The 57,410-nt window shown below is 66.2% G+C and carries 56 protein-coding genes and 1 tRNA gene (1 of these 57 running past the window's edge); 44 read left to right on the top strand and 13 right to left on the bottom strand.

Features of this window, described 5'->3' with window-relative positions; translation table 11 throughout:
- The 3 genes in view from flgL to LJ754_RS14170 are tightly spaced (at most 19 nt apart) and all read right to left on the bottom strand, a layout consistent with a single transcriptional unit that may run on beyond the window.
- Window positions 1-345: the 5' end (the start) of a flagellar hook-associated protein FlgL gene (flgL, locus tag LJ754_RS14180; RefSeq protein ID WP_227927067.1), read on the bottom strand. It extends 543 nt beyond the left edge of the window; the window shows 345 of its 888 coding nt (coding positions 1-345); it begins with the start codon at window positions 343-345; the stop codon falls past the left edge of the window.
- Between the two features lie 4 nt (window positions 346-349).
- The gene (gene flgK, locus LJ754_RS14175; RefSeq protein WP_227927066.1) at window positions 350-1,750 is read right to left on the bottom strand and encodes a flagellar hook-associated protein FlgK; all 1,401 of its coding nucleotides are present in this window, start codon (window positions 1,748-1,750) and stop codon (window positions 350-352) included.
- 19 nt (window positions 1,751-1,769) lie between these two features.
- Entirely contained in the window at window positions 1,770-2,255 is a 486-nt protein-coding gene (locus LJ754_RS14170; RefSeq protein WP_227927065.1) for a flagellar protein FlgN, read from the bottom strand.
- A gap of 283 nt (window positions 2,256-2,538) precedes the next feature.
- Here LJ754_RS14170 and LJ754_RS14165 point away from each other — a divergent pair, with 283 nt between their 5' ends.
- The 30 genes from LJ754_RS14165 to csrA all read left to right on the top strand — a co-directional run bounded on the left by LJ754_RS14165 (window position 2,539) and on the right by csrA (window position 27,618).
- Window positions 2,539-3,426 (top strand): sigma-70 family RNA polymerase sigma factor, encoded by an 888-nt coding sequence (locus tag LJ754_RS14165; RefSeq protein ID WP_227927064.1) that lies wholly within the window; start codon window positions 2,539-2,541, stop codon window positions 3,424-3,426.
- A gap of 135 nt (window positions 3,427-3,561) precedes the next feature.
- Complete coding sequence (locus LJ754_RS14160; RefSeq protein WP_227927063.1) at window positions 3,562-4,473, top strand: flagellin N-terminal helical domain-containing protein; 912 nt, start codon at window positions 3,562-3,564, stop codon at window positions 4,471-4,473.
- Window positions 4,474-4,673: 200 nt separating this feature from the next.
- Window positions 4,674-6,008: a flagellar filament capping protein FliD gene (gene fliD, locus LJ754_RS14155; protein ID WP_227927062.1), complete on the top strand. Its 1,335-nt coding sequence runs from the start codon at window positions 4,674-4,676 to the stop codon at window positions 6,006-6,008.
- A gap of 2 nt (window positions 6,009-6,010) precedes the next feature.
- Window positions 6,011-6,448, top strand: coding sequence for a flagellar export chaperone FliS (fliS, locus tag LJ754_RS14150; RefSeq protein ID WP_227927061.1), 438 nt, complete (start codon window positions 6,011-6,013; stop codon window positions 6,446-6,448).
- On the top strand, window positions 6,438-6,782 hold the full coding sequence (locus LJ754_RS14145; protein WP_227913270.1) for a hypothetical protein: 345 nt from the start codon (window positions 6,438-6,440) through the stop codon (window positions 6,780-6,782). Before fliS ends, LJ754_RS14145 begins: the two co-directional genes overlap by 11 nt.
- Window positions 6,783-6,969: 187 nt before the next feature.
- Window positions 6,970-7,311, top strand: coding sequence for a flagellar basal body rod protein FlgB (locus tag LJ754_RS14140; protein WP_227913271.1), 342 nt, complete (start codon window positions 6,970-6,972; stop codon window positions 7,309-7,311).
- Window positions 7,311-7,703, top strand: a complete 393-nt coding sequence (gene flgC, locus LJ754_RS14135) for a flagellar basal body rod protein FlgC (protein WP_227913272.1) — start codon at window positions 7,311-7,313, stop codon at window positions 7,701-7,703. The genes LJ754_RS14140 and flgC overlap by 1 nt, the downstream gene beginning before the upstream one ends.
- On the top strand, window positions 7,703-8,008 hold the full coding sequence (gene fliE, locus LJ754_RS14130) for a flagellar hook-basal body complex protein FliE (RefSeq protein ID WP_227913273.1): 306 nt from the start codon (window positions 7,703-7,705) through the stop codon (window positions 8,006-8,008). The genes flgC and fliE overlap by 1 nt, the downstream gene beginning before the upstream one ends.
- Window positions 8,008-9,597: a flagellar basal-body MS-ring/collar protein FliF gene (gene fliF / locus LJ754_RS14125; RefSeq protein WP_227927060.1), complete on the top strand. Its 1,590-nt coding sequence runs from the start codon at window positions 8,008-8,010 to the stop codon at window positions 9,595-9,597. Before fliE ends, fliF begins: the two co-directional genes overlap by 1 nt.
- Entirely contained in the window at window positions 9,594-10,670 is a 1,077-nt protein-coding gene (fliG, locus tag LJ754_RS14120; protein ID WP_227913276.1) for a flagellar motor switch protein FliG, read from the top strand. Before fliF ends, fliG begins: the two co-directional genes overlap by 4 nt.
- Complete coding sequence (locus LJ754_RS14115) at window positions 10,660-11,265, top strand: FliH/SctL family protein (protein WP_227927059.1); 606 nt, start codon at window positions 10,660-10,662, stop codon at window positions 11,263-11,265. Before fliG ends, LJ754_RS14115 begins: the two co-directional genes overlap by 11 nt.
- On the top strand, window positions 11,262-12,593 hold the full coding sequence (locus LJ754_RS14110; RefSeq protein WP_227913282.1) for a FliI/YscN family ATPase: 1,332 nt from the start codon (window positions 11,262-11,264) through the stop codon (window positions 12,591-12,593). The genes LJ754_RS14115 and LJ754_RS14110 overlap by 4 nt, the downstream gene beginning before the upstream one ends.
- Window positions 12,593-13,024 carry a flagellar export protein FliJ gene (locus LJ754_RS14105; protein WP_227913283.1) on the top strand — a complete coding sequence of 144 codons (432 nt, stop codon included), beginning with the start codon at window positions 12,593-12,595 and terminating at the stop codon, window positions 13,022-13,024. The genes LJ754_RS14110 and LJ754_RS14105 overlap by 1 nt, the downstream gene beginning before the upstream one ends.
- The gene (locus LJ754_RS14100) at window positions 13,024-13,677 is read left to right on the top strand and encodes a C40 family peptidase (RefSeq protein WP_227927058.1); all 654 of its coding nucleotides are present in this window, start codon (window positions 13,024-13,026) and stop codon (window positions 13,675-13,677) included. Before LJ754_RS14105 ends, LJ754_RS14100 begins: the two co-directional genes overlap by 1 nt.
- Window positions 13,674-15,239: a flagellar hook-length control protein FliK gene (locus LJ754_RS14095; RefSeq protein WP_227927057.1), complete on the top strand. Its 1,566-nt coding sequence runs from the start codon at window positions 13,674-13,676 to the stop codon at window positions 15,237-15,239. Before LJ754_RS14100 ends, LJ754_RS14095 begins: the two co-directional genes overlap by 4 nt.
- 14 nt (window positions 15,240-15,253) lie before the next feature.
- Window positions 15,254-15,730 (top strand): flagellar hook assembly protein FlgD, encoded by a 477-nt coding sequence (locus LJ754_RS14090; protein WP_227927056.1) that lies wholly within the window; start codon window positions 15,254-15,256, stop codon window positions 15,728-15,730.
- Window positions 15,731-15,768: 38 nt separating this feature from the next.
- Window positions 15,769-16,971 (top strand): flagellar hook protein FlgE, encoded by a 1,203-nt coding sequence (locus tag LJ754_RS14085; RefSeq protein ID WP_227913289.1) that lies wholly within the window; start codon window positions 15,769-15,771, stop codon window positions 16,969-16,971.
- Window positions 16,972-17,148: 177 nt separating this feature from the next.
- Window positions 17,149-17,460 (top strand): flagellar FlbD family protein, encoded by a 312-nt coding sequence (locus LJ754_RS14080; protein ID WP_227913290.1) that lies wholly within the window; start codon window positions 17,149-17,151, stop codon window positions 17,458-17,460.
- A complete protein-coding gene (locus LJ754_RS14075; RefSeq protein ID WP_227913291.1) occupies window positions 17,460-18,263 on the top strand; it encodes a motility protein A in 804 nt (267 codons plus the stop codon). Before LJ754_RS14080 ends, LJ754_RS14075 begins: the two co-directional genes overlap by 1 nt.
- Window positions 18,260-19,072, top strand: a complete 813-nt coding sequence (locus LJ754_RS14070) for an OmpA/MotB family protein (RefSeq protein WP_227927055.1) — start codon at window positions 18,260-18,262, stop codon at window positions 19,070-19,072. Before LJ754_RS14075 ends, LJ754_RS14070 begins: the two co-directional genes overlap by 4 nt.
- A 44-nt stretch (window positions 19,073-19,116) precedes the next feature.
- The gene (locus LJ754_RS14065; protein WP_227913294.1) at window positions 19,117-20,016 is read left to right on the top strand and encodes a flagellar motor switch protein FliM; all 900 of its coding nucleotides are present in this window, start codon (window positions 19,117-19,119) and stop codon (window positions 20,014-20,016) included.
- A 2-nt stretch (window positions 20,017-20,018) separates the two neighbouring features.
- Window positions 20,019-20,720: a flagellar motor switch protein FliN gene (gene fliN, locus LJ754_RS14060; protein WP_227927054.1), complete on the top strand. Its 702-nt coding sequence runs from the start codon at window positions 20,019-20,021 to the stop codon at window positions 20,718-20,720.
- Entirely contained in the window at window positions 20,720-21,208 is a 489-nt protein-coding gene (locus tag LJ754_RS14055) for a FliO/MopB family protein (protein ID WP_227927053.1), read from the top strand. Before fliN ends, LJ754_RS14055 begins: the two co-directional genes overlap by 1 nt.
- Window positions 21,205-22,056, top strand: a complete 852-nt coding sequence (fliP, locus tag LJ754_RS14050) for a flagellar type III secretion system pore protein FliP (RefSeq protein ID WP_442860335.1) — start codon at window positions 21,205-21,207, stop codon at window positions 22,054-22,056. Before LJ754_RS14055 ends, fliP begins: the two co-directional genes overlap by 4 nt.
- Window positions 22,056-22,331 (top strand): flagellar biosynthesis protein FliQ, encoded by a 276-nt coding sequence (gene fliQ / locus LJ754_RS14045; protein ID WP_227913300.1) that lies wholly within the window; start codon window positions 22,056-22,058, stop codon window positions 22,329-22,331. Before fliP ends, fliQ begins: the two co-directional genes overlap by 1 nt.
- On the top strand, window positions 22,332-23,090 hold the full coding sequence (locus LJ754_RS14040) for a flagellar biosynthetic protein FliR (RefSeq protein WP_227927052.1): 759 nt from the start codon (window positions 22,332-22,334) through the stop codon (window positions 23,088-23,090).
- Window positions 23,091-24,218 carry an EscU/YscU/HrcU family type III secretion system export apparatus switch protein gene (locus tag LJ754_RS14035; protein ID WP_227927051.1) on the top strand — a complete coding sequence of 376 codons (1,128 nt, stop codon included), beginning with the start codon at window positions 23,091-23,093 and terminating at the stop codon, window positions 24,216-24,218.
- The gene (locus tag LJ754_RS14030; RefSeq protein WP_227927050.1) at window positions 24,215-26,272 is read left to right on the top strand and encodes a flagellar biosynthesis protein FlhA; all 2,058 of its coding nucleotides are present in this window, start codon (window positions 24,215-24,217) and stop codon (window positions 26,270-26,272) included. The genes LJ754_RS14035 and LJ754_RS14030 overlap by 4 nt, the downstream gene beginning before the upstream one ends.
- On the top strand, window positions 26,247-27,266 hold the full coding sequence (locus LJ754_RS14025) for a hypothetical protein (RefSeq protein WP_227927049.1): 1,020 nt from the start codon (window positions 26,247-26,249) through the stop codon (window positions 27,264-27,266). Before LJ754_RS14030 ends, LJ754_RS14025 begins: the two co-directional genes overlap by 26 nt.
- 100 nt (window positions 27,267-27,366) lie before the next feature.
- On the top strand, window positions 27,367-27,618 hold the full coding sequence (gene csrA, locus LJ754_RS14020; protein WP_227913311.1) for a carbon storage regulator CsrA: 252 nt from the start codon (window positions 27,367-27,369) through the stop codon (window positions 27,616-27,618).
- Window positions 27,619-27,736: 118 nt separating this feature from the next.
- Here csrA and LJ754_RS14015 read toward each other — a convergent pair whose 3' ends face one another.
- The 6 genes from LJ754_RS14015 to tmk form a co-directional block, all read right to left on the bottom strand.
- Entirely contained in the window at window positions 27,737-28,072 is a 336-nt protein-coding gene (locus LJ754_RS14015) for a hypothetical protein (RefSeq protein WP_227913313.1), read from the bottom strand.
- Window positions 28,073-28,220: 148 nt separating this feature from the next.
- The gene (locus LJ754_RS14010; RefSeq protein ID WP_227927048.1) at window positions 28,221-29,024 is read right to left on the bottom strand and encodes a hypothetical protein; all 804 of its coding nucleotides are present in this window, start codon (window positions 29,022-29,024) and stop codon (window positions 28,221-28,223) included.
- A 240-nt stretch (window positions 29,025-29,264) separates the two neighbouring features.
- Window positions 29,265-29,340, bottom strand: a tRNA-Thr gene (locus LJ754_RS14005).
- A gap of 109 nt (window positions 29,341-29,449) precedes the next feature.
- A complete protein-coding gene (locus LJ754_RS14000) occupies window positions 29,450-31,027 on the bottom strand; it encodes an alpha/beta hydrolase (protein WP_227913317.1) in 1,578 nt (525 codons plus the stop codon).
- A 76-nt stretch (window positions 31,028-31,103) separates the two neighbouring features.
- On the bottom strand, window positions 31,104-32,246 hold the full coding sequence (locus tag LJ754_RS13995) for a DNA polymerase III subunit delta' (RefSeq protein WP_227913318.1): 1,143 nt from the start codon (window positions 32,244-32,246) through the stop codon (window positions 31,104-31,106).
- A complete protein-coding gene (tmk, locus tag LJ754_RS13990; protein ID WP_227927047.1) occupies window positions 32,243-32,890 on the bottom strand; it encodes a dTMP kinase in 648 nt (215 codons plus the stop codon). The genes LJ754_RS13995 and tmk overlap by 4 nt, the downstream gene beginning before the upstream one ends.
- Window positions 32,891-32,987: 97 nt before the next feature.
- Between tmk and LJ754_RS13985 the strand changes: the two genes are divergently transcribed.
- On the top strand, window positions 32,988-34,133 hold the full coding sequence (locus tag LJ754_RS13985; protein ID WP_227927046.1) for a trans-sulfuration enzyme family protein: 1,146 nt from the start codon (window positions 32,988-32,990) through the stop codon (window positions 34,131-34,133).
- A gap of 18 nt (window positions 34,134-34,151) precedes the next feature.
- Window positions 34,152-34,472, top strand: a complete 321-nt coding sequence (locus LJ754_RS13980) for a DUF2516 family protein (protein WP_227927238.1) — start codon at window positions 34,152-34,154, stop codon at window positions 34,470-34,472.
- Between the two features lie 37 nt (window positions 34,473-34,509).
- Here the strand turns inward: LJ754_RS13980 and LJ754_RS13975 are convergent, their stop codons facing one another.
- Window positions 34,510-35,280 (bottom strand): class I SAM-dependent methyltransferase, encoded by a 771-nt coding sequence (locus LJ754_RS13975; RefSeq protein WP_227927237.1) that lies wholly within the window; start codon window positions 35,278-35,280, stop codon window positions 34,510-34,512.
- A gap of 161 nt (window positions 35,281-35,441) precedes the next feature.
- On the opposite strand from LJ754_RS13975, the gene LJ754_RS13970 reads away from it, so the two are divergent.
- The gene (locus LJ754_RS13970) at window positions 35,442-36,194 is read left to right on the top strand and encodes a phosphoglyceromutase (RefSeq protein WP_227913321.1); all 753 of its coding nucleotides are present in this window, start codon (window positions 35,442-35,444) and stop codon (window positions 36,192-36,194) included.
- Between the two features lie 106 nt (window positions 36,195-36,300).
- Here the strand turns inward: LJ754_RS13970 and phoU are convergent, their stop codons facing one another.
- Entirely contained in the window at window positions 36,301-36,963 is a 663-nt protein-coding gene (gene phoU / locus LJ754_RS13965) for a phosphate signaling complex protein PhoU (RefSeq protein WP_227927045.1), read from the bottom strand.
- Between the two features lie 185 nt (window positions 36,964-37,148).
- Here phoU and LJ754_RS13960 point away from each other — a divergent pair, with 185 nt between their 5' ends.
- Window positions 37,149-38,309 carry a sensor histidine kinase gene (locus LJ754_RS13960; protein WP_227913323.1) on the top strand — a complete coding sequence of 387 codons (1,161 nt, stop codon included), beginning with the start codon at window positions 37,149-37,151 and terminating at the stop codon, window positions 38,307-38,309.
- Entirely contained in the window at window positions 38,306-38,986 is a 681-nt protein-coding gene (locus LJ754_RS13955) for a response regulator transcription factor (RefSeq protein ID WP_227913324.1), read from the top strand. The genes LJ754_RS13960 and LJ754_RS13955 overlap by 4 nt, the downstream gene beginning before the upstream one ends.
- A gap of 87 nt (window positions 38,987-39,073) precedes the next feature.
- On the opposite strand, the gene LJ754_RS13950 is transcribed toward LJ754_RS13955, so the two are convergent.
- The gene (locus LJ754_RS13950) at window positions 39,074-39,658 is read right to left on the bottom strand and encodes a hypothetical protein (protein ID WP_227927044.1); all 585 of its coding nucleotides are present in this window, start codon (window positions 39,656-39,658) and stop codon (window positions 39,074-39,076) included.
- 245 nt (window positions 39,659-39,903) lie between these two features.
- Here LJ754_RS13950 and LJ754_RS13945 point away from each other — a divergent pair, with 245 nt between their 5' ends.
- From LJ754_RS13945 to glgX, 6 genes are all read left to right on the top strand, one after another.
- Entirely contained in the window at window positions 39,904-40,386 is a 483-nt protein-coding gene (locus tag LJ754_RS13945; RefSeq protein ID WP_227913326.1) for a CarD family transcriptional regulator, read from the top strand.
- 87 nt (window positions 40,387-40,473) lie between these two features.
- Window positions 40,474-41,250: a 2-C-methyl-D-erythritol 4-phosphate cytidylyltransferase gene (ispD, locus tag LJ754_RS13940; protein WP_227927043.1), complete on the top strand. Its 777-nt coding sequence runs from the start codon at window positions 40,474-40,476 to the stop codon at window positions 41,248-41,250.
- 1 nt (window position 41,251) lies between these two features.
- Window positions 41,252-41,740, top strand: coding sequence for a 2-C-methyl-D-erythritol 2,4-cyclodiphosphate synthase (gene ispF, locus LJ754_RS13935; protein ID WP_227927042.1), 489 nt, complete (start codon window positions 41,252-41,254; stop codon window positions 41,738-41,740).
- Window positions 41,741-41,792: 52 nt separating this feature from the next.
- Window positions 41,793-43,223, top strand: a complete 1,431-nt coding sequence (gene cysS, locus LJ754_RS13930) for a cysteine--tRNA ligase (RefSeq protein ID WP_227913329.1) — start codon at window positions 41,793-41,795, stop codon at window positions 43,221-43,223.
- A 95-nt stretch (window positions 43,224-43,318) separates the two neighbouring features.
- Window positions 43,319-44,308 (top strand): 23S rRNA (guanosine(2251)-2'-O)-methyltransferase RlmB, encoded by a 990-nt coding sequence (gene rlmB / locus LJ754_RS13925; protein ID WP_227913330.1) that lies wholly within the window; start codon window positions 43,319-43,321, stop codon window positions 44,306-44,308.
- 34 nt (window positions 44,309-44,342) lie between these two features.
- A complete protein-coding gene (gene glgX, locus LJ754_RS13920; RefSeq protein WP_227927041.1) occupies window positions 44,343-46,493 on the top strand; it encodes a glycogen debranching protein GlgX in 2,151 nt (716 codons plus the stop codon).
- Between the two features lie 50 nt (window positions 46,494-46,543).
- On the opposite strand, the gene glgP is transcribed toward glgX, so the two are convergent.
- A complete protein-coding gene (gene glgP / locus LJ754_RS13915) occupies window positions 46,544-49,171 on the bottom strand; it encodes an alpha-glucan family phosphorylase (RefSeq protein ID WP_227927040.1) in 2,628 nt (875 codons plus the stop codon).
- 171 nt (window positions 49,172-49,342) lie between these two features.
- On the opposite strand from glgP, the gene LJ754_RS13910 reads away from it, so the two are divergent.
- Genes LJ754_RS13910 through glgB form a run of 3 tightly spaced genes read left to right on the top strand, consistent with a single transcriptional unit; the run spans window position 49,343 to window position 56,924 of the window.
- On the top strand, window positions 49,343-51,394 hold the full coding sequence (locus LJ754_RS13910) for an alpha-1,4-glucan--maltose-1-phosphate maltosyltransferase (protein ID WP_227927039.1): 2,052 nt from the start codon (window positions 49,343-49,345) through the stop codon (window positions 51,392-51,394).
- On the top strand, window positions 51,394-53,163 hold the full coding sequence (treS, locus tag LJ754_RS13905) for a maltose alpha-D-glucosyltransferase (protein WP_227913333.1): 1,770 nt from the start codon (window positions 51,394-51,396) through the stop codon (window positions 53,161-53,163). The genes LJ754_RS13910 and treS overlap by 1 nt, the downstream gene beginning before the upstream one ends.
- On the top strand, window positions 53,160-56,924 hold the full coding sequence (glgB, locus tag LJ754_RS13900) for a 1,4-alpha-glucan branching protein GlgB (protein ID WP_227927038.1): 3,765 nt from the start codon (window positions 53,160-53,162) through the stop codon (window positions 56,922-56,924). Before treS ends, glgB begins: the two co-directional genes overlap by 4 nt.
- The last annotated feature ends 486 nt before the right edge of the window (window positions 56,925-57,410 follow it).

Here is a 57,410-nt window from a genome sequence, read left to right as displayed (position 1 = left end):
TTCTGTGGCAATTGCCTTGCGGTCGCTCGGTGACATAGTGCCGGTAGTGGCGCTGAGGGCAAGGTCCTTGACCCGGCCCAGGATCTTGGTGGTATTGCTCAATGCGCTGTCGGTAACGCTGAGCCAACCCTCCGCGTCGCTCTGGTTGGAGCCGTACTGAACGTTCGCACGGATTTCGGACCGGACCTTGAGCGCATTGGCCGTGCCGGTCGGGTCATCCGAAGGGCGGCCAATGGTGGCGGAGGAGGTGACCTGCTCCTGCAGTTTGGCCATGCGGGACATGCTGGCCTGCAGGTTCTGCTGGGCCGTCCGGGCCATGGTCTGGTTGGTGGTGCGGCTGATCACGGGGTTACCTTCCGACAATTCCGGTGCGGTTAATGAGGGTGTCGAGCATTTCGTCAATGGCGCTCATCACGCGGGAAGCACCCTGGTAAGCGTGCTGGTACATCAGCAGGTTCACGTTTTCCTCATCCAGGTCCACTGAGGCGTTGGACAGCTGCAGGTCGACAGCGGAGGAGGAAGCCACGCCGGCGAGCGTTGCCTGCTGCAGTTCGGACCGGCTGAGTGCACCAGTGGCTGTCACGAAGGTGCTCCACACTGCGTCAGCGGAGCCGGCCTTGGAACCCAGCTGGGAGATTTTGTCCGCCATGCTGCCGTCCAAAGTGCCTGCGCCGGGCGTTCCCGCGGCAATGCCGGAAGCGTCTGTGGGAATCGCTTTCAGCGTGGTGGCTGCGGGGCTGCCGACGGTGAAGAAGTTTAGCCCGGTGGCGCCGCCGGTGGTGGCGCCCTGGCTGTGCAGTTCGTTGACGGTGGCCGCCAAGGTGGCGGCAACCTCGTTGTAGGACGCGGCCGCTGCTGCGAAGATCCCCCCGGCTCCTGCCGGCGCCAGCAGTGAAACGGCGCCGGCAATTTCGCCGCGGCTGATCCCGGCCGAGCCGGCACGGTCCGTCCAGGAAACGGTGGGCGCCGCGGTGTCATCGATGGATGTTCCGCCGGTAACCTGCAGGGTCCGTACATTCGTGCCGGTGACTAGCGCGTTGCCGTCGATGAGCACGTCCACCATGCCGTCCGGAGTTTCCCGGACCGTGGCACCGCTCAGGGCAGCGATGGTGGTGGCCAATGCATTGCGCTGGTCCACCAACTCGTTCGCTGAGGCGCCGGAGGCGAGGGTGGAGCGGATGGCTCCGTTGAGCGTGGCCAGCTGCGAGGCGCTGTCATTGAGTTCGCTGACCATGTCATTGAGCCCGCTGCGGGTGCTGTTCCACTGGTCGCGCACGTTGTTGTACCCGGCGGCAATCTGGCCTGCCACCGCTGCGGTGTCGCTCAGCAACACGGCAGCGGCGGTATTGTCGCCCGGCTTGTTGGCTACGCCCTGCCAAGCAGCGGAGAAATTCTGCAGTGCGGTGGAGAGCCCGTTTTTGCCCGGTTCGTTGAAGCTGTCCTCCAGGGCGATGAGGGCGTTGGCGCGGACGGCGGAGTAGCCGGCCACGGCGGCGGTGCTGCGCACCCGGGTATCCAGCTGAAGGCTGCCCAGCCGGGCAATGGAGTCCACGGATACGCCCTGGCCGACGCCGGTACCGGTGGAGAACCTGCCCATCGGGGCCAGCGAGGGGGCAGCGGAGGTGTTCAGGCGCTGGCGGGTGTAGCCGGCAACGTTGGCGTTGGCGATGTTCTGGCCCACCACGTCAATGCCCTTGCGGGCCGCGGAAAGGCCGGTGTATGCCGTGTTCAGGCCGCTGAAGGTGCTCATTGTTTAGGAGTCCTTAACGTCAAATGTTCTGGTCAACCAGCCGGGCGGCTGAGGTGGGGGCGGCCGATGTGCCGGACGCGGTGTAGGTGTTGGCTTCGGGATTCAGTCCCGCCAGTGTTTCCTGGGCCGACCGGGCTGCTGTGCGCAGGAACTGTTCGTTGATATCGCGCAGTTCGCGGATCTTTACGGTCAGTTCCGTCATGGCCTGGAGGTGGGCATTGAAGATCTCCGTCCAGGGCCCGGGCGGCGCTGCCGCTACCAGCTCGCGGAGGGTGGCGTCTTCGGAAGTTCCCCATTCGCGGGCAAGGCCGGCTACTGCCACGGCCCGCCCCAGATCGGCCCCTCGGAGGCGTTCCAGGACCTGCTCCACCTCGCGCGTAGCGTGCGTCAGCCATTTGGTTTTTCCGGAGGTGAGCAGCAGTTGTTCTTCTTCGAGCTTGAACACAAGAAGTTCCAATAACTCACGCTCCTCCCAAAGAAGTGCGGAGAGTCTCTGAGTACCCATGCTTGGCTCACCTCCTAGGTAGTGCACTGAATGTCTCTATAAGGGAAAGACGTCTGGTTCCAGGCCCGAACCTGCGGCAAAAGTCTTCGGATTGGCGGACGCATTGCAATTTGTCCGTCAAAAAGCACTATCGACCGGTTGACCCGGAATGTTAGTGGTATGTTTCAGCTAAAGCGCTCATGTGTGGATAGCACAGCGGACTCAGCCACTGACCACGGGCAGGCGCACAACTGGGGGACCAGTTGAGGGACAGTTGGGGAACAAGGGCTTGGGGGTCCAAAGATTGAATCGTACCGAACGCAATGCGCTCGTGGTGGAAAACCTGCCGCTGGTTGGCTATCTCGTATCCGAAGTTTGTGCCAAAGCCACGCACCTTTCGCGTGATGACCTGGCTTCCGCCGGCTCCATTGCCCTGATAACGTCCGCCGATTCTTTTGACCCGAATCTTGGGGTTCCTTTCGGCGCGTATGCCCGCCGCCGCATCGTCGGTGCTTTCGCTGATGAAATGCGTTCCAGCGATTGGGCCACCCGCTCAGCCCGGCGCCGGATCAAGGAAACACTGGCGGTCAAGGAAACCCTTACTGCAGCGCTTGGGCGCACGCCCAACGTGGATGAAATTGCCTCCGCCCTGGGCGTGGACCGCACCGTCGCCGAAGACGCCCTTTCGGATGCTTCCCGCACGGTATACAGCTTGGACGAGTCGGTGACCGACTTCCTGGTCGCTGACATGCCGTCGCCGGAGGGCTCCCTGCTGGCGACCGAACGGCTGAAGTACCTCAATGCAGCGGTCGCTGCCCTGCCGGAGAAGATGCGGTACATCGTGGAGGAAATCTATTTCCACGACCGCACGGTCAAGGAGATTGCCGAGGAACTCGGCAGCACGCACTCGGCTGTATCGCAGCAGCGTGCCGAAGCGGTCCGGCTTCTTCGGGACGGACTCGGCACGCATTACTCCGACGAGGGCAATGCCCCGCAGATTTCCTCCCGGATTGCCCCCGCCCGCCGCAATGCCTACCTCACTTCGGTGGGGGACCGCACGGCCGGCGGGATTACCCGGCACCACCTGGCGCCGGTGCTTCCCGGGGTGGCAGCTCCGCTTCTTCCGGGAATGCCGGTGGGACTTCCCGGTATTCCGGGACGGCCCGCAGTGTTCAATCCTGCCGCTTCCTAGCGGCGTTCCTGCAGATGGAAAACAAATAAAAAACTTATTCCGAACTGCTAACACCTATTGATGCTCCGCCGATAGCTATGGTTGCAGGCCCACGGACGGGCCTGTTAGTACAGCCCACTCACGGAGGAATACATCATGGGTTTCACAATCAACACCAACGTTTCATCGCTCAACGCCATGCGCAACCTCACGCTCAACCAGAGCGCGCAGGCCAAGTCGGTAGAGCGCCTCTCCAGCGGTATGCGCATCAACCGTGCGGCTGACGACGCTGCCGGCCTCTCGATCTCCGAAGGCCTGAAGAACCAGGTCTCCGGTCTGACCCAGGCCGGCCGCAATGCGCAGGACGGCATCAGCCTCATCCAGACCGCTGAAGGCGCCCTGACCGAGGTCCACAACATCCTTAACCGGATGCGCGATCTGTCCGTCCAGTCCGCTAACGATACGAACAGCTCCAGTGCAGTCGATGACGACGCCACCGAAGAGGTTGACGAGAGCATCTCGGCGCCTCGCAAGGCCATCCAGACCGAAATCACGGCGCTGACGGACGAATTGAAGCGGATCACCTCTTCGACCAACTTCAACGGCATCAAGCTGCTTGACAACTCTGCCGGTGCCACCGCGGGTACCCTGAAGATCCAGGTCGGTGCGGATGCTAATGAGACGATCGACATCACCCTGGCGGATGTCAAGGGCACCGTGAATGTCCTCACCGGTGCAGACGCAGACGCAGACGTTTTCGGTGTCGCTCCGGATGTCACCACCCAGTCGAAGGCCACGGATACCATCAAGCTTCTTGATGCGGCCATCGCGTCTACGTCGGACCAGCGCGCAAGCCTGGGTGCACAGCAGAACCGTCTGGAGTCCACATCACGTTCCATCGCGGTGTCCGTGGAGAACCTCTCCTCGGCCAACTCCCGCATCCGCGACACCGACATGGCACAGGAAATGGGCAGCTTCACCAAGTCCCAGATCCTGTCCCAGGCCGCTACCGCCATGCTGGCCCAGGCGAACCAGATGAACTCCGGCGTTATGTCGCTCCTGCAGTAGCAGATCGGGCAACACCGGGACCATCAGCAGTAAGCACCACCAGCAGTAACCGCAGTACCGGCAGGTGAATGGCCGCTGGCGGCGGGGAAACATGACTTGGACCTCACGCTTCCCGCCGCCAGCCCATTCCCTGCCTTCGCTTTTTCACCGCAAACCTTTTCGGCAGACATTTCCAGCAGGACTTCTCAAGGAGCATTTTCATGGCGCTAGGCATTGACGGGCTGATCAGCGGCATCGACACCACCGCCATGATTGCTGACCTGATGAAGATCGAAGCCCGCCCGCAGGCGATGCTCAAACAAAAGGTCGAAACCAACAAGCTGTTCGTCACGGCGCTGCAGAACCTGAACACCAAAATCGCTTCCCTGACCGAAGCTGCCGGAAAGATTGCCAAGGCGGGCGGAACGGACCGCTACGCAGCCGTCACCGGCTCCACCACAGTCACGGCCACCACCAAGGCCGGCGCTGCCGCCGGGTCGCTGGACCTCACTGTGAACAAGCTCGCGACCGCCCAGGTGTCCCTGTCCGGAGCTATGGCCGCATGGCCTAACGGAGACGCGCTGGCGATTTCCGTGGACGGCACCCTCACCAATCTGGACACCGCGGGCAAGAGCATGGACGAAGTCATCAGCACGGTCAACAAGGCCAACCTGGGTGTCACGGCCGTCAAGATCGCCGCCGGCAGCGTGGACGGCGTGCAGCAGTACCGTATGCAGTTCACCGCCGCCGAAACCGGTGCAGCAGGAGCGTTCACCGTATCGCAGAACGGCACCGATCTGGGTGCCATCCGCGCGGGATCCGACGCTGAGGTCACGCTGTGGGCCGGAGTGCCCGGCGCGGAAACGAAAATTACCTCGGCCACCAACACCTTTGCCGATCTGATGCCTGGCGTGGACATCACGGTGTCTGCCGTCTCCGCCCAGCCAGTGACCGTGGCCGTGAGCCGGGACGCCAAGGCGATCTCAGACGTCGCGGCCTCGCTGGTCACCGGCCTCACCGACGTGTTCAATTACATCGACCGGAACTCCGCCGTATCAGTGAACACGTCAGACGGCGTCACAAAAACCACCGGCGGAGTATTTACCGGAGACTCGGCCACCCGCTCGCTGAAGCAGTCAATCATTGATGCCGCCACCGGTGCGCTGGACGGACGCTCTCCGTCGGAAATCGGTATCACCCTCACCAAATACGGCACGGTCGAGTTCGATGCCGAGAAGTTCAGCACCGCCCTGGCCGCGGACCCGGAAAAAACACAGGCCGCGCTTACGGCCATCGCCTCCCGGGTCGAAGCGGCCGGCAAGGCTGCCTCAGATAAGTACGACGGCTCCATAACCAAGCGCATCACCAGCCAGGAAACCGTGGTGAAGTCCCTCAACACGCAGGTTGAGGACTGGGACCGGCGCCTGGCTTCCCGCGAATCCACGCTGAAAATGATCTGGTCCAACCTGGAAGTTAAGCTCGGCACCCTGAACAGCCAGATGGACTGGCTCACCGGCCAGCTCGACTCCCTCTCCGCCTCCTCGAGTAAGAAGTGACCGTGAACTACGGACTTGCAGCCAAGCGTGCCGAATACGCACGCAACGCAGTGCTCTCCGCCTCCCCGGCGCGCCTGCTGACCATGCTCTACGACCGGCTGTTGCTGGACCTGGCCCGTGCCGAAGAAGCCCAGACCACTGCCAACTGGCAAGTAGCCTCGGAAAACCTGCTCCACGCGCAGGCCATCATCACCGAACTGCTGGGCACGCTGAAAACGGACGTTTGGGAGGGCGGGGAAAACCTGCACGCCATTTACACGTACTCGCTGTCCACGCTGATGAACGCCAACATCGGCCGGGACGCGAAACTGACCCGCGAATGCATCGACCTGCTCGAACCAATCCGCGCCGCCTGGCACGAGGCCGCCGCGCAGCTTCCCGCCGCGGGTGTCGCGCCTGCTGCAGCCGGAACTCCCGGAGGAGTCCTCGGTGTCGGCTGAATCGGCAGAGCCCTACCGCACCCCCGCGGAGCTGGAGAACTTCATGCTCTGGGAAACCGTGCTGACCCAGCTCGAAGACAACCTGGAGTCCTTCCTCGAAGGCCAGTCCCTCACCGAACAGGCCCGCGAAGCTGCCGCCGACTGGGAGCCGCCGGCCGAACTGGGCCCGCTGCCGGAAGCCCTCATCACCCGCGCACGGCTGCTGTCCAAGGCACAGTCACGCGCCTACGCCCAGTTGCGGAATGAGTCGCGTACCAACCGCAAGCAGAGCATGTTGATCCGCAGCGTTCCCGGCCCGACGTCGTCGGCCGTTTACCTCGAAGTCGACGGCTAATAAAGCACGGAATTAGACAGGGTACTTAGTGCCTATATACCCAGTACTCAAAAAAATCAAAAAATTACCCGGTGATTCCTTACGCGGTTTATTTAACTGCCGATAATCACCATTGAGAGCATGGATCGCTCGCGTAAAAGGCCACGGATCGGCCGCACCGTCCCTTTAGCGAGAACTGGGTCCCACCGTGTTCGATTCCGTTTCCTCCATTGCGCTGCAAAGTGCCTTGGATGGCCTTGCCCTCCGTCAGCGGGCCATCGCGAACAACATCGCGAATGTGAATACCCCCGGCTACAAGGCCCAGCGCGTCAGCTTCGAAGACGCCCTCGCTAAATCCGTGAAAGCCGGCAACGGAGCGGCCGCCGCCACCACCGCGCGCTCCCTGGAACCCACCCGCCTGGACGGCAGCAACGTCAACCTGGACACGGAAACCCTGTCCAACATTGACACTGTGCTGCGCTACCAGTTCGCCACCCAGGCTGTTGGCGGAGAAGCCAGCTCCCTCCGCACGGCCATGAGGACCAACTAATGACTTTTGATGCAATCGGCATTGCCGCCACCGGACTGACCACACACCGCAAATGGCTGGACGCAGTCTCCGACAACTTGGCCAACGCCAACAACGTCTCCAGCACCGACGGCGCGGCCTTCCAAGCCCGCTACGTTGTGGCGCAGGAAGGCGCGGAAGGCACCGGCGTCTACGTCTCCGGTGTCCAGTACGGCGACGCCGAAGGCCGGATGGTCTACCAGCCGGACCACGCCCTGGCCGACGCCGAAGGCTACGTCCGGTACCCCGATATCGACCTGTCGGAACAGATGGGCAACCTGATCCTTGCCCAACGCGGCTACGAAGCCAACGCCGCCGTGGTTGACCGTGCGAAGAGCACGTATGAAGCAGCACTGCAGATTGGACGCTCCTAATGCCCGTTCCCGCCATCGCCGCCGTCAGCGGCACCACGCCCACGGCGTACATTGAGGCGGCCACCCCGGCAGTCTCCACGGACGGCTCGGCCTTCGGCACGTCCCTCACCGGGGCCGTGGACAACGTCACCGAACTGCAGTCCACTTCCAAGACGCTGGCGGTACAGGCCGTGACCGGAGACCTGGATGACATCCACGCCGCCACCATCGCCTCCACCCGCGCCTCCCTCACGCTGGAACTTGTTGCCGCGGTGCGCAACAAGGGCGTTGACGCGTTCAACGAGATCATGCGGATGCAGGCCTGATGCCCCCGGCTATGAATGCGATGGCGGGCCGGATCGGCACCACCCTCCGCGAGTTCACCCTCGCCCAGAAAACCATTGCCATCATTGGGATTGCCGTATTGGCCCTCGGGATAGCCATGCTTGCCTCCTGGATGACCAAACCGTCCTACACGCCCCTGTTCTCCGGGCTGCAGGCCGAAGACGCGAACAGCATTGTGGAGCAGCTCAAGACGGACGGTGTTCCGTATGAAGTAGCGGACGGCGGCGGCACCATCATGGTTCCGGAAGAAAACGTCTACGACCAGCGGCTCAAGGCTGCCGGTGCAGGCCTGCCCTCCGAATCCACCGGCGGGTACTCCCTGCTGGATGAGATGGGGGTCACCTCCTCCGAATTCCAGCAGTCCGTCACCTACAAACGGGCCTTGGAAGGCGAAATCGCCAAAACGGTGGGCGCCATCGACGGCGTGAAGAACGCCTCCGTGCAGCTCGCCATCCCCGAAGACACCGTTTTTGTGTCGGAGAAATCCGACCCCACCGCCTCCGTTTTTGTGGAAACCGCCAAGGGCACCACCCTCAGCGCAGACCAGGTCTCAGCCATTGTGCACCTGACCTCGGCCTCGGTTGACGGCATGCAGTCCACCGACGTTGCCGTAATCGACGCCAGCGGCACCGTGCTCTCCGCAGTTGGCGTGGGCGCCACCGGCTCCGCCGATAAGCAGGCCACCGACTACGAAGAGCGCGTGACCGCCTCCGTGCAGACCATGCTGGACCGGGTAGTAGGCCCCGGCAACGCCACCGTGGCAGTGGCTGCGGACATGAACTACGAATCCGCCAACCGGGTGGAAGAGTCCTTCACCGCACCGCAGGACACCCCGGCGCTGAATGAATCCACCAGCACCGAGGAATACACCGGCGCCAACGGCGGTACCGCCGCAGGGGTCCTGGGTCCGGACAACATCGCTGTGCCCAACGGCACCAACGACGACGGATCCTTCAAATCCGAAACGAGCACCAAGAACAACGCCGTGAACAAGGTGACCGAAACCCGGGACATCCCTGCAGGGTCCCTGAACCGGCAGACCGTCTCGGTGGCCCTGAATACCCAGGCCGCCGCCGGACTAAACGTTGCGGACCTGGAAGCCCTGGTTTCCACCGCCGCTGGCATCAACACCGAACGCGGGGATGAAATCACGGTGGAAATGGTGTCCTTCAACGCTGACGGCGCCACGAGTGCCAAAGACGCACTGGCCGAAGCGGAAGCAGCCGACGAGGCTGAACGCCGCGCCGAAATGCTGCGGATGGGTATTATCGTGGCCGGCATCGTCCTGGTGATCATCCTGGCCCTGGTGGCCTACGCCATGCGCTCCCGCCGCCAGAACCGCGAAGCCGTGGACCTGGGCGAGCTGCCCGAACTGGATCCGCTGGCCCCGGCCACCAGCCTGGCCATGCTGGAACCGGAACCCCTTCCCACGGACACCGCCTCCATGCAGATTGTTGCCGCAGCCGTTGGCCAGGACCGTAAGCGCGCCGAACTCGACGCCCTCGCCGCGCAGGATCCGGTACGCACCGCAGACTACCTGCGCAACCTCATGGAGGACAGCCGGTCATGACCGAACTAGCTACCGCCCCGGCCGGGCTGGGGCTCGGCCTGGCTGTCCCGGATGACGTACCGGCAAAGGGCGAACTGACCGGCACCCAGAAGGCCGCCATTGTCCTGATGCAGATGGAAACCTCGCGCGCCGCCGTCGTGATGCAGCAGTTCACCGAAGCCGAGGCCCAGTCCATTGCCGCGGAGATCGTCCGGCTCCGCCGGGTGGATGCGTCCGTGGCCGAAGACGCCATCAACGAGTTCTATGACATGACCGTTGAAGGCAGGCGCCGCGCCCACGGCGGCCGCGACGTCGCCATGGGCCTGCTGGAAGCCTCCTTCGGCGTCGAGCGTGCCTCCGGCGTCATGGAGCGCCTGGCCTCCTCCATGGCCGGCAAATCCTTCGAATTCCTGGAGAGCGCCGAACCGAACCAGGTGATCTCCCTCCTGGACGGTGAACTGCCGCAGACCATTGCCCTGGTCCTGGCGCACATGCGCCCCCAGCGTGCCTCGGCGGTCCTCACCGGATTGAACCAGGACCTGCGCACCGACGTGGCGCAGGCCATTGCCACCATGGCCCGGGCAACCCCCGAAGCCGTACGCGTGGTGGCCGAAACCCTGCGCGCCCGGGCCTCCGCCCTGGGCGCCGCCCGCGAAGCCACCGATGCGATCGGCGGCATCCAGCCGCTGGTGGACATCATCAACCGCTCCGACGCCGTCACCGAACGCGCGCTGCTCGAATCCCTCGAGGAACGTGATCCGGACCTGGCCGAGGAAGTACGCTCCCGCATGCTCACCTTCGCCGACCTGGTCAAGCTCGAGCGCCGCGACGTGCAGCTGGTGCTGCGCGGAATCGATGTAGGCACCCTGGCCCTGGCCATGAAGGGCGCCACCGAGCCGGTGCTGGATGCGATCCGCACCAACGTGTCCGAACGCAACCGGGAACTGCTCGACGACGAAATCAAGGTGTCCGGCCCCGCCCGCCTCTCGCAGGTGGAGGAGGCCCGCGCCAACATTGTCCGGGCCATCCGCGAAATGGAAGCCCAGGGCATCATCGAGGTACACCACGCGGACGAGGAAGAATATGTCTACTGAGACCTTCTCCCGCCTGGTCTACACCGCGCTGGGCGCCGCCGACGAAGCCCAGCTCAACGCCCAGGTGGAGGCACGCGGCCACGCTGCCGGTTACGCCGCAGGCCTGCGGGCGGCGGCCGCCGATACCGAACTGCTGCGCCGCACCCTGCAGGAGCAGTACGAGGATGAAATGCGCCGCGGCCAGGAACGCGTGAACCGCAGCCTCGCCGCGCTCAACGCCGCGGTATTCAGCCTCGAAGGCCGCACCGTGGCCCTGATGACCGAGATGCAGGACACGCTGGCCGCTGCCGCGATGGACCTGGCTGAAGCCCTGCTGCGCCGGGAACTGGCCGACGACGACGCCTCCGCCCGGTCTGCCCTGGCCCGCGCCCTGGAAGGGGTGGACACCGACCTGGTGCAGCGGGTCCGGATGCACCCGGTGGACCTGGCGGCACTGGATGAAGACACCCTGCGCCGCGCCCGCGTCGACTTTGTGGGCGACCCAAGCCTGCCGCGCGGCGACGCGGTTACTGAATTCCCTGACGGCTATCTGGACGCTTCGCTGAGCAGCGCCGTCGAACGCGCCCGCGCCGCCCTGCTTGAGGACCGGTCATGACGGCCACCGCCTGGCGCCCGCGCCCCGCGGGGTTCGCCGCCGCCCTCCGCGAAGCCGCACCCCAGCGGGTGGGCCGGGTTTCCTCCGTGCTCGGCCTCAGCGTGGAAATTGCCGGCCTGGACTGCGGCGTGGGGGACCTGGTTTCCATCGGGCACCCCGGCGCTGCCATTGACGCGGAGGTAGTGGCTGCCACCCGCGACGGCATCCGCTGCATGCCCTTTGGCCGGCTTACCGGCCTGACCGCCGGCACACCCGCCCGGTCCAAGGGCACGCCGCTGCTGGTACCCACCGGAGCCGGACTGTTCGGCCGCGTGCTGGACGGGCTGGGCCGGCCGATCGACGGCAAGGGACCGCTGGACATTGAGGCCCTGGTGCCGCTTGACCACGAAACCCCGTCCGCGATGCTGCGCACCCGCATTGACACTCCACTGCAGCTGGGCGTGCGTGCCCTGGATACCCTCACCACCGTGGGCCGCGGCCAGCGCATGGGCTTGTTCGCCGGTTCCGGTGTGGGCAAATCCTCGCTGCTGTCCATGATTGCCCGCGGCACCGACGCCGAAGTGTCCGTGATTGCCCTGGTGGGGGAGCGCGGCCGCGAAGTGCGCGAATTCCTCGAAGACGACCTGGGTGCTGAAGGCCTGGCCCGGTCCATCGTGGTGGTTTCGACGTCGGACGAGCCCGCCCTGATGAGGCTGCGCGCCGCCTTCGTGGCCACCCGAATTGCCGAGTCCTTCCGCGACCGCGGCGCCCACGTGATGCTGATGATGGATTCACTGACCCGGGTGGCCATGGCACAGCGTGAAATTGGTTTGTCCGTAGGCGAACCGCCCGCCACCCGGGGTTACCCGCCCTCCACCTTCTCCCTGTTGGCACAGCTGCTTGAGCGGGCCGGCACCGGCGAACACGGCTCGGTCACCGGCATGTACACGGTGCTGGTGGACGGCGACGACCACAACGAACCCATTGCCGACAGCGCCCGGTCCATCCTGGACGGCCACGTGGTGCTGGACCGCAAGCTGGCCGTATCCGGCCACTTCCCGTCCATCGACGCCCTGGCCTCGATTTCGCGGGTGGCCTCCCGGGTCAACCCGCGCGAACGCAGCGACGCCGCGTCCACGCTGCGCCGGGTAATGGCAGCCCGCCGGGCCGCCCAGGACCTGCTCGACGTCGGCGCCTACCAGCGCGGTTCCAATCCGCTGGTGGACGCTGCCGTGACCAACGAAGACGCCATCAACGCCTTCCTGCAGCAGCGCATGGACGAGCAGACCCCGGCCGAAACCGCCTGGGCGCAGTTGAACAACCTGACCCGAATGCTGGGGGTTTCCTGATGCCCCGCACCTTTCCCCTGGCCGGCCTGCTTCGCCTGCGCCAGATGCAGCAGGAACGCGCAGCCGGTGAACTGGCGGCCGCCAATGTCCGCGAGAAGGAAACGGTACAGGCCCGCACCGAGGCCTACAGTGCCCTGGAATCCAGCAACAGCCAGGCCATGGACTCAGCCACGCTCATCGCCATTGCCGCCGCCCGGGCCTCGTCCCGGAGCATGCTGGCGGACCTGAACGCGCTGGGCGCCCGTCGCACCGCGGAAGTGGAAGCGGCCCGCGCCGAATTCTCCGCCGCCCGGGCCCGCTCCGTGGGGCTGGAGAAGCTGGAAGGCAAGTACGCGGCGGCCGAAGCCGCCGAGGACCTGCGCACCGAACAAAACATCCTGGACGAACTTGCCGGCTCCGCCTGGCACCGCCGGCAGAAGGAAGCCAACTGATGAGCATGACCGACGCCCTGGGGCGGATCGATGAAATCCGGAGCACGCTGACCCAGCTCTCCGGCACCGCGGACGTGAAGAAGGCTGCCTCCGCTTCGGCTTCCTCCGTGGCAGGTTCCGGCGCGGAGTTCGCCTCTACGCTGTCCTCACTGACCGCCGCTGCCTCCACCGGAAGCGGTGCGCCTGCCGACGGCAAGGTGCTCGACGCCGTCCAGAAGTACCTGGGCCTGCCCTACGTCTGGGGCGGCAACGACCCGGCTCAGGGCCTGGACTGCTCCTCCTTTGTGCAGAACGTCTACAAGGACCTGGGCTACACCCTGCCGCGGGTGACCTGGGACCAGATGAGCTCCGGCACCGAGGTGGCGTCCCTGGCACAGGCACAGGCCGGGGACCTGCTCTTCAGCCACGACGGCGGCCACGTGGCCATCTATCTTGGCAACGGAAAGGCAGTGGACGCCCCGCAACCGGGCCAGACCATTGCCATCCGCGATGCGTGGGAAACCGACGCGAACCTGACCACCATCCGCCGCATCCTGCCCGCCGCGGCCGCCGGAACTTCGGGAACGGCCGGAGCCATGGACGCCTCGACAGTAACCGACCTGGTGGCCTCCGCCCGGGCCGCGCAGTCTGCCCTGATGGGATCCGCAGCATGAGCGTGACCACCGGGATGCCGCGGCCCGCCGCCCCCGCACCCGCTACACGGACCGCTCCGTCCGGAGCGCCGCAGGCCGGTGCATCATGGCCCGACGCCGGTGCATCCTTTGGCTCCTCCCTGGAGGACGCCGTGGCGGCGTCGGCACAGACGGCAGCGCCTGGTACCGCCCGGAAGAACGCCCCGGCCGACCAGCCGGGAGCCCAGTTGGAAGCTCAGTTGGAAGCACAGCCGGGAACACAGGTAGAAACCGGAAACACAACGGGAGATACAACCTGGGCCCTGCCGGCCGAAAAGCCGGCAACCGGCGGCGACACCCCGGACACCCCTGTCCTCAATCCCGATTCGGCGGCGGCCACGGCAGGGACTGCACCCCTGCCGGTCCCGGTTGCAGCTCCGGCTTCCCCGGCAGCAACCTTCGCAAATCTGGCCGGAACGGCGCTGTCGGGCGGATCCGCAGCCGCCGGGAGCGCTTCCGGTGCAGCGATACCGGCGTCAACCTCCGGCCCTGCCGGCGGCATCGGCAGTGCGGCAGCAGCAACTTCGGTACCGGCCGGGCCGGCGGCCGCAGCAGTTTCCCGCGGTGCAGCCCCCTCCGTTGCCGTGCCCGCAGCTGCTACAGCCATGCAGGCCTCCGTTGCCGGCGCTTTCCGCGGCGCGGCAGGCTCCGGCATGTCCGCTGCTCCCACGCAGGGCAGCACGTCGTCCGCAACGGCAGCATCCGCGCACCCGGCGGCAGCAGGAGCCGCGGAAGGTGCCGCTGCCTCCGTTGCTGCGGCACCCGTTACCGTCCCGCCCGTTACCGTCCCGCCCGTTTCCGGCACCTCCCTTGCCGGGATGCCGGCGACCGGGATGCCGGCGGCTGCTCCGGCAACAGAGCGGGCCCCGGCAGATACTGTTTCCGTCGCCGACACGGCTGCTGGAACTGAGGCTCCGCTCCTGGCTGCCGCGGCTGCCGCGGCGGTTCCGGCCACCGGGACCGCAGACGCTGCGGCGGCGGCCGTACCGGATACCGCGGCTCCCGCCGTCGGGCCGGTCGCTGCCCCCGCACCGCCGTCGCCGTCCGCTCCCATCGCCTCACTTCCGGTGCATGCATCCGCCGCGCCGCCCGCGCCCGCCGCAACCCCGCTGCTGACCCAGGTGGCCCAGCCGCTGTTCAGCCTGGCCGCGGCACCACAGGGAGAACACGTCATGACGCTCAGCGTCACGCCGGACAACTTGGGACCGGTCACGGTGCGTGCCCATGTGGGCGCGGACGGTGTCCGGATTGAACTTTTTGCCCCGTCGGAAGCCGGACGTGACGCGCTGCGGACCCTGATGACGGACCTGCGCCGGGACCTGGCCGGTTCGGGCATGAACGCCAACCTGTCCCTTTCCTCTTCCGGCACCCCGGGCGAGGGCGCAGGGGACGGAACTGCCGGCCGCCGCGACGGGGAAACCCAACCCGGAGCTTCCGCCGATGCCAACGCTGAAGCCCGGCGCCCTGCCGCGGATGACGCACGCCCACGCACTTACCGTCCCGGACTTCCCGGACCGGCCTCAACCATCGACTTCCTGGCCTAGAAAAGGAGACCCCCGTGCCCATCGAAGCAGTAGTGGCAACACGCGGTACTGATACCGCCGCCGAAGCCACCCGCGCACCCAAACAATCCATGGACAGCGAGGTCTTTATGCATCTGCTGGTGACCCAGCTGCGCAACCAGGACCCCAGTTCACCCATGGACACCAACGAAATGATCGCCCAGACCACCCAGCTGGCCTCCATGGAACAGCTCACCTCCATGGCGAAGATGGATGAAGAGAACTTCTCCCTCCAGATGCGCATCGCGGCCGCCGCACTGATCGGCCAGACCGTCACCTACACCGACGACGCCGGCAAGCCCGTCACCGGAACAGCCAGCTCGGTTTCCTATGCGGCCGGTGTTCCGACCGTCAACATCAACGGCAAGGACGTCCTGCTCGACCGGATCTCCGGCGTCGTCTCCGCAACAGCGGCCGCACCGGATACCGCTGCGCCGGCTCCTGCTCCCGCAACAACACCAGTCTCTGCCTAACCTTCCCTCTGCATCACCCAAGCTGAAAGGCGCCAGCCATGCTTCGCTCTCTTTACTCCGGTATCTCCGGACTCCGTTCACACCAGACCATGCTCGACGTCACCGGCAACAACATTGCCAACGTCAACACCTCGGGCTACAAGGCCACGGCCGTCCAGTTCCAGGACACCCTCTCCCAGTTGACCCAGGGCGCCACAGCCCCGGGCGCCAACAACGGCGGCTCCAACCCGGCCCAGGTAGGCCTGGGCGTGCTGGTTTCAGGTATCACCACCAACTTCACCCAGGGCTCGGCCCAGTCCACCGGGCGTGCTACCGACCTGATGATTTCCGGCGACGGCTACTTCGTCACCAAGCAGGGCGACCAGACCACCTACACCCGCGCCGGCGCTTTCGACGTCGACGCCTCCGGCCGCCTGGTCACCACGGACGGCAAGATTGTCCAGGGCTGGACCGGTGTTGACGGAGTCATCAACACCGGCGGTGCGGTTGGCAACGTCACCCTGCCGGAAGGCGCCATTTCCCCCGCCAAGGCCACCGGGAACGTCACCATGGGCGGAAACCTTCCCTCTGAGACCACCGCCGGGGACGCAGCTGCTACGCCGCCGGTGCCGGCAGGCACGATCGTCCGCGACATGACGGTGTACAACAACAACGGCGTCGCCAGCGTGATCCCGCTGACCTTCACCCGCACCGCCGGAGGCTGGTCCGTCTCCGCGCCGGGTTCAACCCCTGAATCAGCGAACCTGAACTTCACCGACGGCAAGCAGGTGGCCGGGAGCGCGGCCTCCATTACCGTGGGCGGCGCGACGGTGGACCTGACCGGCCTGTCCAGCTATGCCGGCGTCAGCACCGCGTCGGTCACCGGCCAGGACGGGCGCGCCGCCGGCACCCTGGAGTCCTTCTCCATCGCCAAGGACGGCACGCTGATCGGTTCCTTCACCAACGGGGCCAAGCAGGCACTGGCGCGGATTGCCGTTGCCACCTTCACCAACCCGGCTGGCCTGGAAAAGGCCGGCAACTCCGGTTTCACCGCCACGGTGAACTCGGGCAACCCCGTCCTGGGCGGCCCCGGCGACCCCGGCATGGGCAACGCGATTGCCGGTTCCCTGGAAATGTCCAACGTGGACCTCTCCCAGGAATTCACCAACCTGATCGTGGCCCAGCGCGGCTTCCAGGCCAACGCCCGCATCATCACCACCTCGGATGAAGTGCTGCAGGAACTGACCAACCTGAAGCGCTAACCGAAGTTTCACGCAGAACGGCCCCGCTGCACGGCAGCCGGGGCCGTTCTGCTTTTAAGGCGCTGCGTTCCGGGCCGTGACGCGCGAAACAGCGGTCTTCCTTACAATCCGGGCGCACCGGCCGAAAGTAGGGGTGAGGGCTTATCGGAGTCCCGTGGAACGAACCAGGGCAGGGCAATGATTGTACTCACGCGTCTGAACGACGCCCAGTTTGCGATCAACCCTGATCTGATCGAGCGGATCCACGCCAACCCGGACACAACGCTGGTGATGGTGGACGGCTCGAAGTACATCGTGACCGAGAGCATGCAGGAAGTGATCGACCGGATCGCCGCCTACCGGGCCCTGGTGATTTCCATGGCGCGGGACACCCCTGCACCGGTCCGTGAAAGACCCGGGTTGGGGCTAGTGCCCGAAGTCTTTTCCGCGGAACCGTCCGGTGTCCCGACCCCCAGCAAGACCGTGCCCCTTCGCCCTAGGAACAACTAATGGATCCAGCAACAATAATCGGCCTGGTGCTAGCCTTCGGCTCGCTCTACGCCATGATCACCCTCGAAGGCGCGCATGTTGGCGCGCTTCTGTTGCCGGCACCAATGATCCTTGTCTTCGGCGCCACCATTGCCGTGGGCCTGGCGGGCGGAACGCTCAAGGACTTCCTCATTGCATTCAAGGCCCTGCCCCGGGCCTTCATGGGCAAAACCCCGCAGCCGCAGGAAACCATTGACCGTGTGGTCCTGCTGGCCGAGAAGGCACGCAGCGAGGGCCTGCTGTCCCTGGAACAGGACGCTGCCGAAGTGGAGGACCCGTTCCTGCGCACCGCGCTGCAGAACATCGCCGACGGCACTGACGGCGACGAACTGCGGATGCTGCTCGAAGACGAAGTGGCCACCAAGACCGCCAGCGACAAGATCCCGGTCAAGTTCTTCAACAGCCTGGGCGGCTACGCGCCGACGGTGGGCATCATCGGCACAGTGGTGTCCCTGACCCACGTGCTGGAAAACCTCTCCACTCCGGACCACCTGGGACCGATGATTGCCACGGCCTTTGTCGCGACCCTGTGGGGCCTGCTCTCGGCCAACTTCATTTGGCTGCCGATCAGCTCCCGGCTCAAGCGCCTCGCAGATCTTGAAGCCGAAGAAATGACCCTGCTGATGGAAGGTGTCCTGGCCCTCCAGGCCGGCAGCCAGCCACGCCTGCTGGGCGAACGCCTGCGGGCCATGGTTCCCGCCCACGCGCTGGGCACCAAGGCGGATAAGGCGGAGAAGGCCGAGAAGGTCCAGGACGCAGCGTGAGTGCCAGCAAGCGGCGCAAGCCGAAGGTCGAGGAGGAGAACCACCCGGACGAACGCTGGATGGCCTCCTACATGGACATGGTCACCGTGCTGATGTGTATGTTCATCGTCCTCTTTGCCATGTCCAGCGTGGACCAGGAGAAGTTCGATCAGCTCAAGGAATCCCTGGCCACCGGATTCGGTGCCACGGAAACCAATACGGTGGACACCGCCGTCGGCATCATTGTGCCGCCGGACAAAGTGGACAATGAGGAAATCATTGAGCCCGACGCCGCCCTGGCCGCCAAGGAAGTGGACGACCTCACGGCGCTGCAGGACGCCATCTATGCCGGGTTGCAGGAAAAAGGCCTCGAAGACGCCGTCCGGTTTGAAATGGATGAGCGGGGCCTGACCATCCGCCTGGTCAGCTCCGAAATGTTCTTCGCCCCGGATCTGGCGGACCTCACCGAGGCCGCCGCGCAGGTGCTGGACACCGTGGGCCCGGCGCTGGCACCCACCACCTACCAGGTATCCGTTGAGGGGCACACCGCCCAGGTCCGGCAGTTCGCTTCCGACGCCCTGGACTGGGAGCTGTCTTCCTCGCGCTCTGTCAACGTGCTCCGTTACCTCGTGGCCAAGGGCGGCGTGGTCCAGGGCCAGATCAAGGCCGTGGGCTACGGCGAATCCCGTCCCTTGACCCCGGGCACCACAACTGAGGAGCTGGCCCGCAACCGGCGGGTGGACATTGTGGTCCTGTCCGGACAGAGCGAGGACGTGAGATCGTTGATCCCCGGAATCGTGGCCGAACAGCAAGCTGCGGCGGGCAGCTGACCGCGTCCCTTACGCGCGGGCCTGCGCTGCCGATAGTCCCGGATGTGACGGTCCAAGAATCACCTCCTATAAGCACGCCCGCTAAAGCCAAACCGGTAGAGGTTTACGACTTCAGCAGGCCCACTACGTTGGCCCGCGAACATGCGCGGGTACTGGAAATGGCGTTCGATACGTTCGCCCGCCAGTGGGGAACCCAGCTCACTGCCAAGGTGCGGGTGCTCTCGCAGGTTACCTCCGAGCAGGTCCAGGTCCTCAGCTACGACGAATACGCCGCGTCCCTGCCGGACAACACCGGCATGGTGCTGTTCAACATGGCCGCTACCTCGGCCAAGGCCGTTATCCAGTTCCCCATGGACGCCGCACTGTCCTGGGTGGGGCATATGCTCGGCGGCACCGGGTTCCAGTCCGCACCCGAACGCAAGTTCACCCACATTGAACAGGCCCTGCTGGGCAAGATCATGGACGACGCCGTCGAGGACCTGCACTACTCCCTGGGCCACCTGCTCACGTCTCCGCTGACGCTGGCATCCGTGCAGTACAACTCCCAGTTCGCGCAGGCGGCCGCCTCCGGTGACCCGATGATCGTCGCGACCTTCGAAATGGTGGTCGGCGAAACCACTGCGCCGGCTACCGTCGCCATACCGGCAGCGGCCCTGCTGCCCCAGCTGGATCCGCTGGGCGCCCAGTCCACCCACGCCAGCCCAGCCGAACTTATCCAGCGGCAGCTGACGCACGTGCCGGTGAAGGTCTGCCTGCAGCTGGAACCCATTGTGGTGAAACCCGCCATGGTCCTTCGCCTGGCCGTGGGGGACGTCCTGAATCTTGGCCACCCCCGCCACCGTCCGCTGAACGTCACCGTTGACGGTCAGACCCTGGCCCAGGCCGCCGTAGGAGCCAGCGGGTCCCGCCTTGCCGGCAGCATCGTCAGTATCGAGGAGAAGTAGTTATGACCAGCCCCCACAGCCTGCACGCGGACGCCGTTTCCGCCCTGGTGCGCGGCCTGCCCACCCCGCTTGTCCTGGAACCTATTGCCCACAACGGTGCGGGGGTGCCGGCGTCGGAAACCGCTGCCGCGGTCACCGCCTCCTTCGTGGGCGCCGAATCCGCCGACCTGGCAGTGGTCCTGGCGAGCTCATCGCCGCTGTCCGCCATCGCCGGCACCGACTCGCCGCTGGTATCCGCCGCAGACGTCCTGCGCCCGTCGCTCGAAGCCGCCAGCGCCACCCTCGGCGTCGGCGTCCTGGGCGAGGCCCGCACCGAAGACGCGTCCGCACTGTTCGCCGATCCCGCCAGCGTGGTGTTCGAGCTCCGTTCCGCTGAAGGCCCGGCCGGCTGGTTTGCCATCAGGCTGCGGGACACCCCGTCTGTGCACGGCGGTTCCGCGGACGATTCGATCGTCGGCAAAATGGGCCGCATCAACAACATTGAGATGGCGCTGACCGTGGAGATCGGACACACGCGCATGTCCGTCCGCGACGTGCTGAACCTCGAACCCGGCCGCGTGGTGGAACTGGACCGTTCCGCGGGAGCGCCCGCTGACATCCTGCTCAACGGACGGCTCATTGCCAACGGTGAAGTGGTGGTTATCGACCAGGACTACGCCGTGCGCATCACCAAGATCCTGGACGTGGTTGAGGGGCTTAATTAGTGGACACCCTGTTTCTGGGACTGCGTGTCCTGGTTTCGCTCGGCGCCGTGCTGGGCCTGCTGTGGTGGCTGCAGCGGCGTTTCAGCAAGGTCGCCGGCACTGACCGCGGCGAGCAGGTCCCGATCCGGGTGGTCAGCCGGCAGCCCATAACTCCCAAGGCCTCCGTGGTTGTGGTGGAAACCGGCGGGCAGCGTTTCCTCCTGGGAGTCACCGAAGGTGCGGTCAATGTGCTGCACACTTCGGACCTTCCGCCTGAACCGGAAATAGCGGACGCCGCGCCGGACGCCGAGTTTGCAGCTTCCCTGCAGGCCGCAGGGGACGGCACCGCGGACGCCGCTGCGGCGCCCACCCGGCGCGCGCACCGCGCAGCCCGCGCCCTGCCCCTGGCCGAACCGGTGCCGGCCAAGTCCGTCCTGGGCGGTTCCATTCTGTCGCCGGAGACCTGGCGCCAGACCGGAAACTTCCTGCGCCAGGGGCGAAAAGGGTGAGCACCGCCGTCGCCGTGCGACGCACCCGCAATGCCCTGGGCCTGGCCGCCGCACTCCTTTTGGCCGTGGCTGCCCTGCTGCTGCTCAGCGCTGCCGCCGGCCACGCGACCACCTTTGACCCGGTGCCGCCCGTGGCGCCCACGGCTCCGGGGGCTCCCGCCGAGCCCGACGACGGCGGCGGGCTGAGCATCGACATCAACGGCCAGGACGGCGCGCCCTCCACGGCCGTGACCACGCTGATCGGCATCACGCTGCTCTCCGTGGCACCGTCGCTGCTGCTGATGCTTACGTCCTTCACCAAGATCTTCGTGGTGCTGGCGATGACGCGCAACGCCCTGTCACTGCCGTCAATCCCGCCCAACCAGGTGCTCGCCGGGCTGGCCCTGTTCCTGTCGCTGTTCATCATGGCCCCGGTCATCAGCGAGATCAACACGATTGCCGTCCAGCCCTATATGGACGGCTCCATCAACTTCGACACCGCCATAGACACCGGTTCCGGGCCGCTGCAGCAGTTCATGCTCGCGCATACGCGCGAAGAGGACATTGCCCTGATGACCCGTGCCGCGGGGCAGGAAAACCCCGAGAGTCCCGAATCCGTGCCGCTGACCACCCTGATTCCGGCGTTTATGATCTCGGAACTGCGGGCTGCGTTCATCATCGGTTTCGTGATCTTCGTGCCGTTCCTGGTCATTGACCTGGTGGTCTCCGCCGCGCTGATGTCCATGGGCATGATGATGCTTCCCCCGGTGATGATTTCCCTGCCGTTCAAGATCCTGCTGTTCATCCTCGTGGACGGCTGGGGCCTGATCATTACCTCCCTGATCAACAGTTACCAGGGCGGCACCTAGTGGATACAAATGCCGTCCTGGACATCGCCATGCAGGGCCTCTGGGTGGCGGCCAAGCTGTCCGCACCGGTGCTGATCACGGCGCTGGTGGTCGGTTTCGCGATTTCGCTGCTGCAGTCCATTACCCAGATCCAGGAAGTGACGCTTTCCTTCGTGCCCAAGGCCATTGCCGTGGCCATAGCCCTGCTGGTCTGTGGACACTGGATGATCTCCGAAATAGTGGCCTTCACGCACGAAATGTTTTCAAGGATTCCGTCCCTTCTCGGCGGCGGCTAGATGAACATTCCCCTTGACCAGGACTGGATCGAGGCGTTCCTGCTGGCCTCGGTCCGGATGGTGGCCTTCCTGGTCATCGCTCCGCCGTTTTCCTACAACGCCTTCCCCGCACGCGTGAAGGCCATGATCGGCCTGGGCCTGGCCTTGGCCGTGGCCCCGCAGCTCAGCCAGGGGTACAGCGCGCTGGACACCGGAGCGTTTTTCATGGCGCTGGTGCTGGAACTGCTGGTGGGGGCGCTGCTGGGCTTCCTGGTCATGGTCGTGTTTTCCGCCGTGCAGTCCGCCGGCAACCTGATCGACACCTTCGGCGGTTTCCAGCTGGCCCAGGCCTTTGACCCGCAATCCATGGTCAACGGTGCCCAATTCACCCGCATTTTCCAGATCACCGCCCTGGCGCTGCTGTTCGCCTCTGACGGCTACCAGCTGATCATCGGCGGGCTGCTGCGCAGTTTCACCGCCCTGCCGCTGGCCGGGGGAGTGGACCTGGCCGAGCCGGTCTCTGCCCTGGCCACATCCGTGTCCCAGATGTTCCTTGCCTCGGTGCAGATCGCCGGACCGCTGCTGGTGGTGCTGTTCCTGGCCGACGCCGGGCTTGGCCTGCTCACCCGCGTGGCCCCGGCGCTGAACGCGTTCGCCCTGGGCTTCCCGCTGAAGATCCTGCTGACGCTGACCCTGGCCTCGATGGTTTTCCTGGCCCTGCCGCGCATTGTTTCCTCACTGGTGTCCACCATTGTGCGTGCCGTGACGGGGGTGGGATAAATGCCGGAACAGCCCACAGGCGAACGGACCGAACAGGCCACCGAGAAACGGATGAAGGAAGTCCGGTCCAAGGGCCAGCTCTCCAAATCCGAAGACCTCACCGCATGGGTGGGGGTAGGCATGGCGGCCCTGATGATGCCGTTCACCATTTCCCGCGGCTCCGAGGCAGCCGGGGAGGTGCTGGCCGGCGTCTCCACCATCATCGCGAACCCGGATCCCCAGGTGGCCGTGACCCTGATGAATGACGGGCTCGGCAGCATGGCCTATATCCTCGGCCCGTTGCTGGGGGTAGTGGCCGGGGCGGTACTGCTCACCGCCGCCATGCAGGGCGGCATCCATATCAAGAAGTTCAAGGGCAAATTCGAACAGTTCAATGTGCTTGCCGGGGTCAAACGCGTTTTCGGCACCCAGGCGCTCTGGAACGGCGTGAAGTCGCTTGCGAAAACAGCAGTGGTGGGCCTGGTCCTGTATGCGGTAATCCAGCAGATGATGCCGGTGCTGATGTCGGCCGGCGGGCTGCCCGTGTCCGCCGTCCTGGAAGCAGCCGGCGGCGGCACCGCCCTGCTGCTGCAGGCGGCGGTGGCCGCGGGCCTGATCCTCGCCGCGGCGGACATCTTCGTGGTGATGAAGCGCAACCGGAAACGCACCCGCATGACCAAGAAGGAAGTCAAGGACGAGAACAAGAACAGCGAAGGTGACCCGCTGGTCAAGTCCCAGCGCCGTTCCCGGCAGCTGGCCATGAGCAGGAACCGCATGATGGCTGCCGTGGGGGACGCCGACGTCGTCCTGGTGAACCCCACGCACGTGGCCGTGGCCCTGAAATACGAGCCGGGCAAATCCGCGCCCCGGGTCGTGGCCAAGGGCGCCGGCGTGATTGCCGCCCGGATCCGTGAGGAAGCCGAAAAAAAGGGCGTCCCCATGGTCTCCGACATTCCGCTGGCGCGTGCCCTGCACAGCGCGTGCGAACTGAACGCCGAAATTCCGGCGGAACTCTACAACGCCGTCGCCCGCGTGCTGGCCTTCGTTATGTCCCTGAAGCGGCGCGGATCCGCTGCCGGAATGCACACCATGGCGGCCGTGCCGCCCCTACCCGTGACCACCCCACAACACCGTAAGGCCGCGCAGTGAAACGCAACCGCAACCTCTTGAAACTCGCCGTCCCCGTAGGCGTCATCGGTATCATCCTGCTGCTGGTGGTCCCCATCCCCGCGGCGCTGCTGGACGTGCTGATCATCATCAACATCCTGCTGGCCCTGGTGATCCTGCTGACCACCATGTTCGTGCGCAAGCCGCTGGACTTCTCGGTGTTCCCGTCCCTGCTGCTGGTTGCCACGCTGTTCCGGCTGGGACTGAACGTGGCCTCCACGCGCCTGGTGCTGGGCGAGGGATATGCCGGGCAGGTCATTGAAGCCTTCGGGCACGTGGCAGTGAACGGGTCCTTGATCATCGGCGCGGTGATCTTCCTGATCCTGGTGGTCATCCAGTTCGTGGTGGTCACCAAGGGCGCCGAGCGCGTGGCCGAAGTGGGGGCGCGGTTCACCCTCGATGCCATGCCCGGCAAGCAGATGGCCATTGACGCGGACCTGAATGCCGGCCTGATCACCGACACACAGGCACGGGAACGCCGTGCCGAGGTGTCCGCCGAAGCCGACTTCTACGGCGCCATGGACGGTGCCTCCAAGTTCGTCAAGGGCGACGCCATTGCCGGCCTCATCATCATCATCATTAACATCATCGGCGGCATCGCCATCGGGATGCTCCAGCGCAGTATGTCCGTTGGCGAAGCCGTCAACACCTACAGCCTGCTGACCATCGGCGACGGGCTGGTCACCCAGATCCCCGCCCTGCTGATGGCCGTCTCCACCGGCATGATCGTGACCCGCTCCAATGCCGAAGCCGATATGGGCAGCACCGCGGGGGCGCAGCTGAGCCAGTCCCGGAACGCCCTGATGGTCGCCGGCGGAGCGGCCATTGTGATGGCCCTGATCCCGGGCATGCCCAAGATGCCGTTTATTGTCATCGGCGCGCTGCTGATCTTCGCGTCGCAGCGGATCAAGAAACGGGAAGCGGCGGCGGAGGCGGAGAAGGCCAGCACCCAGGCCGCCCTGGATGCACCGGCCGCCTCGGAGACCACCGAAGACCTGATTGAGCAGATGCGGGTGCACGCCCTGGAGATCATGCTCGCTCCGGACCTGGTGGACATTGTCACCGGCGGCTCCGATGACCTGCTGGCCCGGGTCCGGGCGCTGCGCCGCAAGATCGCCATGGACCTGGGCATTGTGGTGCCGCCGGTCCGCACCCGCGACAGCGTGGACCTGCCGCTGTCCACCTACGTCATCCGGATTGCCGGAGTGGAAGCAGGCCGCGGGGAGGCGCCCTCCGGCAAGATCCTGGCCTTGGGTGACTACCTGGACGGGCTGCCCGGCACCGCCACCGTGGAACCCGTGTTCGGGCTGGCCGGAAAGTGGGTTCCCGCGGAAATGCAGCATGCCGCGGAAATGGCCGGTGCCACTGTTATCGACCGGGTATCCGTGCTTGTGACGCACCTCTCCGCGGTGATCACCGCCAACGCTGCCCGGCTGCTGACCCGCGAGGACGTGCGGGTGCTGACCGAAGGGGTGAAACAGGTGAACCCCTCGGCCGTGGATGAACTGGTGCCCGGGGTGCTGTCCCTGGCGGAAGTGCAGCGGGTGCTCCAAGGCCTGCTGGCCGAGCAGATCCCCATCAATGACCTGCCCCGGATCTATGAGTCCCTGCTGCTGCGCGCGAAGGTCTCTTCGGACCCGGAGGGCCTGATCGAAACGGCCCGCACGGCACTGGGTCCGGCCCTGGCCGCCCAGTATGTTGCCGACAACGTCCTGCGGGTCATCATGATTGACCCGTCTCTGGAACAGTCCATGCTCGAAGCGCTGCGTCCCTCGGACCAGGGCAGCCAGATCCTGCTCGACCCCGCCCGGATCGAAACCGTGCTGGCCTCGCTGCGGAACGCCGTCGCCGGAGCCGAAAATGCCGGCTTCAATGCGGTGCTGGTCTGCGCCCCGGCACTCCGCCCCGCTATTCGCCGGCTGGTGTCGGCGCAGGCGGGCGGACTGCCGGTACTGTCCTACCAGGAAGCGACAGCGGGTAATGTCAGTATCGAGACTGTAGGGGTGGTGCGTGGAACCGAGACGATTTCAGCTTGAAGGGACGTCGCTTGACGCCCTGAAAGCCCAGGTGTTTGCCGAGCATGGGCCGCGGGCGAGGATTATCGCCGCCGAGAAGGTCACAGTGGGCGGGATCGGCGGGTTCCTCTCCCGCCAGCACTATGAGGTGACGGTGGAGCTGCCGCCCAGCGGCAGGCGCCGCGCCGCCGTCGAGCCGGACCTGCCCAGCCGTGCGTTGTCGGAACGCGCCGGCATTTCGGCGCTGCTCGAAGAAGCGGACCGGGCCGAATCCACCCTGCACCCGGCCGCACCCGCTGCTCCGTCCGTTTCCACCGGATCGCATGCCTTCGCCGAGCTGATGGACACCCTTGCCGCCAGCACCGGGGCCCCGGTGCAGGCACCTGCCGCATTCGCCCCGGCCCAGCCGCCGGCTCCCGTACCCCTGAACCGGATCCAGCTGAACCACCTGCAGGCCGGCCAGCTCCAGGGGAACCAGCAGCCGGGCATGGCGCTGGAACCGGTCCAGCGCACCTCACTGCCCCCGGCGCCGCTCGGCGGCGCCGGTGACCTGGTCATGGTGGTCGGCCTGGGCGATGAAGCCCTGGAGGTCTGCCGGTCAATGGCGGATCTGGCCGGCAGCGGAGCGGCTGCGGTCCGGGTAGCCGGTGTGCTGGAGACGGACGGGGTGGGCCGGGCGGCGGACCGCCGGGCGGTAGCCACGGCGCGGGCCGCCGGTGTCATGGCCGGGCACGCCATTTTCCTCGCCTACGGGCTGGGTCGCTCCGGAACCGAGATGGGCCGGCACTCCACGCTGATTTCAGCTCTCGCCGCTGACCAGGTTTGGGTGGCCGTGGACGCCGGCCGCAAGCCCGAAGACACCGCCGCCTGGGTGGGCGCGGTGCGCTCCGCGGTGGTGGTGGACGCCGCCGCCGTCGAGGGCATCGACACCACCGGGACTCCCCAGTCCGTCAACTCGCTGGGCCTGCCTATCGGCTGGCTCGACGGCGGGCCGTCGCCCACGCCGGTCCTCTAGCCCGCCGCCGGGCCTCGCCGCAGGGCCGGGCCGCGAAGCCCGGAGAACCTGCCGTCCCGCGCTTCGGCGGCAGCGCCCCCGATTGCGGTAGAGTGAGCGGATGCTGGTGCTAACACGCAGGTCCGGAGAGCAGATCCTGATCGGGGATGACATTGTTATTACCGTTCTGGACTCACGCGGCGACGGCGTGCGCATCGGCATCGATGCCCCCCGCGGCGTGAAGATCCAGCGCAACGAGGTTGTGCGTGCGGTGGAAGAAGCCAACGTGGCCGCCACCGAAACCCTTCCGGGCGCCGAAGAGCGGATCAAGGCCCTGCTGGCCGGGCGGATTCCCCCGGCACCTGCTGACTGACCGGCCTTCGCTGCCGGCCCCCTTTGGACAGCAGAAACCCCCACCGTTTCTTGGGGAAAACAGCGGGGGCTCCTGGTCAGTTGCCCGGGGACGGCCGGGCATATCAAGGGTCCGGAGGCTAGGCGACGCCGCGCGCTGCGCGTTTGGTGCCCAGCCCCAGGAACCGGCTGCCGGCTTTGGAACGCCGGGCAGACCCTGCGGACTCGCTCCTCGCCGTCAGGCCCGCGGTCGGGTCCTGCTGCGGGAGTCCGAAGTATTCGGGCAGGACACGGCGCTCATGGTTGCTGCAGCGGACACCGGGGTACTGGAACCCGTTGATGATCCAACGGCCCCGGTCCTCGATCCACCTGGGCACCATGCGGCGGTTGCACTCGGTGCATACCGGTCCTACGAAGGCATCCCGCTGGACGCGCGTGTAGCGGCGGATGGTGTGGCCGCTCATTGCTGTGTCCATGCGAATTCCCTCTTTCCTCCGGCGATGGGCCGCCGGTTGTTATCCTCCCTGTGAGGCTAGGCCCCCTTCCGGCAGGAAACGGTCAAGCCCGGCACAAGGGCGGCCCAATTTATGCACAGTGTTTCCGCAAGGGACTGCGGGAGCGGGCTCAGTTGCGCCGTGCCGCGCGCCGCTTGCCGGCAGCAGCCGCACCTGCCGCCCCGGCAGCCAGGGCAGCGGCCAGGCCGGCCGCGCCCAACGCCGCCCCGGCGCCCGGCGCGGTGTATGCAGCGGCACCTTGGGCCGCCGTATCCACCTCCACCCCGGCGGCCGCTCCGCCGCGCGGCATACCGTCCAGCTGGGAGGGCATCAGCACGCCGCAGGCTGCCGGCAGGGTTGCCGCCAGCGGAAGCGAAGGATCTTCCGGACTGGTTTTCTGCTGTGCCGCTGCCGGCAGGAGCGCCGGATCCACGCCGTGCATTTCCACGGCCGCGGTTCCGGCCTGCAGGGCTGCCATGGTTTCCGGATCCAGCATGACGGTCCGCTCGTAGCTGTAACTTCCGCCGCCCGGGAACCGGTCGACGGCGACGGCGGACGCCGGGCTGGTGTCTCCGGAGATGGTCAGGGACGTGCTGATGTGCCCGGTCAGGGGAGCGCCTTCGGGCGAGCTGACGACGCCGTCGCCGTCGGAATCCGATTCCGGACCGGCACACACGCCCTGCCCGCCGACATGGATGTGCTGGGTGTGCGGGAAGGGTGCGCCGCGCCAGGTTTCGGCGGCGCCGGTGACGGACATGTGCACCGTGGCCTCGCTGCCGTGGACCTCGACCATCACGCTGCCGCTGGTGCCGCTGTTGTTGGCCGGCGCCAGTTCCGCCTGCCAGGTGCCGTCTTCGGCGGCCGCAGGGCCGGCAGCGACAACAAGGGCGCCGAGCACGGCCGCCGGAACGAGGAACAGTTTTCGGGTTTTCATGGGAGGGACCTCTCGCCAAATGGGTGATTTCGCTTGTTACCCCCGGGCAGAAACTGTAAAGCGCTGCCCCTTCGGCGAGGAACAGTCACGGGGGCCGACGGCAGCCCCGGGAGCGAAATGGTTCGGCGTCGGAACCGATCATGCGCCCGCCCCGCGGATAGGCGGCGGACTGCTTGTTCCGCTGCGGGTTTTATGCAGGCACGCAAAAGCCCCCGGCACCAACAGGTGCCGGGGGCTTAGTGGAGCCTCCTGCCAGAATCGAACTGGCGACCTTCTCATTACGAGTGAGACGCTCTACCAACTGAGCTAAGGAGGCGGGCTTCAGCTGTCCGTTGCCGGGCAGAATCCACAAGGAACTACTTTATACGCACCTTCGGTGCGGGTCAAAATGGCTGCCTGCCGCGCTCCGGAACCCGGGCACGGGATCAGCTGCAAACCAGGTCCTCCTCGGGCACCGTGCCGTCCACAAAGTAGTCATCCACCACGTCTTCCACGCACTGGCTGCCCCGCCCGTAAGCCGTGTGGCCTTCACCTTCCCAGGTCACCAGCACGGCGGAGTCCATCTGCGCAGCCAGTGCCTGCGCCCATTCGTACGGGGTGGCCGGGTCGCCGGTGGTGCCGATCACCAGGAGGTCCGCGGCACCGGCGGCCTTGATCGGATGCGGCTCGTTGACCGGTGCATGCGGCCACACCTCGCAGGTGATGCCGCCGTAGGCAAGGTACTTGCCAATGGTGGGGGAGGCGGCCTCAAGGTCCCGGGCGTCCGCGGCCATCTGCGCGTCGTCGCTGACCATGGGGTAGTCCAGGCAGTTGACTGCGCTGAAGGCCACGGTGCTGTTGGACTTGTAGTGCCCGTCCTCGTCCCGGTCTGCGCTGATGTCCGCAAGCCGGAGCATCATGGTGGGATCGCCGTCCTTGAGTGCACCCTCCAGTGCCTGGGACAGCACCGGCCAGTTGGCGTCGTCGTAGAGGGGAAGGATGAAGCCGCTGACGAATGTGGAGACGGTGACTACGCGGCCGTCCGCCGCCGTCATCGGGCTGGCTTCAACCGAGGCCAGCAGCTCCTGGATGGTCTGGACCGCCTGGTCGGGGGTGCCTTCAAGCGGACAGTTCCGGCCGGTCAGGCAGTCCTGAACATACGCGCGGATGGCCTTCTCGAACGCGGCCGCCTGGCCCAGGGTCACTTCCTCGTTGCTGGAGGACGGGTCCAGGGCGCCGTCGAGCACCAGCCGGCCCACGTTCCCGGGGAACAACTCGGCGTAGGTGGCGCCGAGGAAGGTGCCGTAGGAGAACCCCAGATAGTTCAGCTTTTGATCGCCGACGACGGCGCGCAGCACGTCCATGTCGCGGGCGGCGCTGGCGGTGTCCACAAAGCCGAGCAGATCGCCGGTTTCGGCAGCGCAGGCATCCGCCAAGGCCTTGGCACTCAGCCGTGCCTCTTCCAGTCCCTCCGGGGTGCCGGGGTCGACGTACTCGGCGCGTGCCGCGTCCATTTCCTCATCATCCAGGCACTTCACGGGCGAGGAGCGGCCAACGCCGCGGGGGTCGAAGCCCAGCACGTTGTAGTTCTCCCGCAGCCGGTCGCTGGCCACCTGGTCCAGGGACTGGCGGACAAAGTCGTATCCGGAACCGCCGGGACCACCCGGGTTGATGAGAATGGTGCCCTCGGCCTCCCCGTCGGCGCTGGCCATGATGGTGGACAGCTCCAACGTGCCGGCACCGGGATCTTCATAGTCCATTGGCACCGTGACGGTTGCGCAGCGGAAGTCCCCTTCGCACTCCTCCCAGGCCACTTCCTGGCTGTAGAACTCCTGCAGCTCTTCGGGCACATCGCCGATGATGTCCGCTGACGCCGTCGTCGCCGATTCCGCGGGCCCGGGCTCCGCCGCCCCGGGGTCCGTCCCGTCTCCGGGAGTGCAGGCGGTGGCAGCAGCCAGCAGCAGCGCCGAGACGGCCGCGGCGGCCATCCGCGGAAAGCGGCGGCGGGCAGTGGCGGTAGTCATTTCTTACTCCTGGTGCGGCTCGGCCTGCGGCGTCCGAAGGCTGGCGGAAGAGGGCGGGAAGGTCCTGCTGTGGACATTACAGCAGGCTCACGGTCATCGCCTCGATGGCCAGCAGCGGCGCCACATTGGTGGTCACCAGGCGGCGGCGGACGGTGTTGATCTCTTCCATCCGCATCAGGGTCTGCTCCGGGGACCCGTAGGCGGCGAACTCGTCCAGCTCGCGGCGCATCGCCTCGTTCACCAGCGGTCCGCGGCTGCCGATCTGGATCATCAGCACATCGCGGTAGAAGGACAGCAGGTCCGTCAGCGCCCGGTCGAAGTAGTCGTTCTTGGACCGTTTCGCGCGGCGCACCTGGTCCTCTTCCAGCCGCTTCACCTGGCTGCGCAGCGACGGCGGCAGGGTCCCGCCCTCGGGTGCGCCCAGGGAGGCAAGCAGGGCCTGCTTCTCTGCAGCGTCACGTTCTTCGAAGGAACTGGCGGCTTCCGCCTCGGCCAGGGACACCAGGTCAGCGGCCGCCTTCATGGCTCCGGAGACATTCCGCAGCGACAGCGGCAGCCGCACAATGCTCTCCCGGCGGCTGCGGGCACCTTCGTCCGTGGCCAGGCGCTTGGCCACACCGACATGGCTCTGCGCGGCGCGGGCGGCGTTCATGGCGACCTCCGGGGCGATCCCGTCGCGGCGGATCAGCAGCTGCGCGACATCTTCCACCGGGGGCAGCCGCAGGCCTACCGGGCGGCACCGGGAGCGGATGGTTACCAGGACATCTCCGGGGCTGGGGGCGCACAGCAGCCAGATGGTGCGCGGCGGCGGCTCCTCGATGGCTTTGAGCAGCACGTTGGTGCTGCGTTCCTGCATCCGGTCCGCGTCTTCCACGATGATGACCCGCCAGCGGCCGGTGGACGGCTTGTCCTGGGCCTTGCGCACCAGGTCACGCGCCTCGTCAATGCTGATGGTGACTTTCTCCGTGGTCACGGACGTGACGTCGGCATGGGACCCGGCCAGTACGGTCACGCATGCCTTGCACTTTCCGCATCCGCGCAGGGAAAGGTCTTCCTGCTCACAGACCAGGGCGGCGGCGAAGGCGCGGGCGGCATTGGAGCGGCCGGAACCGGGCGGGCCGGTGAACAGCCAGGCGTGGTTCGGGCGGGGTTCGGCGGCGCCTCGGCGCAGCTGCTCCACCACCGGGTCCTGCCCCTGCAGGTCATCCCACACACTCACGGCAGCAGCTTTTCCACACGGCGGAGTATGGCCTCGGCCAGTTCGTCCCTGGGGCGGCCGGCGTCGAGCACCAGGTACCGGCCCGGCTCGGCCTGCGCGGTTTCCAGGAAGGCGCGGCGGATCTGCAGGTGGAAGGCGTCCGGCTCGGACTCGAGCCGGTCTTCGGTGCCCTGCCCCGCCGTCCGCCGGTCCCGCCCGCGTTCGGGTTCGACGTCGAGCAGGACGGTCAGGTCCGGTTCCAGCCCGCCGGTGGCCCAGTTGTTCAGGCTGCGCACGGTGTCGGTGCCCAGCCCCCGGCCGGCGCCCTGGTAGGCCACCGAGCTGTCAATGTACCGGTCGCACACCACCACGGTTCCGGCGGCCAGCGCGGGGGCAATCACCTGCTGCACATGGGCGGCCCGGGAGGCGGCGAAGATGAGCGCTTCGGTGCGGGCGTCGATTTCTCCGTTGCCGTGCTCCAGGACCAGTGTGCGCAACGCCTCGCCCACCGGGGTGCCGCCGGGTTCGCGGGTACGCAGGACAGAGTGCCCGGCGCGTTCCAGGGCCTCGGTCAGCCGCTGCGCCTGCGTGGACTTCCCGGCGCCGTCTCCGCCCTCCATGGCAATGAACAGGCCGCGGGTTTCGGGGAGATTAGAATTGCTCACCCGCCTAGCCTACCTAGTCCGGCTGGGAGCCCATGCAGCACTTTCGCACCGCATCCGGTAGGCGGAGGGGACGCTCCGCCGGACTAGGCTGATCCCTATGAGCCCCTCCTCCCCGCACGGACCAGCTGTTTCCCCCGATACCCTCGTTGTCTCGGCCGGCCGGCCGGTGCGAGAGCACGATGCGCCGGTGAACCCGCCCATCGTGCTCTCGTCCACCTACTTCGGCACCGGCAGCCCCGTTCCGGGCGAGCGCGGGTACGGCCGGTATTCCAACCCGACCTGGGACCCGTTCGAAGAGGCGCTGGGCGAACTGGAGGGTGCCGCCCTGCCCGCCCTGGTCTACGGGTCCGGCCTGGCTGCGGTGATGGCCGCCCTGTCCCTGGTTCCGGCAGGCGGGGTGGTGGTGATGCCCCGGCACAGCTACCAGGGTTCGCTGTTGCTGGCAGCCGAGGAAGCCGCGAACGGCCGCTTCTCGGTGCGGACCGTGGACATAGCCGACACCCGGGAGGTGATTGCGCAGCTCGACGGCGCCGCCATGCTGTGGATCGAAAGCCCCACCAACCCCATGCTCGAAGTCGCCGACATTCCGGTGCTGGCCGCAGCGGCCCGCGACGCCGGGGTGCTGGTGGTTGCCGACAACACCTTCGCCACGCCTCTGGTGACCCGCCCGCTCCTGCTGGGCGCCGACGTCGTGGTCCACTCCGTGACCAAGTACTTGGCCGGGCACTCCGACGTGGTCCTGGGCGCTGCGGCCACCTCCGATCCCGGGCTCCGGGACCAGCTGCTTCGATACCGGTCCCTGCACGGCGCCGTCGCCGGACCGTTCGAAGTGTGGCTGGCCCTGCGCGGGCTGCGCACGCTGGCACTGCGGATCGAGCGCTCGCAGGCCACCGCCATGGAACTGGCCCGGCGGCTGCGGGAGGCGCCGCAGGTGGAGAAGGTCCGCTACCCGGGACTGCCGGAAGACCCGGGGTACGCCCGGGCCCAGGCACAGATGAACGGATTCGGGTCCGTGCTGTGCATCGAGGTCGCCGGCGGCGCGGCGGCTGCGGAGAAGGTGACCGAATCGGTACGGCTGTGGCTGCCGGCCACGTCCCTGGGCGGGGTCGAGTCGCTGATTGAGCGGCGGCGCCGCCAGCCCGGCGAACCGCACACGGTTCCCGAAGGCCTGCTGCGGCTTTCCACCGGCATCGAAAACCCCGGGGACCTCTGGAACGACCTGCAACAGGCACTTACGCGGTAGGCTAGCGCTGTGGCCCTCATGTACCTGATCCAGTACTACCTCTACCTCGCGCTCGGCGTCGTCGCGCTCGCCATTGAGCTGTGGGCGTTCCTGGACTGCGTCCGGCGCAAGCCCGCAGACTTTGAACGGGCCTACAAGCGCACCAAGGGATTCTGGCTTGGCCTGACCGGCGGAGCAAGTGCCGTTGGGGTCATCGCGGTTGCCGTGCCGTCCCTGAGCCTGCTGCTGTTCCAGCTGGCCGCGGTTATTGCCGCTTCCGTGTATCTGGCCGACGTGAAGCCCGCCATCGGCAGCTCCCGCGGCAGGGGAGGCAACCAGGGACCCTACGGCCCCTGGTAAACAACCGGCCCCGGGCAACACCGGGCAACACCGGGCACTAAGCGGGCCGGACGGCGTCCCACGCCACAGTGATTTCGCCCAGGCGCCACCGGGACGGACCAGTGAGCAGCGGTGCGCCGCCAGCCTTCAATGCTGCGCACATGCTGAGCCAGCGCTGCCGGTTCCCGTAGGACGCCATCGGTGCGGCTTCCTCCCATGCCCGGTCCATTGACTGCAGGAAAGCATGGATCCGTTCACCGGGAACGTTGCGGTGGATCAGTGCCTTGGGCAGGCGCTCAGCCACGTCGGAGGGCCGCTCGAAGGCGCCGAACCGCAGCGAAATGCTCAGCGAAACCGGCCCCCCGGCATCAAGTTCCACCCAGGTGGCCCGGCGGCCTATCTCGTCGCAGGTGCCGTCAATGAAAATGCCGCCGGGCGCCAGGCGGGAGCACACCATGTCCCAGTACTGCGCATAGTCCTCTTCCGCATACTGGCGCAGCACGTTGAACGCCCGGACCATCACCGGCCGGCGTCCGTCCACGGGCAGCTCGAACCCGCCCTGCCGGAAGCTCAGCCCCTCCCGTTCCAGCGGTTTGGCGGCCAGCACGCGGGCAGGATCGATTTCGATGCCCATCACCTCGACGTCGGCACGGATGCGGCCGAGCCGGCCATGCAGCTCGACGGCGGTGGTGGGTGCGGCACCGTATCCCAGATCCACGATCAGGGGGTCCGCGGCCTGGCGCAGCCGCCACCTGGCAGGCCCCGCAAGCCACCGGTCCACCCGCCTGAGCCGGTTGGGGTTTGTAGTGCCCCTGGTCACATTTCCCACGGGTTTCTGGGCTTTTTGCACCAGATAATGCTAGCCCTACAGCGGGTGCGTCCTGGACGCGGTTGCGGGCGGCAGGGGCGGCTTGGAATCCTCGGGGCAGCGTGGGGTCCGTGCAGGTGCCGCCCTCCCTGACAGGTGTGCTCTCCGATACCATGGCTTATATGACCTACAAACTGATCCTTCTGCGCCACGGGCAGAGTGAATGGAATGAAAAAAACCTCTTCACGGGCTGGGTGGACGTGGATCTGACGGACCTCGGCCGCGCGGAGGCCATCCGCGGCGGTGAGCTGCTGGTTGAGAACAACATCCTCCCGGACATCCTCTACACGTCCCGGCTCCAGCGGGCCATCAACACCGCCAACCTGGCCCTTGGCACCGCCGACCGCATCTGGATCGACGTCAAGCGCAGCTGGCGCCTGAACGAACGCCACTACGGTGCGCTGCAGGGCAAGGACAAGGCCCAGACCCTGGCCGAGTACGGCGAGGAGCAGTTCATGCTCTGGCGCCGTTCCTACGACACGCCCCCGCCGCCCCTGCCGGACGACAGCGAATTCTCCCAGGCCCACGATCCGCGCTACGCGGACCTGAGTTCGGACGTGCTGCCCCGCACCGAGTGCCTCAAGGACGTGCTGGACCGCTTCCTTCCGTACTGGGAGTCGGACATCTCCAAGGACATCCGCACGGGCAAGACCGTGATGATCGCCGCACACGGCAACTCGCTGCGGGCCCTGGTCAAGCACCTGGACGGCATCAGTGACGCCGATATTGCCGCAGTGAACATTCCCACCGGCATCCCGCTGGTGTACGAACTGGATGAAAACCTCAAGCCGGTGAAGGCCGGCGGCACCTACCTCGACCCCGAGGCCGCCGCCGAGTCCATCAAGGCCGTGGCCAACCAGGGCAAAAAGAAGTAGGACTTTCGCAGGTATTGCCCGGCAGCGCTCGGGCAGTGCCGGCAAACAAACAGCAAGGGCGGTCCCGCGGGGCCGCCCTTGCTGTGTCCGGAGCTTGATGCCGGTGCTAGACGCCGCTTTCGGACAGCGGCTGCCATTCTCCCGTCACCAGGTAGTTGACCTTGCGGGTCACCGAGACGCCGTGGTCGGCAAACCGTTCAAAGTAGCGGCTGGCCAGGGTGAGGTCCACCGTGCTGACCGCGGGTACATTCCAGTCGGCGGAGGCGATGGCCTTGAAGACCCCTGCATGCAGCTCGTTGATCCGCGTGTTGGCGGCGTAGATGTCCTTGCTCAGTTCCAAGTTGCGGGTTTCCAGCAAATCGGTGAGCCGTTCGGAAATGCGGATGTCCAGCCGGGCCATTTCCCGGAACGTTTCCACCATCGTCTCCGGCACCACGTTGGCCGGGTAACGCAGCCGGGCCAGCTGGGCCACGTGCCGTGCAAGGTCGCCCATCCGCTCCAGCGACGCACTCATACGCAGCGAGCCCACAATCATCCGCAGGTCACTGGCAACGGGACCCTGCAGGGCCAGGACGTCGATGGCCCGCTCGTCCAGGTCGTTCTGCAGGAAATCGATGCGTGCGTCGGCGGCAATGACATCCTGCGCCAGTTCAATATCGGCGCCCTCGAAGGCAAGCGTGGCTTTCTGCATCGCCTCCGTCACAAGCTGCGATATCTGGGTCAGTTCTTCACCGATCTGGTGAAGTTCGGCCTGGAAAACCTTGCGCACTGAAGCGTCCTCTCGAAAGCGGTGGTTTCTGCGAAAAAATGCGGGGGCGGTACGGCCACGCCGCTCCTGCAGGATGTCAGCCCGGGGTTAACCGCACGGACCCCTTAGATGAACGTTAGTTTAACTAATCGGCCAAAGCCATCAGGAATCGTTCCGGCCGGGAATCGCGTGCCTAAGCTAGGAAGGTGAATCCTGTACTGCTGGCGCTGCTGGCCGGAGCGCTCGGCCTGGCCGTTGGTGCCTTCGGTGTCCTCGCCTACGAAGTGAGCCAGCGCAAGCGCCGGGAATTGGCCGATGTTTCGGAACCCACGGTGCCCGAGGGCGCGGCGGAGGTCCTGGGCGTCATCGGACGTGCCTATATCGTGGCCGACGCCGTCGACGGTGTGGTCCGGGCCAGTCCCGGTGCTTACGCTTTCGGCCTGGTGCGCGGGCACACCATGGTCAACGACAGCCTGCTGGCCATGTGCGCCCGGGTTCGGCGTGACGGCGTCATCGAGGAGGCGCGGCTGGAACTGCCCCGCGGCCCGCTGGGGGAAGGGGCGCTGATCCTGCAGGTGCGCGTTGCCACTGTGGGGGAGGAATATGTCCTGATCCTCGCTGACGACCGCACCGAAATCACCCGCACGGAGGAAGTGCGCAATGATTTCGTCGCCAACGTCTCGCACGAGTTGAAGACCCCGGTGGGTGCCATCTCGCTGCTGTCTGAAGCGCTCGACGACGCCGCGGGAGACGAGGAAGCGGTCCGCCGGTTCGCAGGGCGGATGCACCGCGAGTCCAGCCGCCTGACCGCCCTGGTGCAGGACATCATTGAGTTGTCCCGGCTGCAGAGCACCGACATTGTGGACCGGGCGAAACCGGTGGACGTGAACCGCGTCCTGGAAGACGCCGTCGAAGCGAACCGGTCCAACGCGGAGAACAAGAACATTGAGGTGGTCCTGGGTGGGAAGTCCGACGCCGCCGTTTTCGGCGATGCCCAAATGCTCACCACTGCGTTCCGGAACCTGATCGACAACGCCATCCGGTATTCTCCCGAGGGCAGCCGGGTGGGAATAGGCCTGCAGTCCCGGGCCGGGATGGCCCAAGTGGCGGTCACCGACCAGGGTGCCGGTATTGCTCCGGAGGAACAGGAACGGATATTCGAACGGTTCTACCGCATTGACGCCGCGCGTTCCCGCCATACCGGCGGCACCGGGCTCGGCCTGAGCATCGTCAAGCACGTGGTGGCCAACCACGGCGGCGAGGTGGACCTGTGGTCCAGGCTCGGGCACGGATCAACCTTTACCGTGCGGCTTCCGGAAATGGACATAGCCGATACAAATGAATCGAAGCAGGGAGCAACCGCTTGACCCGGATCTTGATTGTCGAAGACGAGGAGTCCTTCAGCGACCCCCTCTCCTATCTGCTGAAGCGGGAGGGATTCGACGTTGATGTGGTGGACAACGGGACGGACGCCATCGCCGTCTATGAACAGTCCGGCGCGGACCTGCTCCTGCTGGACCTGATGCTGCCGGGGCTTTCCGGCACCGAGGTCTGCCGCCGGATCCGCCAGCGTTCCGACGTGCCGGTGATTATGCTGACCGCCCGTGATTCGGAGATTGACAAGGTGGTGGGACTTGAGATCGGTGCGGATGACTACGTAACCAAGCCTTATTCCTCCCGTGAACTGCTGGCCCGGGTCCGGGCCGTCCTGCGCCGGCGCGGTGAGGCTGCCGATTCAGGCGGCGCGGCACTGGAGGCAGGACCGGTTCGGATGGATATTGACCGGCATGTGGTGCAGGTCAACGGTGCCGGTGTGCAGCTGCCGCTGAAGGAGTTCGAGCTGTTGGAATTGCTGCTGCGAAACTCCGGCAGGGTGCTGACCCGCGGGCAGCTGATCGAGCGGGTGTGGGGAGCCGATTACGTGGGCGACACCAAAACCCTGGACGTACATGTGAAGAGGCTGCGGGCCAAGATCGAGGATGACTCCTCGGCGCCGCGGCACCTGGTGACCGTCCGCGGGCTGGGCTACAAGTTCGAGGCCTGAACCCGCGTTCGAACCGGCACCGACGCGCGGGAAACAACGAAGGGGGCCGGTGCCGAAGCGCCGGCCCCCTTCGGGGAATGGAATGTCCTAGCCGTTGGAGGGGCTGGTCGGTGCCGTTCCCGTCTCGCTGTTGGTATCTGTGCCTGCGTCGGTGGCCTCGTCCGAGGGAACCACGGAGGGTGACTCCGACGGCGTGGGGGAGGGCAGGTACTGCTGGTAGAACGGCTGGTCGCCGTTGACCACGGGAATGTTCAGGCCGGTCTTCTCAGCGCCCATCTGCAGCTGGGCGTCGATGCCGTCACCGGCGGGAACTTCGACGGCACTGACGGTCACTCGCTCGGGGGATTCCTCCTCGAAAACGACCTTGTCTCCGGCCGGAAGGTTCCACGTCAGCGTGGAGCCGCCCACGGCAAGCGTGAAGGACTGGGAGTTCGAGGAATCGTTCAGGACGGTGCCGATCAGCCGGCCCGGATCACCGTTGCCGTTGCTGACCACCAACAGGTTGCGCAACTGCAGGTCGCCCACGTTCTCGACAATGCCGTCCGAGGGGGAGTACTCGCGGGTGGTTGCCTGTTCGTTCACAGCGCTGCAACCTGCCGTGCCCAGCATGCCCAGCGCGATGACGCCGGCCGCAGCGGCGCGGCGGACCCGGTTCTTGGGTGTGAATCTCACAGCACAAACTCCTGAAGTATTACGGTCTACGGACCTGAGGCTATCTTTGGTGCCTAGCCTATCGGCTAAACGGGGAAAAACTGGATTCCGAGGTCGGTTCCGGAGGGTGCGGCAGGCGCATCAAACTACCTGCAAGAGGCGGAATACTACCCACCCGGGACGCCAAGAGGTACCTGACCTGCGAAAACTCTACTCGGCGTGTCGCATCTCTGGTAAACTGAGGGCCGGGAAAGGGGAAAGACCACATGGTTTTTGAGGTTGGCGAAACAGTTGTTTACCCTCACCACGGTGCCGCGAAGATCGAAGAGATCAAGATGCGAACCATCAAGGGCGAAGAGAAAATGTATCTCAAGCTTAAGGTGGCCCAGGGTGATCTGACCATTGAAGTACCGGCTGAGAACGTCGACCTCGTTGGGGTGCGCGATGTAGTGGGCAAGGAAGGCTTGGAGCACGTCTTTGACGTACTGCGGGCCGAGCTCACTGAAGAGCCCACTAACTGGTCGCGCCGGTACAAGGCAAACCTGGAAAAGCTCGCGTCAGGTGATGTTGTCAAGGTAGCGGAGGTCGTCCGCGATCTCTGGCGCCGGGACCATGACCGCGGGCTGTCTGCAGGCGAGAAGCGAATGCTCGCCAAGGCACGCCAGATTCTTATTTCGGAACTGGCACTTGCTGAAAAAACGGATGAAGACCAGGCGGCAGTTGTGCTTGACGAGGTACTCGCAAGCTAGGCTACCGATTCATTTTCCTGCAATTGCCGGTCCTTCGGGGCCGGCAATTGTTGTTTTCCGGCCGTTTTCCGCCGCTAAGGTGGAACGGTGTCCCCATCATTTTCCTCCCCACGGCGCATCGGCGTTGTTGTTGTAGCCGGCGGTTCCGGCCAGCGCCTGGGCTACGGCATCCCCAAGGCAGCTGTTCCGCTCGCCGGTGAGCCGATGCTCGCCCACACCCTTCGTGCAGTATCTGCCGCAGGCATCGCCTCCGCGGTTGTGGTTGCCGTGCCTGCCGGCGACTACGTGATGCGCGGCATCTGCGCCGCCCCCGAGTTCACCGCCCCCGGATGCCCGGACCTCCGGGCCGTCGACGGCGGAGCCAGCCGGCCCGAATCGGTGCGTGCCGCGCTGGCCGTGCTGCCGCAGGACCTAGACGCCGTCCTGGTCCACGATGCCGCCCGGGCGCTGACACCTCCGGAGGTTTTCCTGCGGGTAGCTGCCGCACTGGCGGACGGCGCGCAGGCAGTCATCCCCGCTGTGCCCGTGGTGGACACCATCAAGGACACCGAGCCCGTCCAGCCGGCTGCCGGCGCGGGGGCCGCCCGCCGCGTCACCGGTACCCCGGACCGCTCCCGGCTGCGCGCCGTCCAGACACCGCAGGGTTTCGAGGCCGCCCTGCTCCGCAGGGCCCACGACGCCGCACTGTCCTTCGACGAGGCGCAGGCTGCCTCCGTGACGGACGACGCCATGCTGGCCGAATCCCTGGGTGTCGAGGTCTACGTGGTCGAAGGATCCCAACTGTCCCTGAAAATCACCACCCCGCTGGACATGGTGCTCGCAGAAGCGATCCTTTCCGGCGGCTACCGGCATCCGGAGAACTGACATGAGCATGCCCCGCACTGGAATTGGCGTGGATGTCCACGCCTTCACCCCCGAATCCGCGCCCCGGCCGCTGTGGGTTGCGGGCCTGCACTGGGAGGATGAACGCGGCCTGGCCGGCCACTCCGACGGCGATCCGGTGGCGCACGCCGCAGCGGACGCGCTGTTCTCCGCTGCCGGCCTGGGTGACCTGGGCACGCATTTCGGCACCGATCGCCCCGAATATGCCGGCGCCGCGGGTGTGGTGCTGCTCCGCGAGGCGGCGCGGATCGTGCGCGAGGCCGGGTTCGAGATCGGCAACATCGCCGTGCAGTTGATCGGCAACCGCCCCAAGTTCAGCCCCCGCAGGGCCGAAGCCGAAGCGGTCCTCAGTACGGCGGCCGGTGCACCCGTCAGCGTCTCCGCCACCACCACCGACGGACTGGGTTTCACCGGCCGGGGCGAGGGAATCGCCGCCGTGGCCACCGCCGTCGTCGCCTCCGCAACCCGCTGACCCCCAGCGAATCCGGGAACCGGGCACGGGCGGTTTCGGCTAGCCTAGAGCAGTGAGCTTGAGATTCTATGACACGGCGACAGCGCAGGTCCGGGACTTCGTTCCCCTGGTGGAGGGAAAGGCCAGCCTCTACTACTGCGGTGCCACCGTGCAGGGACTCCCGCACGTAGGGCACATCCGTTCCGCCATCGCCTTTGACCAGCTCACCCGCTGGCTGCGGTACCGCGGCCTGCAGGTCACCGTGGTGCGCAATGTGACGGATATTGACGACAAGATCCTGGCCAAGGCCGCCGATTCCGTCGGCGCGGACCCGGCCCCCGGCGTGGTGCCGGACGAGCCGTGGTGGGCGCTGGCGTACCGCTTCGAGCAGGAATTCGCCCGGGCCTATGACACCCTCGGCGTGCAGCGGCCCACCTATGAACCGCGCGCCACCGGGCACATCCCGGAAATGCACGCCCTGATCGCCACGCTGATCGAGCGCGGCCACGCCTACCCGGCACTGGATGACTCCGGTGACGTGTACTTCGACGTGCGCTCCTGGGAAAAATACGGGTCCCTGACCCACCAGAGCATCGAGGACATGCAGGCCGCGCCCGACGCCGGTCCCCGCGGCAAGCGCGACCCCCGGGACTTCGCGCTGTGGAAGGGGCATAAAGAGGGTGAGCCGGACACGGCCGCATGGGACAGCCCGTGGGGCCGCGGCCGGCCCGGCTGGCACCTGGAGTGCTCTGCCATGGTCACCAAATACCTCGGCACCGAGTTCGACATCCACGGCGGCGGACTGGACCTGCGGTTCCCGCACCACGAAAACGAGATGGCCCAGTCCCAGGCCGCGGGCCACGGCTTCGCCAACTTCTGGATGCACAACGGCATGGTCACCTTCGAGGGCGAAAAGATGTCCAAATCCATCGGCAACACCGTCAGCCCGGCTCAAATGCTGGAGGCGGCCAGCCCGCGGGTGGTCCGCTACTACCTCGGCCAGGCCCACTACCGTTCCGTGCTGGACTACCGGCCCACCTCCCTGCAGGAGGCCGCTGCCGCCGTCGAGCGCATCGACGGGTTTATCGCCAAGGCATCCGCCAAGGCATCCGCGGCTGATGCCGGGCCACAGGCCGTTCCCGAGGCGTTCGCTGCGGCAATGGATGATGACTTGAACGTGCCGCAGGCCCTGGCCGTGCTGCATGAGACGGTGCGCGCCGGGAACACGGCGCTGGCCGAAAACGACGCCGACGCTGCCGGGCAGGCGCTCCGCGCCGTCCTGGCGATGACGTCCGTCCTCGGACTGGACGATGCCCGTGAGGCCGAGTCGTCGTCGCCCGCCGACGCCGCCCTGGACGCCCTGGTGCAGGACCGCCTGGCCGAGCGGCGGCAGGCCCGGGCGGAGAAGGACTGGGCCCGCGCCGACGCGATCCGTGACGCGCTGGCCGCGGTGGGCATCACTGTGGAGGACACTGCCGACGGCGCGTCCTGGAGCTTCGCCTGAGCCGAACCCCCGGACCCGGGAGCGGGTGTCCTGCAGCCCGGCCGGACACTGCGTAAACTGAAAGGGAATGCTTTCTTCTAGTAAAGGTGTAACCGATGGCCAACAATGGACGTCCCGGCGCAATGCGCAAAGCCAAGAAGGGCCCCAGCGGCGGTACCGGCGGGCTCGGCCGCAAGGCCCTCGAGGGCAAGGGCCCCACACCCAAGGCTGAAGACCGCCCCTACCACAAGGCGTTCAAGAACAAGCAGCTCTCCGAGCGCTCCGCTGCCAAGCGCGGCGACTCCCGCGCCGGCGGCCGCAGCGGCACCAACGTCCGCGGCAAGGTCGCCGAAGAGGTCGTCACCGGCCGCAACTCCGTGGTGGAAGCCCTGCGTGCCGGCATCCCCGCCAAGGCCCTCCACGTTGCCGTCCGCATCGACATGGACGACCGTGTCCGCGAATCCCTGAAAATGGCCGCCGAACGCGGCCTGCCGGTGATGGAAACGCACAAGCCGGAACTGGACCGCATGACCAACGAGGCCGTGCACCAGGGCCTGGTCCTGCAGATCCCGCCGTACGAATACGCTGATCCCACGGACCTTGCCTCCGAAACCATCGAGGCTTGGAAGAAGGGGCACATCCGCAACGCGCCGCTCTTCGTGGCCCTGGACGGAATCACGGATCCCCGCAACCTCGGCGCGATCATCCGCTCCGCTTCCGCCTTCAGCGCGCACGGCGTGATCGTGCCCGAGCGGCGTGCCGTGGGGGTCACCGCGTCGGCCTGGAAGACCAGTGCCGGTGCTGCCGTCCGCGTTCCCGTGGCCCGCGCAGGCAATCTGAACAACACCCTGAAGACGTTCAAGAAGATGGGCATCTTTGTCCTCGGACTGGACGGCGACGGCGACGTGTCACTGCCGTCGATCGTGCTGGCCAAGGAACCGATCTGCATTGTGGTCGGCTCCGAAGGCAAGGGCCTCTCCCGCCTGGTCCGCGAGAACTGCGACCAGATCGTATCCATTCCGATCGATTCCGCCATGGAGTCGCTCAACGCCTCCATGGCTGTGGGCATTACCCTGTACGAAATTTCCCGGCAGCGCTCCGCCTAGTCCTCAGGTTCCGCCTCCGGCAGCAAAGGGCACCATGGCACACGTGATTACCGGCACCACCGCGGGCAGCGCACCGAAGCGGGACTCGCGGCCCCTTCCGCTGGGCCTCCGGCACGCGGTGCCCGGTGTGCCGGAGGTGCCCGGAACCGTCAACGTGTCCGTTTACGCTCCGGGCGTGCCCGCGCTGGACATTTACTACGAGACGGCGCCGGGCAGCTGGAAATCGGCGCCGCTCACGGACACGGTGCTGGGCATCCACCACGGCCGGGTCCTCGGGCTGCGGCCGGGCAGCCGGTACGGTTTCTGGCCGCGGGGTGCGGACCTTCCCGCGGAGCCGGGAGGGTTCCAGCTGCTGCTGGATCCCTACGGCCGCGGCATAGAGGAAGCAGACAGTGGCTCCGACCCCGTCTATTTCTCCGTTTACACTGGCTCCGCTTTCGACTGGGGTGATTCAACGCGGCCGTACACCCCGTGGCGGGACACGGTCATATACGAGGCCCATGTCCGCGGCCAGACCATGCTGCATCCCGGAATCCCCGAAGAGCTCCGCGGAACCTACGCCGGCATGGGGCACCCGGTGATGGTCCAGTACCTCCAGGACCTGGGCATCACCGCCGTGGAACTGCTGCCGGTGCACTTCCACGCCGATGAGCTGCACCTGCAGGAGCTGGGTTTGACCAACTACTGGGGGTACAACACTCTCGGTTTCTTCGCCCCGCATGCCGGGTACGCCACGGAGGCTGCCCGCCGGGCCGGTGCCCAGGCCGTGCAGGACGAGGTCAAGGCAATGGTCAAGGCCCTGCACGAAGCCGGCATCGAGGTCCTGCTGGACGTGGTCTACAACCACACCGCCGAGGGCAAGGCCGAACGGCCGGCCTTGAGTTGGCGGGGCCTGGGGGATGAAACCTACTACCGGCACGGTCCCGACGGCGGATACGTGGACACCACCGGCTGCGGCAACACGCTGGATTTCAGCGAGCCCCGTGTGGTCCAGCTGGCCCTGGATTCGCTGCGCCACTGGGTGCAGGAATACCGGGTGGACGGTTTCCGCTTCGACTTGGCACCTACGCTGTGCCGCGACGGTGACGGAAAGTTCAACCCGCGGCACCCCTTCCTGGTGGCGGTGGCGGCGGATGCCGTGCTGCAGGACGTAAAACTCATTTCCGAACCGTGGGACGTGGGCCCGGACGGATGGCAGACCGGCCGCTTCCCGCAGGGCTGGGCGGATTGGAACGACCATTTCCGCGACATCGCCCGGGATTTCTGGCTCCGGGACCAGGCGGCGCTGGCCGCCGGCGGCGAAGGCGGTTCCATGGGCCGGCTGGCCGGTGCGCTGGCCGGCTCTTCTGAACTGTTTGCCGGGTCCGGCCGCACCCCGCTGGCGTCCATCAACTTCATCACCGCCCACGACGGCTTCACCCTTGCCGACCTGACCACCTTCGAGCGCAAGCACAATGAGGCCAACGGGGAAGAAAACCGGGACGGGACCGGCGAGAACCGCAGCTACAACCACGGCGTCGAAGGGCCCACCGACGACGAGCGGATCAACGCGGGCCGCGCCCGCACCGCCCGGAATCTGATGGCCACGCTGACCCTGTCCCTGGGCGTTCCCATGCTGACTGCCGGCGACGAGACCGGACGCAGCCAGCGCGGCAACAACAACGCCTACTGCCAGGACAATGAGCTCTCCTGGCTGCACTGGGACTTCGACGACTCCGCCCGGCGGATGTTCTCGACCACCCGCACGCTCCTGCGCCTGCGCCGCGAATACCTGGCCAGGCAGCCGTACCACTTCCCGGCGGACCCGCGGCAGTCCTTCCTGCTCTGGTTCGACCAGGACGGCTTACCCATGACCCCCGAACGCTGGAATGACCCGCGCACCCGGCTGGTGCAGGTTTTGATCGGGTCCGGCGACGGGGCGCTGAACGGGTCGGTGGTGCTCAACGGCGGGCTGCACGACGTCGGGATCCGGCTGCCGGACGCCGAAGCCCTGTCAGCGGCGCGCAGGGACGCCGGCATCAGCCAGGACGCGGGAGCAGGACCCGACGGTACGGACCTGGGGTACGAACTGGTGTTTTCCACCGCCGATGTCCCGGGCGAGGCAAACCGGCACGGTGTCCGTCTGCCGGCCGGGGAGACGGACACTGTGCCCGCGAATTCCATCAGCCTCTACCGCGCCGCCTAGCCGGTCATGGACGGGCCGCGCCGGTACGGTACCCATCCGTGCAACACCGGCTAAGAGGCGTTGGCCACCAGCCCCAGCTCGGCCTTGGACGCCAGGCCTGAATGGGTCGGGAGCACCCGAACGGTGTAGCCGAACGGTCCGGCCTGCTCAATCCGGATGGTGCCCTTGAACATGTGCCGTCCCGAGCCCAGGTCCTCCTCCGGAGACAGTTCCTGGAGCCGGTGTCCGCTCAGGCGGTCATTTTCGGTGACCATGCCGTAGGCCACTTCCACGCTGACATCCTCGGGCCGGAGCGAACCCAGGGAGACGTAGGCCTGTACGGTCAGGCTGTCGCCGATCTGCGGGTTCTCACTGACACCCACCGAATCCACGTGCTCCACCTGCACGGTGGACCAGCCGTCCCGGACCCGGGTGATCCACAGGGCCAGTTCCTTGGCGGCGGAGTATCCCTCCGCCGTCATGGCCCGCCCCGACGAGCTTGCCGGCCGGTACAGCCGGTTCACATAGTCCTTGAGCATCCGCGAGGCGGAGACGTTCGGGCCCAGGTCCGCGAGGGTGTGCTTGACCATTTCCAGCCACTCGTGCGGCAGGGAATCGGCGGGCGGTTCGGAAGGGCCGGCCGCGCCCGCATCTGCGGGGGGCTCGGCACCGTAGAACATGGGTGCCACCGAGTTCTCCAGGAGGTCATACAGTGCTGCCGCCTCGATGTCGTCGCGCTGGTCCGCGCTGTACACCTCCCGGGTGCGGGTGCCTTTGCTGGGGTTGGCGGAGGGAATGGCCCAGCCGTTGTTGCCGTCGTACATTTCATCCCACCAGCCATCAAGGATGGACAGGTTCAGGCCGCCGTTGATGGCCGACTTCATGCCGGACGTTCCAGATGCCTCCAACGGCCGCAGCGGGTTGTTCAGCCACACGTCGCAGCCGGGGAACAGGGTCCGTGCCATGGCAATGTCGTAATTGGGCAGGAACACAATCCGGTGACGCACCGCCGGGTCGTCCGTGAAACGCACCAGGTCCTGGATCATCTTTTTGCCCTGCTCATCGGCGGGATGGGATTTGCCCGCCACCACCACCTGGATGGGCCTGGTCGGATGCAGCAGCAGTGCCTTCAGCCGGTCCGGGTCCCGCAGCATCAGGGTCAGCCGCTTATAGGTGGGCACGCGTCGCGCAAAGCCGATGGTCAGCACGCCCGGGTCCAGGACGTGCTCGCTCCAGCCCAGTTCCGCGTCCGAAGCCCCCCGCTTGCGCCAGGCGTTCTTGACCCGCTGCCGCACGTCCTGCACCAGGTTGCTGCGCAGCTTCCGCCGCAGGTCCCACAGGTCCTTGTCGTCGATCTCGTATGCCCGGCCCCAGTCGCGGTCGTGGACGGTGGACACACCGAACTTTTCGCTGGCCAGGGCCGTCACCTCCGGGTCAATCCAGGTGGGGACGTGCACGCCGTTGGTGACCGAGGTGATGGGCACCTCGGAGACGTCGAAGCCGGGCCAGAGGCCGGAGAACATTTCCCGGGACACTTCTCCGTGCAGTTTCGCCACGCCGTTGGCCCGCTGCGCCAGCCGCAGGCCCATCACGGCCATGTTGAACTTGGACGGGTCGCCGCCCTCATAGTTCTCCGCGCCGAGCGCCAGGATCCGGTCCATGGGGACCGACTGGGCCAGCCCGGCACTGAAGAAATGGCGGATCTGGGCCTGCTCGAACCGGTCAATGCCGGCCGGCACCGGGGTGTGGGTCGTGAAGACCGTGGAAGCGCGGGCAACGGTCAGTGCTTCCTCCCAGGTCATGCCCTCATCCATCAGCTCCCGGATCCGTTCCACGCCCTGGAACCCGGCGTGGCCCTCGTTGCTGTGGAAGACCTCAGCCGCGGGAGCATGGGTCAGCCGCTGGAACACACGCAGCGCCTTGGCCCCGCCCATGCCCAGCAGCAGTTCCTGCTGCAGGCGGTGGTCTCCGCCGCCGCCGTAGAGCCGGTCGGTGATGCCGCGGGCGGCGTCGTCGTTGCCGATGACGTCGGAGTCCAGCAGCAGCAGCGGAACCCGCCCGACGTCGGCGCGCCAGATCTGTGCCGTCAGCTGCCGGTTGTCCGGAAGCGGAAGGGCGATTTTGGCCGGGCTGCCGTCCTCCTCCCGTAGCAGGGTCAGCGGCAGGCCGTTGGGATCCAGCACGGGGTAGGTTTCGAGCTGCCAGCCGTCCCGGGACAGCGCCTGCTTGAAGTAGCCGGCCTTGTAGAGCAGCCCGACGGCTATCAGCGGCACACCCAGGTCCGAGGCGGCCTTCAAATGATCGCCGGCCAGGATGCCCAGGCCGCCGGAGTACTGCGGCAGCACGGCGCTGATGCCGTACTCAGGGGAGAAGTAGGCAATGGACTGCGGAGCGTCCTCGCCCAGTCCCTGGTACCAGCGCGGTTCATGGAGGTATTTGTCGAGGTCTTCGCCCAGGTCCTGGATGACGGAGACCAGATGCTCATCCTGGGCAATGCGCTCAAGCTTGTCCCGGCTTACGGTGCCCAGCAGCTTCACCGGATCGCCGCCGCTGGTACGCCAGGCTTCGGGGTCCAGGCTCTCGAACAGCCGGAGCGTGGGCTGGTGCCAGGACCAGCGCAAATTCCAGGCCAGCCGCCCGAGGGGCTCAATGCTGGGAGGTAGGACAGTGCGGACGGTAAATCTGCGGATTGCCTTCACCCCGGTTAGGCTAGCGCACTTCGCGGCGGCATAAACCGGAATAACTGACAAAAGCAACGGAATTTCCCGCAGGCCTTGAAAAGCAGGTGAAACCCGGGCCCACCTGCGGCGATTCCCGCAAAAAGTACGTTGCCTTAGCATTCTGCCCAAAATCTCGCTAACGTCTAGTCTGTGACCACATCCAGCGCATTGACACCAGAAGACCTGCCGCCCAAGGACCTCCGGTTTGGCCGGATACCCATTACCAATGTGTCCCCCGTGGTTGAGTACGGCCGTTTCCCCGCCAAAGCCGTTCCGGGCGAGGACCTGGTCATCGGTGCCACCGTATTCCGCGAAGGCCATGACCTCGTGGGTGCCAGCGCTGTGCTGTACGACCCCCAGGGCAACGTGGCCGCCCGGAACCGGATGCACCCGGTCGGCCTGGGCCTGGACCGCTGGGAAGGAATGCTTCGCCCCGCAGACACCGGGCGCTGGAGTTTCGCCGTGGAGGGTTGGGCCGACCTCTACGCCACCTGGCACCACAACGCGGAAGTGAAGATCGCCGCCGGCGTCGACGTCGAGCTGATGCTTACCGAAGGCCACCACCTGTTCGCAGCCGCCGCAGCGGAGCGCACCGGGTCCGACGCAGACGTCCTGCGGTCCGCTGCGGCAGCGCTCGCCGATACCGGACTGCCCGTCGAGGAGCGCCTGGCCGCCGCTGCCACCTCCGCAGTGACCGAAGTGCTGGACCGCGATCCCATCCGCGACCTGATCACCAGCTCTGACCGGTTCCCGATCCTGGTGGAGCGCGAGCTTGCCGGCCGGGGCGCCTGGTACGAATTCTTCCCCCGCTCCGAAGGCGCGGTCCTTGATCCGGCCACACGGGAGTGGACTTCGGGAACCTTCCGCACGGCCGCCCGCAGCCTGCAGCGCGTGGCGGACATGCAGTTCGACGTCATCTACCTGCCGCCGGTGCACCCGATCGGCACCAGCCACCGCAAGGGCCCGAACAACACGCTGGTCGCCGGCCCGCAGGATCCCGGATCGCCCTGGGCCATCGGCGCGGCCGAAGGCGGCCACGACGCCATCCACCCGGACCTGGGCACCTTCGAAGATTTTGATGCCTTCGTGGACACCGCCCGCGGGCTTGGGCTGGAAGTGGCCATCGACCTCGCCCTCCAAGCTTCCCCCGACCATCCCTGGGTGCAGAGCCACCCGGAATGGTTCACCACCCGCGTGGACGGCTCCATTGCCTACGCGGAGAACCCGCCGAAGAAGTACCAGGACATTTATCCCCTGAACTTCGACAATGACTACGAGGGCCTGGCGCAGGAGATCCTGCGCATCGTGCGCCTGTGGATCAGCCACGGCGTGCGGATCTTCCGCGTGGACAACCCGCACACCAAGCCGCTGCGCTTCTGGGAATGGCTGATCAGCACGGTCAATGACGAGTTCCCGGACGTCATTTTCCTGGCCGAGGCCTTCACCCGCCCGCCCATGATGCATGCCCTGGCCAAAGCCGGGTTCCAGCAGTCCTACAGCTACTTCACCTGGCGGAACTCCCGCAAGGAGATCGAGGACTACTTCACCGAGGTCTCCCACGACTCGGCGGCGTTCTTCCGTCCGAACTTCTTCGTCAACACCCCCGACATCCTCACCGAGTTCCTGCAGTACGGAGGGCCCGGCGCCTTCAAGATCCGTGCGGTGCTGGCGTCCACCGGCAGCCCGCTGTGGGGCGTCTACGCCGGCTACGAACTCTTTGAACATGTGGCCCGGCCCGGGGCCGAGGAGTACATCGACAACGAAAAGTTCGAGTACAAGCAGCGTGACTTCGCTGCCGCCGAAGCAGAGGGCCGCAGCTTGGCTCCCTACATCACCCGGCTGAACGAGATCCGCCGCAGCCATCCCGCCCTGGGCGACCTGGAGAACCTCACGGTCCACTCCAGCACCGATGAGGCGACAGTGGTCTACTCCAAGCACAAGCAGGTCCGGCCCGGTGATCCGTCCAGCAGCGACACGTTGATTATCGTGGTCAATGTGGACCCCCACAGCGCCCGCGAATCCACGGTCAGCCTCGACCTCGATGCCCTTCACCTGACCCCTGCGGACTTCAATGAAGACGGCACCTTCTGGGTGGATGACCTCATCAGCGGCCAGAGCTGGCGCTGGGGAGCCCACAACTACGTCCGACTTGACGCCCATTTTGAACCCGCGCACATCCTGTCCGTTCGGAGGAACTCCTAGTGCCCAACCCGTTTCAACTGCACGCACCCGGCTTGACCAATGATCCGCATTGGTACCGCAAGGCCGTTTTTTATGAAGTACTTGTCCGCGGGTTCGCGGACGCGAACGGGGACGGATCAGGTGACTTCAGCGGCCTGATCGAAAAACTCGACTACCTGCAGTGGCTGGGCATCGACTGCCTCTGGCTGCCGCCGTTCTTCAAGTCGCCCCTGCGTGACGGCGGCTATGACATCTCCGATTACTACGACGTCCTGGACGAGTTCGGCACCATCAGCGATTTCAAGCGCCTGGTGGCCGAAGCGCATGCGCGCGGACTCCGCGTCATCATCGACCTGCCGCTGAACCACACCTCCGACAAGCACCCCTGGTTCGAGGAGTCCCGCAATGATCCGGACGGCCCCTACGGCGACTTCTACGTCTGGTCGGACACGGATGAGAAGTACGAAGACGCCCGGATCATCTTCGTGGACACCGAGGAATCGAACTGGACCTTCGACCCGGTCCGCCGGCAGTTCTTCTGGCACCGGTTCTTCAGCCACCAGCCGGACCTGAACTTCGAGAACCCCAAGGTTGTCGAGGCGATCTTCGACGTCGTCCGGTTCTGGCTGGACCAGGGCATCGACGGGTTCCGTGCGGATGCCATCCCGTACCTGTTCGAAGAAGACGGCACGAACTGCGAGAACCTGCCCGCCACGCACCGGTTCCTCAAGGACCTGCGGACCATGGTGGATGAAAACTATCCGGGCCGGGTCATCATCGCCGAAGCCAACCAGATGCCGCACGAAGTGGTGGAGTACTTCGGCGACGAGACCGGCGACGAATGCCACATGTGCTTCCACTTCCCGATCATGCCGCGGCTGTTCTACGCGCTGCGGGACCAGAAGGCAGCCCCCATCATCCAGACCATGGAGGAAACCCCGGCCATCCCGCCGGGCGCACAGTGGGGGACCTTCCTGCGCAACCATGACGAGCTGACCCTGGAAATGGTGACCAATGAGGAACGCCAGGCCATGCTCGGCTGGTACGCCCCGGATTCGCGGATGCGGGCCAACATCGGCATCCGGCGCCGGCTGGCTCCGCTGCTGGACAACTCCCGTTCCGAAATCGAACTGATCCACGCGATGCTGCTGGCCCTGCCGGGCAGCCCGTTCCTGTACTACGGGGACGAGCTGGGCATGGGCGACAACATCTGGCTCGAAGACCGGGACTCCTCGCGCACGCCCATGCAGTGGAACCCGGACCGCAACGCCGGGTTCTCCACGGCTGATCCGGGAAAGCTGTACCTGCCCGTGGTCCAGTCGCTGGTCTACCACTACAACCACGTCAACGTGGAGGCGCAGCTGGCCAGCTCCAGCTCCCTGCTGCACTGGATCCGGCAGATGATCATGGTCCGCCGGGCCCACCCCGCCTTCGGGCTGGGGTCCTACCGGAACGTGCCCACGGACGCAGAGGCAGCCCTGGCCTTCGTGCGTGAGCTTCCGGACAACAACCCGGAAGGAGAGCCGGGGGAGACGATGCTGTGCATCTTCAACCTGTCCCAGCACCCTATTTCCGCGTCCATGAAGCTGCCTGAATTTGCCAACCGCGGCCTGCGCGATGCCTTCGGCGGCACTCTCTTCCCCACCATTGGGGATGACGGGGCGCTGACCCTGACCCTGGGCAGCCATGACTTCTACTGGCTGCGCCTGCGGTCGGTGAAATCCGACACCTCTTCGCCGCAGACCGAAGCTATTCCCATGATTCCAATCTCGGAGGCCGCACGGCGATGACCCAGCTGAACCCGTCCCTGCCCGAAATCCTGACGTCCTGGCTGCCCGGCCAGCGATGGTTCCCGGCCAAGGGCCGGGATGTGCTGCTGGAACGGGTCGGCGGCCTCCGCCTCGAGGATCCCGACGGCGAGGTGGGCATGGAAGTGCACCTCATCGCCGTCGTCTCCGGCGACCGCCGGGATGTGATCAGCGTGCCGGTGAGCTACCGGTCAAACGCTGCGCCCGAACTCGAAGCGTCCCTGCTGGGACGGGCGCACCACGAGGAACTGGGGGAGCGGTGGCTGTACGACGCCACCGCCGACCCGGTGTTCGTCACAGCCTGGCTTGAACTCATGCGGGCCCAGGCATCATCCCTGGACGGCCACACCCACGGTTTTGCCCAGGACGGCTTCGAGGACTGGGAGCCGTTTGTGGAACCGCTGCCCACCAAGCTGCTTAAGGGTGAACAGTCCAACACTTCGGTGGTCGTGCAGGCTCCCGAGGCACCGTTGATCGTCAAGTTCTACCGCGTTGTGGCCGCCGGCGTCAGCCCCGACGTCGAGGTCAGCGCCCGGTTGACCGAGGTCGGCTCGGTGGATGTGCCGGCAACGTACGGGTGGGTCACGGGCACCTGGAAGGATATTGCGGACGAAACGGGGGAAACCCTGCTGACCGGACACCTGTCCGTCCTGCGCGAATTTTTCCCCGGCAGCCAGGACGCCTGGCGGATCGCTTCCGCGGCAGCCCTTGAGGGCAGGGACTTCTCGGCAGAGGCCGAAGAGCTGGGGGCTGCCACCGGCCGGATCCACCAGCAGCTCGCGGCAGCTTTCGGCAGCCGTCCGCCGTCGGCGATTGAACGCGCAGAGTTCCTGTCCGCGCTCAGCGCCCGGATCCGGTGGGCTTGGAAAGAAGCCGGCGAAACAGTGGGTCCCTTCGCGGACGCCGTGGAGTACCTGCTGGAGCAGCTCGGAAACCTCCAGACCCTGCCCAACCTGCAGCGGATCCATGCCGATTACCACCTCGGCCAGGTGCTGCGCGCACCTGAGCGCGGCTGGATCGTCCTGGATTTCGAAGGGGAGCCGCTGCGGCCTGCCGCGGAACGCAGCGTTCCGGATGCCCCGCTGCGCGACGTCGTCGGAATGCTGCGCTCCATTGACTACGCAGCCGGCGTCGCCCTGATCGACGGCGCTGCCGGCGAAGATGCTGCCGGCGAAGAGTATGGAGCTGACGCCGTGCAGCGCAACGAGGCCGCCTACCGCTGGGCTGCGGCCGCCTCGGATGCGTTCCTGCGCGGCTACGAGAAGGAAACCGGCACCGCCATCAACCGCAGCGACCCGCTGTTCCTGGCCCTGTGGCTGGACAAGGCGCTGTACGAAGTTGTGTACGAGATTCGAAACCGTCCCCGCTGGGTCAGTGTGCCGGCTAAAGCCGTTCGGCAGATTCTGGCCCAGGCCGAGAACGCCATGCGTGCGGACGACGACAGCCAGGAAGAGAGCACCATGAATAAGCCCCGCAAGCCGCGGTCCGCAGCAGCCACCGCCGAACCCGAGGCTCCCGATGTTCCGGCTGCCGGCAACCCGGACACAGCAGCACCGGCCCCGGCGCCCGTACCCGTGACCGAAGACGTGCTGCAGGCCGTATCCGAAGGCCGCTATTACCAGCCGCACGCCGTTCTCGGTGCCCACGCAAACGAGTCCGGAACGGTGACCATCCGGACGCTGCGCCCGCTGGCGCAGGAAGTCGTTGCCGTGACGCCCGACGGGCGGCTGCCGCTTCGGCACGAGTACAACGGCATCTGGGTAGGCGCGCTTCAGGCAGGGACCCCCGGTACTGTGCCCGACTACCGGGTAGAGGTGACCTACGACGGCGTCGAACCCCAGGTGTTCGACGATCCCTACCGCTTCCTGCCCTCACTGGGGGATATGGACCTGCACCTGATTGGCGAAGGCCGGCACGAAAACCTGTGGACCGTTCTCGGCGCCAACCTGCACCACTACAACTCAGTACTCGGCGACATCCACGGCGTGAGCTTCGCCGTCTGGGCGCCGAATGCACAGGCAGTGCGCGTCAAGGGCGATTTCAACGGCTGGAACGGTGCCATTAACGCCATGCGCTCCCTCGGCGGATCCGGCGTCTGGGAGCTTTTCCTTCCCGGCGTCGAACCCGGTGCCCGCTACAAGTACGAAATCCTGGGCAGCGACGGCGTGTGGCGGGAAAAGGCCGACCCCATGGCCAAGGGCACCGAGGTGCCGCCCCTGACCGGATCCCGCGTGGTCGAGTCCACCTACACGTTTGAGGACGCCGAGTGGATGGAAGCGCGTGCAGCACGCGATCCGCACAACTCGCCCATGAGTGTGTACGAAGTGCACCTGGGCTCCTGGCGCCTGGGCCTGAACTACCGCGAGATGGCCGACCAGCTCGCGGAGTACGTGGCATGGCAGGGCTTCACCCACGTGGAATTCATGCCCGTGGCCGAACACCCGTTCGGCGGCTCCTGGGGCTACCAGGTCACCTCGTACTTTGCCCCCACCGCCCGTTTCGGGCATCCGGATGAGTTCCGCTACCTGGTGGACCGGCTCCACCAGGCCGGTATCGGCGTCATCCTGGACTGGGTGCCGGCACACTTCCCCAAGGACTCCTGGGCGCTGGCCAAGTTCGACGGCCAGACCCTCTACGAGCACGGCGATCCGCTGCGCGGCGAGCAGCCCGACTGGGGCACGCTGATCTTCGATTACGGACGCCGCGAAGTGCGCAACTTCCTGGTGGCCAATGCGCTTTACTGGCTCGAGGAGTTCCACATTGACGGCCTGCGCGTGGATGCCGTTGCCTCCATGCTCTACCTGGACTATTCCCGGCCTGCGGACCAGTGGCGTCCCAACGCGTTCGGCGGACGCGAAAACCTGGAAGCGATCTCCTTCCTGCAGGAGGTCAATGCAACCGCTTACAAGCGGGTTCCGGGCATCGTGATGATCGCCGAAGAGTCCACGGCTTTCCCCGGTGTCACCCGCCCCACGAGCACGGGGGGTCTCGGATTTGGGCTGAAATGGAACATGGGCTGGATGCACGACACCCTCGAGTACATGGCCGAAGACCCGATCAACCGCGTCTACCACCATGCCAAGCTCACGTTCTCGCTGGTTTACGCGTATACCGAGAACTTCCTGCTGCCCATCAGCCATGACGAAGTAGTGCACGGCAAGGGTTCGCTGCTGCGCAAGATGCCCGGTGACCGCTGGCAGCAGCTGGCCAACCTGCGCGCCTACCTGGCCTTCCAGTGGGCGCACCCCGGCAAGCAGTTGATCTTCATGGGCACGGAGTTCGGCCAGGAAGCGGAATGGTCCGAGCAGTACGGGCTGGACTGGTACCTGACGGATACCCCGCAGCATAAGGGCATCCAGCTGATGGTGAAGCAGCTCAACGAGATTTACCGCAACACCCCTGCCCTGTCCGACCGGGACAACGAGCCCGCCGGGTTCCAGTGGATCAATGAGAACGACGGGGCGCACAACGTCCTGTCCTTCATCCGATGGGATCATCAGGGCAATCCGTTGGTCTGCGTGGCGAACTTTGCCGGCGCTCCGCACGAGAACTTCCGGTTGGGGATGCCGTGGTCGGGGGAGTGGGTTGAAGCGCTCAACACCGACGCCGCCGAGTTTGGCGGCTCCGGTGTCGGCAATATGGGAGTGGTCCAGGCGGTTGAAGGGGCGTGCAACGGCCAGCCTGCCTCGGCCACCCTGACCGTCCCGCCGCTCGGTGTCCTGTACCTGATGCCCAAGCAGTAGTACTGCGCACCGGCGGTGAAACCGGTGGGATCGGTTTCTGCCTGGCATGCGTAAGCGGCCAGGCAGAAACCGTGCTAAGCTTAATTCCCGCGCTGATCGAGAGGTTCGAACGGTTGTGAGTCTGGGGGAGCACGTCTTCCCGCCGGTTCGCCGGATGGACAAACGCCGGTTTGACACTCACTCAGAAGCGCGGCTAAGATAGAAAAGTTGCTCCGGAGCGATGCAGAGCTTTGATCCTGATGGATCAGCCTGCTGGTGCCGGAAGCAGTCTGTTGTTTGAGAACTCAATAGTGTGCCAAGTTTATTGATACCAATTTATTTTAATTGGTTGAATCGACTGTTCCGCCCACCCCGTGGGCTGGAATGGTTTTTTTAGCTGGTTTCGAATTTAGTGCAGTGCCTGGCGGCCAATTTTCCTTGGCCCCGGCATTGTGTCTGTATGAACATTTACGGAGAGTTTGATCCTGGCTCAGGATGAACGCTGGC

The organism is Arthrobacter sp. zg-Y40 (genome assembly GCF_020731535.1).
Taxonomy (GTDB): Bacteria; Actinomycetota; Actinomycetes; order Actinomycetales; family Micrococcaceae; genus Arthrobacter_B.
The sequence above is the reverse complement of the archived record's forward strand: the minus strand, read 5'-3'. Positions and strand labels throughout refer to the sequence as shown.

Bases quoted from the DNA above. Each gene is read 5' to 3' on its own strand.
- flgK (WP_227927066.1), bottom strand. From the start codon at position 1,750: ATGAGCACCTTCAGCGGCCTGAACACGGCATACACCGGCCTTTCCGCG.
- LJ754_RS14170 (WP_227927065.1), bottom strand. From the start codon at position 2,255: ATGGGTACTCAGAGACTCTCCGCACTTCTTTGGGAGGAGCGTGAGTTA.
- LJ754_RS14160 (WP_227927063.1), top strand. From the start codon at position 3,562: ATGGGTTTCACAATCAACACCAACGTTTCATCGCTCAACGCCATGCGC.
- fliD (WP_227927062.1), top strand. From the start codon at position 4,674: ATGGCGCTAGGCATTGACGGGCTGATCAGCGGCATCGACACCACCGCC.
- flgC (WP_227913272.1), top strand. From the start codon at position 7,311: ATGACTTTTGATGCAATCGGCATTGCCGCCACCGGACTGACCACACAC.
- fliE (WP_227913273.1), top strand. From the start codon at position 7,703: ATGCCCGTTCCCGCCATCGCCGCCGTCAGCGGCACCACGCCCACGGCG.
- fliF (WP_227927060.1), top strand. From the start codon at position 8,008: ATGCCCCCGGCTATGAATGCGATGGCGGGCCGGATCGGCACCACCCTC.
- fliG (WP_227913276.1), top strand. From the start codon at position 9,594: ATGACCGAACTAGCTACCGCCCCGGCCGGGCTGGGGCTCGGCCTGGCT.
- LJ754_RS14115 (WP_227927059.1), top strand. From the start codon at position 10,660: ATGTCTACTGAGACCTTCTCCCGCCTGGTCTACACCGCGCTGGGCGCC.
- LJ754_RS14110 (WP_227913282.1), top strand. From the start codon at position 11,262: ATGACGGCCACCGCCTGGCGCCCGCGCCCCGCGGGGTTCGCCGCCGCC.
- LJ754_RS14105 (WP_227913283.1), top strand. From the start codon at position 12,593: ATGCCCCGCACCTTTCCCCTGGCCGGCCTGCTTCGCCTGCGCCAGATG.
- LJ754_RS14100 (WP_227927058.1), top strand. From the start codon at position 13,024: ATGAGCATGACCGACGCCCTGGGGCGGATCGATGAAATCCGGAGCACG.
- LJ754_RS14095 (WP_227927057.1), top strand. From the start codon at position 13,674: ATGAGCGTGACCACCGGGATGCCGCGGCCCGCCGCCCCCGCACCCGCT.
- LJ754_RS14085 (WP_227913289.1), top strand. From the start codon at position 15,769: ATGCTTCGCTCTCTTTACTCCGGTATCTCCGGACTCCGTTCACACCAG.
- LJ754_RS14080 (WP_227913290.1), top strand. From the start codon at position 17,149: ATGATTGTACTCACGCGTCTGAACGACGCCCAGTTTGCGATCAACCCT.
- LJ754_RS14075 (WP_227913291.1), top strand. From the start codon at position 17,460: ATGGATCCAGCAACAATAATCGGCCTGGTGCTAGCCTTCGGCTCGCTC.
- fliN (WP_227927054.1), top strand. From the start codon at position 20,019: ATGACCAGCCCCCACAGCCTGCACGCGGACGCCGTTTCCGCCCTGGTG.
- LJ754_RS14040 (WP_227927052.1), top strand. From the start codon at position 22,332: ATGAACATTCCCCTTGACCAGGACTGGATCGAGGCGTTCCTGCTGGCC.
- LJ754_RS14035 (WP_227927051.1), top strand. From the start codon at position 23,091: ATGCCGGAACAGCCCACAGGCGAACGGACCGAACAGGCCACCGAGAAA.
- csrA (WP_227913311.1), top strand. From the start codon at position 27,367: ATGCTGGTGCTAACACGCAGGTCCGGAGAGCAGATCCTGATCGGGGAT.
- LJ754_RS14015 (WP_227913313.1), bottom strand. From the start codon at position 28,072: ATGGACACAGCAATGAGCGGCCACACCATCCGCCGCTACACGCGCGTC.
- LJ754_RS14010 (WP_227927048.1), bottom strand. From the start codon at position 29,024: ATGAAAACCCGAAAACTGTTCCTCGTTCCGGCGGCCGTGCTCGGCGCC.
- LJ754_RS14000 (WP_227913317.1), bottom strand. From the start codon at position 31,027: ATGACTACCGCCACTGCCCGCCGCCGCTTTCCGCGGATGGCCGCCGCG.
- LJ754_RS13985 (WP_227927046.1), top strand. From the start codon at position 32,988: ATGAGCCCCTCCTCCCCGCACGGACCAGCTGTTTCCCCCGATACCCTC.
- LJ754_RS13980 (WP_227927238.1), top strand. From the start codon at position 34,152: ATGTACCTGATCCAGTACTACCTCTACCTCGCGCTCGGCGTCGTCGCG.
- LJ754_RS13970 (WP_227913321.1), top strand. From the start codon at position 35,442: ATGACCTACAAACTGATCCTTCTGCGCCACGGGCAGAGTGAATGGAAT.
- LJ754_RS13945 (WP_227913326.1), top strand. From the start codon at position 39,904: ATGGTTTTTGAGGTTGGCGAAACAGTTGTTTACCCTCACCACGGTGCC.
- ispF (WP_227927042.1), top strand. From the start codon at position 41,252: ATGAGCATGCCCCGCACTGGAATTGGCGTGGATGTCCACGCCTTCACC.
- rlmB (WP_227913330.1), top strand. From the start codon at position 43,319: ATGGCCAACAATGGACGTCCCGGCGCAATGCGCAAAGCCAAGAAGGGC.
- glgX (WP_227927041.1), top strand. From the start codon at position 44,343: ATGGCACACGTGATTACCGGCACCACCGCGGGCAGCGCACCGAAGCGG.
- glgB (WP_227927038.1), top strand. From the start codon at position 53,160: ATGACCCAGCTGAACCCGTCCCTGCCCGAAATCCTGACGTCCTGGCTG.